This is a genomic window from Ectothiorhodospira sp. PHS-1 (assembly GCF_000225005.1).
Lineage (GTDB): Bacteria > Pseudomonadota > Gammaproteobacteria > Ectothiorhodospirales > Ectothiorhodospiraceae > Ectothiorhodospira.
On sequence record NZ_AGBG01000019.1, the window covers coordinates 1 to 54,988 of the forward strand.

The window sequence follows — 54,988 nt, forward strand, 5'->3', positions numbered from 1 at the left end:
GAATGAATAATATCCTGGACAGCATGTCTGCCGAAGAGCTCTATGTGCTGGCCCGTCAGCGGGAGGAGCAGGAGAAGGAGCGTGAAGCCAAGGCCCGGCGCGAACAGCTGGAAGCCCTGCAGGTCCGGCGCAAGGAAGTGGTGGCCCGCCAGGCCGCCGAGCTGGCCGCCATCGACAAGGAAATCAAGGCCCTGGGCGGTCGTACCGCGTCACGCCGCAAGGCTTCCGCCAAGGGCGGTGCAGGCGCCGGCAACGGCAATGCCAATCTCAGTCGCATGGTGGTTGAGATCATCAATGAGCAGGGTGAGATGAGCACCAAGGAATTGAAGAGTCGACTGGCTTCCCAGGGCGTCGAAACCCGTAACATCAGCCAGACCCTGGCTTACCTCAAGCGCAACGGCCGCCTGCGCAACACCGGACGGGGAATCTACGCCGCCGCCTGAGGCCCGGCACTGTCGGGCACCCGGTCACGGGTGCCCGCAAGGGCCTTCCCAGGGCTTGAGATCGCCGTCGGCGCATTTTTTTTGCCCTTCACGGGAGGTATTTCGGATCAGCCCTGATTTCGGCAACGATTTGATGCAATGGAAAAAATCCCATTTTCTCCAAGGGGCTTTTCCGGCTCGGGCGGGGTTGGGCATGCATAACGCTATAGCATGTGAGCCACTAAGCGGATAGACTGGCTCCTGTGTGGTGGTGCAGGTTGTCCGTTTAACGTCGGCACGGGAACCGCTGCATGGAGCTGTAGTTAACTTGAAAGATCAGATTGAGGTTTAGTCAATGTCTACCGGTACTGTTAAGTGGTTCAATGAAACGAAGGGTTTTGGCTTTATCGCCCCTGCAGACGGTGGTGCCGACGTGTTCGTGCATTACTCTGCCATCAACTCCGATGGCTTCAAGACCCTGGCTGAAGGCCAGAAGGTCAACTACCAGGTTCAGCAGGGTCCCAAGGGCCTGCAGGCCGTCAATGTGACCATCGACGCCTAAGTTCTGTCCCTGCTAGAGCTGGGATCCTTGCATGAGGGTCCCAGCTCTTTTTTTTTAGCCCGTTCGCTCTGGCTGTCCTCTTGATTGGTACCGGCAATCATCCAATGACACGCCTCTGACTTTCGTCGGGCAGGGCCGTTCTTCCCATGCCTTAGAACATCTCTCCCCGCGAAGTACCAAGGGCGCCTCCCTGCGCCCTTGGTGTCCATCATTCAGTGATCGTTGGCGGCACCGGGGCCATGGGCATGGCCGTGGTCCAGCTCTTCCGGGGTGGCGTCCCGTACCTCATGGATCTTCACCTGGAAGTTCAGGGTGACGCCGGCCAGTGGATGATTGGCATCGATGACCACGTCGTCCCCGTCGATGGCGGTGATGGTGACCACCTGCATGCCGCCATTGTCACCGCCGGCATGGAACTGCATCCCCACCTCCAGCTCATCCACCCCCTGGAACTGACTGCGGTTGAGGGTGTGAACAAGGCTGTCGTCCCGCTCTCCGTAGGCCTGTTCGGGGGCCACTTTCACTTCCAGTTCATCACCGGCCTGCTTTCCTTCCAAGGCCTTTTCCAGCCCGGGAATGATGTTGCTGGCACCGTGGAGATAGGCGAAGGGCGCCTGTTCAGATGACTGGTCGATCACGCGGCCCTCTTCGTCGGTAAGCGTGTACGCGATGCTGACTACCTTGTTGCTGCCGATCTGCATGAGGCCGATCCTCTGACTCTTTATGAATGAACCGCCAGTCTAACGCGCCTGGCATGTATAGATCACCCGCGGAACACGCGCACTGGGTCAATCCAGGTGCAATTGTCCCGACTCCACCCGCATGGCGCGTTCTCCCTGCAACCATTGCTGCAGGGTCCTGCCCGCCAGGCGGGCGCGCCAGCCCTTGAGCAGGGCGCAGTCGACATTGCCGGCGACCAGGCTTTCCACATCCTTGCGGGTGGCAATGGCCGCCGGGCTGATATCGTTCTGCTGGGCCTGATGGCGCAGCAGTCCCATGGCCACGTCCGCCAAGGCCTCCTGGGTCGGTGACAGCTGGACCCGGGGCGGCAATACGGGCCATGCCTCTTGCGGGCAGGAAAGGCCCGTGCGTACCAGATCCAGCAGGGTCTGGCCGTGCCGGCGCAGAGTCTGTTCCTGCAGTCCCCGGATGCGTTCCAGATCTGCCGGGGTGGAGGGCTTGCGGCGAGCCAGATCCAGGATCACTTCGTCCTGCAGCAGCCAGCGGCGAGGCCGGTCTGCCCGCATGGCCTCCTGCTCGCGCCAGCGGGCCAGTTCCCGGGCGATTGCCAGCTGGATGCCGCGCAGGGTGTTGATGCCCTTCAGGCGGCGCCACATGGCGTCGGGGGCCGGCTCGTAGCCGGTCGGGTCGGCGAGACGTCGAAAATCCTCTTCCAGCCAGGTCAGGCGGCCACTGCGTTCCAGGGCGTCACGGATCAGGGGGTAGGCCTGGGCCAGATAGCGGACGTCATCCGCCGCATAGGTCAGTTGCTCGGGGTCCAGTGGACGACGTGCCCAGTCGGTGCGGGAATGGCCCTTTTCCAGTTCCACCCCCAGCACGGCCTGGATCAGCTTGCCGTAACCGATCTGATCACCATGACCCAGCAGGGAGGCGGCCACCTGGGTATCGAATATCGGCGCGGGCACGGTACCGTCCCGATGGTAGAAGATCTCCAGATCCTGTCCCGCGGCGTGCAGGACCTTGAGCAGATCGGGCCGTCGAAGCAGCCGGTCAAGCGGTGCCAGGTCTTCCAGGGCCAGCGGGTCGATGCAGGCCACCAGGTCGGGAGTGGCGACCTGGATCAGGCAGAGCTGGGGATAGTAGGTCTTTTCGCGGATAAACTCCGTGTCCAGGGCAAGCCAGGCGCAGGATTCCAGATCGCGGCAAAGGGCTTCGAGGGCCTCTGGGGTGTCGATAAAGCGTGCATGGTCCATGGATGGGTCACGGTCTCCTGCCGGAGGCGGGTGTTGGCTCCGGTCTGTGGGTTTGGCCTGGCGGGCCTTCGGGGCAATAGTATACCGTTGACACCACGACCCTCCCTTCGGTTGCACAAGGATCCTGCCCATGTCTTTGTATCGATCGTCGTTCCACGGCCTGCTTCTGATTGCCCTGATCCTGCCCTTGCCGGCTTGGTCCGGACAGCCGTGGCTGGCGCCCCATCTTCAGGATCACCCGCTGGTGGGGCAGCGCTGGTCCCATCATGATTCACTCGGTGATGACGGCGCGGACCTGATCGACGATCTGCGACGGGCGGATTTCCTGCTGCTGGGAGAAGTCCACGGCAATCCGGATCACCACCGCCTGCAGCTGACCCTGGTGGAGGCGATGACGGATCGCAAGCCGGCCCTGGTGTTCGAGATCTTCGACCTGGAGGATCAGCCGGCCATCGATGCCTATCGGGCCGAGGGAGGGCGTGACGCGGATGGGCTGGCGGAGCGGGCCGGGGTGATGGGGCGGCAATGGCCCTGGGACGAGTACCGGGCGCTGGTGCAGCATGCCCTGAACCATGGGCTGCCGATCATCGCCGGGAATCTCTCCGGTAGTGCCGCCCTGGCGGTAGCCCGCGAGGGCTTCCAGGTGCTGGATGAGGCCCTGGCGGATCTGGGGTTGGATGCGCCTCTGCCCGATGAGGCCCTGTCGACCCTGACCCGACGCATCCTGGATGCACACTGTGGTTATCTGCCCGAGACCCGGGCGGCGGGCATGGTCAACGCCCAGCGCGCCCGGGATGCCTACATGGCCCGGCGCATGGCGGCCGTGGCGGGGCGGCCGGCCATTCTCATTGCCGGCAGTGGTCATGTCCGGCTGGACCATGGGGTGCCCCTCTATCTGCATCGGCAGGCCCCGGAGCGGACGGTGCTGAGTCTTGCCTTTGTGGAGGTGAGGGAAGAGGCGGCGTCGATGGCCGACTATGCCTCCGCCACGCCCCAGGTCCATCACTGGGTCTGGTTCACGCCGAGGCTGCGCATCACCGATCCCTGTGATGACTTTCGTGAACAACTGGAGCGGATGCGGTCGGGTTGACCCGGGGCACTCAGGCCAGGCTCAGGCACCAGCGGCGACGTATCCGTCGCAGGAGCACGAAAATCAGCGGCCACAGCAGGATGCTGGCGGCCAGCGGGGCCCAGTACAGCCAGGTGCCCGGCGCATGTCCGGTGATGCCGTAGACCCATAGCACCATCAGCTTGAACAGGGCCAGCAGGGCGCCGACGGTGATGGCCTGCTGCCACAGGGGGTAGACCCGGATTCGCTGATGCAGGCGGATGCTGATCCAGGCGATCAGCGCCATGGCCAAGGCGTGCTGACCCAGCAGAGCGCCCTTGGTCACGTCCAGCAGCAGGCCGAGGAGCCAGGCGGTACCCACGCCCACCCGTCGCGGCAGAGCCATGTTCCAGTAGATGACCGTCATGGCCACCCATTCCGGACGCCAGTGGATGGCCCAGTCCGGCAGCGGCAGGATGGTCAGCACAAAGGCTGCAAGGAGGGTCAGGGGGATGACCAACAGCAGGCCGCGGACTTTATCCATGGTCCTCCTCCGTGGCTGCCGGGGTGTCCGTGTCAGCGGGCGAGGTCGTCCCGCTCCGGCGCTCCCCGTCGGCGGGCCACAGCAGCAGCACCTCCCGGGAGCGGTCCAGTCTGGCCATCGGCCTCGCCTCCACCACGGCGAAGGGTTCGCCGGAAGGGCGTTCGACCCGGACGACCCGCGCCACCGGATAGTCGGCGGGGAAACGTCCGCCCAGCCCCGAGGTGCTGATGATGTCGCCGGGCTCGATGTCCTCGCTGGGGGGGATGAAGCGCAGCGACAGGCGTTCGGGATTGCCGGTGCCGACCGCCAGTGTGCGCAGGCCGGTGCGGTTGACCTGGACGGGCAGGGCGTGGCTGGGATCGGAGATCAGCAGGGCGACACTGTGCAGGGCGTTGACTTCCAGGATCTGCCCCACCACGCCGGCGGCATTGATCAGGGGCTGGCCCGCGTAGACGCCGTGAAAATGCCCCTTGTTGACCAGAACCTGCTGTCGGAAGGGGTCCAGATCCACGGACAGCAGTTCCGCGATCACCACTTCCTCCCGCAGGCGCGTGGAAGTGTCGAGCAGTTCCCGTAGCCGGGCATTCTCCGTTTCCAGGGCTTCGAAGCGCAGCAGCAGGCTGCGCATCCGGAACTGTTCTTCGCGCAGGGCGCGGTTTTCGGCGATCAGGGTCTGGTGGGTGGAGAACTGTTCCCGTATCCAGTCACCGGCCCGCACCGGCAGGTCTGCCAGATACTGCACGGGATACACCAGCAGGGCGAGGGTGGTCCTGGCCTGCTGCAGGTGGTCGTGGCGATGATCCAGGGTCATGATCACCAGGGACAGGATCACACACAGTGCCAGCCGAAAAGCGGGAGACGGCCCCAGGTTGAAGAGCGGCTGTTTGATAGCAGGCCCTCCTGCGGCAATGAATCCATGGGGTGCGACGGGACGGACCCGTCAGGGTCCGCCGGGTGAAGGGGGAGTGGCGGCGCCGGGTGTCGGGACTATTCGATGGACAGGAAATCGGCACCGTGTTCGTCCAGCATCTCCAGCACCTTGCCGCCGCCGCGGGCGACACAGGTGAGCGGGTCGTCGGCCACCACCACGGGGATGCCGGTCTCCTCCATCAGCAGGCGGTCCAGATCCCGCAGCAGGGCGCCGCCGCCGGTGAGCACGATGCCCCTTTCCGCCACGTCGGAACCCAGTTCCGGCGGGGTCTGTTCCAGGGCCGTGCGCACGGCACTGACGATGCCGTGCAGGGGTTCCTGCAGGGATTCGAGGATCTCGTTGCTGTTGAGGGTGAATGCCCGGGGCACGCCCTCGGCCAGGTTGCGGCCCTTGACCTCGATTTCCAGCAGTTCCTTGCCCGGGTAGGCGGAGCCGATCTCGTGCTTGATGCGCTCGGCGGTGGCCTCGCCGATGAGGATGCCGTAGTTGCGACGCACATAGGAAATGATGGCGTCATCGAAGGTGTCCCCGCCGATGCGCACGGAGGCGGAATAGACAATGCCGTTGAGGGACAGCACGGCCACTTCGGAGGTCCCGCCGCCGATGTCCAGCACCATGGCGCCGCGAGCCTCGTCCACCGGGATGCCCGCGCCCACGGCGGCGGCCATGGGTTCTTCCATCAGGTAGACCTTGCGGGCACCGGCGCCGGCGGCGGACTCGCGGATGGCGCGTCGCTCCACCTGGGTGGCGCCGCAGGGCACGCACACCAGTACGCGGGGGCTGGGCCGGAACAGATGGTTGCTGTGCACCTTGCGGATGAAGTGCTGCAGCATCTTCTCGGTGGTGGTGAAGTCGGCGATGACGCCGTCCTTCATCGGGCGGATGGCCTGGATGTTCTCCGGCGTCCGACCGATCATCTTCTTGGCGGACGAGCCCACTGCCTCGATGGAGCGGGGGCCGCCGGGACCACGGTCCTGACGGATGGCCACGACGGATGGCTCATTGAGCACGATACCCTTGCCGCGCATGTAGATCAGCGTGTTGGCGGTACCAAGATCAATGGAGATGTCGTTGGAAAGGAGACCGAGTATGCGGCTGAGCATGATGGTTTTTGGGCGTCGCCTGCGAAAGGCGCTACTCTAGCAACCGGGGGAGGCTTTGGGCAAGGCATGGACTATGCTACTTTAATCGGCTTCACAATGAATATCGGACACATTCCGGAGCGCGCCATGTCCCTGTCACAAGAACAGGTCAAGAAGATCGCCCACCTGGCACGTCTGAACGTGCGGGAAGAGGACCTGGACACCTACGCCCGCACCCTGTCGGACATCCTTGACTTCGTGGAGCAGATGGAAGGCGTGGATACCGAGGGCGTGGAGCCGATGGCCCATCCCCTGGAACTGTCCCAGCGCCTGCGTGCCGACGCGCCCACCGAGCCGGACCGGCGGGCCCATTTCCAGCGTATCGCCCCGGCGGTGGAGGACGGCCTCTACCTGGTACCCAGGGTCATAGAATGATCAGGGACGGTCGCCCGCCGCGGCCAGCCTGACCTGCACAACGGCCTTCAAACACGGAATTTCCCATGCACGACAAGACCCTCGCTGAACTTGCCGCCGCCCTCGGGGACGGCGAAGTGTCCAGTGTTGAACTCACCGAGCACTTTCTGCGGCGCATCGAATCCCTGGACAATCGTCTCAACAGCCTGATCACCGTCACCGCGGAGCAGGCCCTTGAGACGGCCCGGGCCGCCGACGCCGCCCGCGCCAGAGGCGAGGCCGGGCCGCTGACCGGCGTGCCCATCGTTCACAAGGACATCTTCTGCACCGAAGGCGTACGCACCTCCTGCGCCTCCCGCATGCTGGACAACTTCATCTCCCCCTACGATGCGGGGGTGGTGGAGCGCTTCAAGGCCGTCGGCTGCCCGGTGCTGGGCAAGACCAATATGGACGAGTTCGCCATGGGGTCTTCCAACGAGACCAGTGACTATGGTCCGGTGAACAATCCCTGGGACACCCAGCGGGTGCCCGGTGGCTCCTCCGGGGGTTCCGCCGCCGCGGTGGCGGCCCGCCTCGCCCCGGGGGCGACGGGGACCGATACCGGCGGCTCCATCCGCCAGCCGGCGGCCCTGACCGGTATTACCGGCCTCAAGCCCACCTACGGACGGGTCTCCCGCTGGGGCATGATCGCCTTTGCCTCCAGTCTGGACCAGGGCGGCCCCATGGCCCGTACCGCCGAGGATTGCGGCCTGATGCTCAACGTCATGGCCGGTTTCGACGAGCGGGATTCCACCAGCCTGGAGCGCCCGGCTGAAGACTTCAATGCCCGCCTCAATACCACCCTCAAGGGCCTGAGGATCGGCCTGCCGCGGGAGTTCTTCGGCGAGGGCATGGATCCGGGCGTGGCCCGGGTGATCGATGAGGCCATTGATTTCTACAAGAAGCTGGGGGCCGAGTTCGTCGAGGTGGCGTTGCCCCATTCCGGTCTGTCGGTGCCGGTTTACTATGTGGTGGCGCCGGCGGAGTGTTCCTCCAACCTGGCGCGTTTTGACGGCGTTCGCTACGGTTACCGCTGCGAGGACCCCAAGGACCTGATGGACCTCTACATGCGCTCCCGGGGGGAAGGCTTCGGACCCGAGGTGCAGCGCCGCATCATGGTGGGTACCTATGCCCTTTCGGCCGGGTATTTTGATGCCTATTACCTCAAGGCCCAGAAGATCCGCCGCCTGATCGCCGACGATTTTCGCCAGGCCTTCGAGCAGGTGGATGTGATCCTGGCGCCCACCACCCCGACCACGGCCTTCCGTCTGGGCGAGAAGACCGCCGACCCGGTGACCATGTATCTGTCGGACGTCTACACCATCGCGGTCAATCTGGCCGGGCTGCCGGCCATGTCCCTACCCGCCGGTTTTTCGGAGGGACTGCCCGTGGGCATGCAGCTGATCGGCAACTATTTCGACGAGGCTCGCCTGCTGGGAGTGGCCCACCAGTACCAGTTGGGCACCGAATGGCATCAGATGGCCCCCGCGGGCTTTGAATAACTGTTTAGACCTGGGGTCTGATAATGATGGAATGGGAAACGGTCATCGGGCTGGAAATCCACGCCCAGCTGTCCACGAAATCCAAGATCTTTTCCGGCGCCTCCACCGCCTACGGCGCCGAGCCCAACACCCAGGCCTGCGCGGTGGACCTGGGGCTGCCCGGCGTGCTGCCGGTGCTGAACCGGGAAGCGGTGCGCATGGCCGTCAAGTTCGGCCTGGCCATCGGTGCGCCCATTGCGCCCCGCTCGATCTTCGCCCGCAAGAATTACTTCTATCCGGACCTGCCCAAGGGGTATCAGATCTCCCAGTATGAGCTGCCCGTGGTGGGGCGTGGGCAGGTGGAAATCGAGCTGGAAGACGGCGAGACCCGTACCATCGGTGTCACCCGGGCTCACCTGGAAGAAGACGCGGGCAAGAGTCTGCACGAGGATTACCACGGCATGACCGGGGTGGACCTGAACCGTGCCGGCACCCCCTTGCTGGAGATCGTCTCCGAGCCGGACATGCGCTCCGCCCGCGAAGCGGTGGCCTACATGAAGAAGATCCACGCCCTGGTGCGTTATCTGGAGATCTGTGACGGCAACATGCAGGAAGGCTCCTTCCGTTGCGACGCCAATGTGTCCGTGCGCCGCAAGGGTACCGAGAAGTTCGGCACCCGGACCGAGATCAAGAACCTCAACTCCTTCCGGTTCCTGGAACGGGCCATTCACTTCGAGGTGGAGCGTCAGATCGACATCCTGGAAGGCGGTGGCGCGGTGGTGCAGGAGACTCGCCTGTTCGACCCGGACAAGGGGGAAACCCGCTCCATGCGTTCCAAGGAAGAGGCCAACGACTATCGCTATTTCCCGGATCCCGATCTGTTGCCCCTGGACATCGAGCCCGCCTTCATCGAACAGGTCCGGGGTTCCCTGCCGGAGCTACCGGACGAGAAGAAGCACCGTTTCATGAGCGATCACGGCCTGTCCTCCTATGATGCCGGCGTACTTACCGCCAGCCGGGAAATGGCTGAATACTTCGAACAGGTAGCGGTCGCCGTGGAAGGTCAGGCCAAGCTGGCGGCCAACTGGGTGATGGGGGAGCTGACCGGCGCCCTCAACCGGGAAGGCCGGGAGATCACCGATAGCCCCGTCTCCGCCGAGGCCCTGGGAGGACTACTGCGACGCATCCAGGACAACACCATCTCCGGCAAGATCGCCAAGGAGGTCTTCGAGGCCATGTGGGCCGGTGAAGGCGATGCGGATCAGGTGATCGAGCGCAAGGGGCTCAAGCAGATCACCGATACCGGTGCCATCGAGCAGGTGATCGATCAGGTGATTGCCGACAATCCCTCCCAGCTGGAGCAGTACCGCAGCGGCAAGGACAAGCTGTTCGGCTTCTTTGTCGGTCAGGTGATGAAGCGCACCGGCGGCAAGGCCAACCCCGCGCAGGTGAACGATCTGCTCAAGCAGAAGCTGTCCTGACACTGCTCAGGCCCCTCTCCCCAAGGGGGAGGGGCCGGGGCGAGGGCAAGCCAGGGCTGCCCCTCACCCACCCCCGCTGCAGACGGTGCAGTCGGGGTCTTTTTTTACCCGGATACTGCGCCATTCCATTGCCAGGGCATCCAGCAGCAGCAGACGTCCCCGAACCGTGGGCAGGCCCAGCAGCAGCTTCAGGGCCTCGGTGGCCTGCAGCGACCCCATCACCCCCGGTAGACTGGCCAGAACCCCGTTGCGGCTGCAGGTCTCAGCGGTTTCATCGCCTTCCCCATAGAGACACTGGTAGCAAGGGCTGTCCGCCACCCGGGGCTCGAATACCGACAGCTGCCCCTCCAGCCGGATCACCGCCGCCGATACCAGGGGGGTGCCCGTGGCCACGCAGGCCCGGTTGACCGCAAAGCGGGTGGCGAAGTTGTCGGAACAGTCCAGCACCACGTCCACATCGGCCATGGCCTGGGCCAGGGCGTCCCCTGTCAGGGCCTGGTCGATGCAGGTTACCCGCACGAGGGGATTGATCCCGGCAATGGATTCCTCGGCCGAGTCCACTTTGGGCCGACCGATGCGGTCGGTACGATGGATGATCTGGCGCTGCAGGTTGGACAGATCCACCCGGTCGAAGTCCACCAGGGTGAGCCGGCCCACGCCGGCGGCGGCCAGGTACAGGGCCACGGGACTGCCCAGCCCCCCCAGGCCGATGATCAGGGCATGGGATTGCCCCAGCCGTTCCTGACCCTCGTAGCCCACCTGGGGCAACAGGATCTGGCGACTGTAGCGCAGCAGGATCGAGTCATCCATGACCGGCGGGTTCCCGGGCGCCGGCGTCCAGGCCATAGGCGGCTGCCTGCTGGTCCGCATGGTAGGAGGAGCGCACCATGGGGCCGCTGGCCACCTGAGAGAAGCCCAGCCCGTAGGCCACCTGGGCCAGACGCTCGAATTCCTCCGGGGTGACGAACCGGCTCACCGGCAGATGGTGCCGGGAAGGTTGCAGGTACTGGCCCAGGGTCAGCATCTCGCAGTCATGGTCCCTAAGGTCCCTGAGCGCGGCTTCCACTTCCGCCGACGTTTCACCCAGCCCCAGCATGAGTCCGGACTTGGTGGGGATGTCCGGGTGTCGGGCCTTGAAGGCCTTGAGCAGGGCCAGGGACCAGGCATAGTCGGCGCCGGGACGGGCCTGCCGATACAGTCGTGGAACGGTCTCCATGTTGTGGTTGAAGACGTCCGGCGGGGCCTGATCCAGGATCTCCAGGGCGATCTCCATACGACCGCGAAAGTCCGGCACCAGGATCTCGATGCGGATCTCGGGGCACAGGGCGCGGGTCTCGCGGATGCAGTCGACGAAATGGGCGGCGCCGCCGTCCCGCAGGTCGTCCCGGTCCACAGAGGTGATGACCACGTAGCGCAGACCCATGGCCTGCACCGTGCGGGCCAGGTTCACAGGTTCTTCCGGATCCAGGGGGTTGGGGCGGCCGTGTGCCACATCGCAAAAAGGGCAGCGCCGGGTGCAGATGTCACCCATGATGATGAAAGTGGCGGTGCCGTGGCCGAAACACTCCCCCAGGTTGGGGCAGGCCGCTTCCTCGCAGACGGTATGCAGGTGGCTGTCCCGCAGCACCCGCTTGAGGCGTTGAACCTCCGGGCTGCCCTGGGCCCTGGCGCGAATCCACGGCGGCTTGCGCTGGACTTGCACGGTGGGGGCCACCTTGACCGGGATGCGGGCCACCTTGTCGGCGGCGCGCAGCTTTTCACCCTGAACCGGGCGCTGGGGGATATGGCTCATGAGATGTCCTGTAGGGCTGGGATGGGCGCGCGACGGACAATGGGGCCTCAGGCCGCGCTGACGCCCTTGAGAAGGTCCATGACCTCGCGGATTTCTTCCTCGGCCTCACTGATGATGTTGATCTTCAACTCGTCGTCGGGCTCGGGAAGCCCCAGCTTTTCGTAGGCGGGTACCTGGTGATAACTCAGCGTATGGGCGTCGTTGCGGTCATGGGTCCGGCGGTAGAGGTCGGCGACCAGCACCACATCGCAGTAATCCGGGGCACGGTGGCCGTTGCGGTCCAGATCGCCACACTCCCGCACCACCTGGCAGATGTCCGGTCCGAGGCCCCAGTAATTGATCACCAGTTCCCCCACCACCGGATGCAGGCGAGCGAGGATGCTGTCCATCTCGGTTTCCGGGATGTCGCTGTAACGACGCCCGATATGATCCAGCAGGGGGACCATGCCGACCTGATAGAGCAGGCCGGCAAGCATGGCATGCTCCGGATCGAAGCGTTGACTGTGACGGGCCAGGATATAACTCAGGGCAGAGACATGCACGCTGCGGTTCCACAATTCCCGCATGCGCTTTTTCAAGGTGGGTACGTTCGTGTTGAAGACCTGCTTCATGGCGATGCTGATCACCAACTGCCGGGTGACGTCAAAACCCAATCTGACGATGGCGTCCCGTACGCTACTGACCGGGCTTGCCCCGCCGTAGAGCGCGCTGTTGGCGGCTTTCACCATGCCGCCGGTGACGGCCAGATCCATCTGGATGATCCGCGACAGCCGGTAGGCATCCGCATCGGGAGCGCTGATCGCGCCCTGAATCTTGACGGCCACCTCCGGCATGGCTGGCAGATCCAGGTGCCCGGTGACGATATGCTGGTAGATCCTGGCGAAAAGGGCGCTCTCGGTGGGGCTGAGGAGGGTTTCTTCCACCTCGAAGTTTGCGTCCCGTTGCTGTTGGTTAAGGGATTCGTACATGTTGCGATCAATGTACAGGATCTGCGCCGGGGTGGCGCACACGGCAAACTCCTGCAGGTTTTTCCCGCTGAACAGGGGGTGATGCGCCCTCGGGCTGCCAGCCTCGATCACCATCGGCTTGTCATTGGCCACGAAGGTGATGCGTCCCGCCAGGACATAAAGCATCCAGCGGTTCTCTTCCGCGGCCGTGATCCGGGTGCCTGGTTTGAGGGTTCTCACGGTGGCCTTGCTGGCCAGACTGCCTCGGGACTGTTCGCCCAGTTCCTGCAGTGGCTGCAGGCCGGTCAGTGTATCTGCGGAGATGCTGTCAGCCATGGAGTATGTTCCTGAGGGCGGCGATTTCCTGTTCGGTCTCCTTGAGCAATCCCAGGCTCATGTCATCGTCGAGCGGACCCAGATCCAGTTTTCGGAAGGCGGGAACCTGGTCGAGAGGGGGTAATCCCGCGTCGGTGCCGGCATCCCGTCCGCTGAGCAGCCGTGACACGATTACCAGGTCGCAGTAGTCGCCGGGGTTTGGGTGTTCCCGCTGCCAATTGCCCGCGTGTTCCGCGACGCTTACCAGTTCAGGGTCCATGCCCCAGTAGTTCAGTACCATGACGCCGGTCATGCCGCGCAGCTTGGTGATGGTGTGTTCCAGTTGTTCATCATTGAGATGGATCTCGTGACGGTCCAGATAGTTCAGGATCGGGATGGTGCCGATCTCGTGCATCAGGCCCGCCAGCTGGGCCCGGTCCGGGTCGAAACCCTTGAGGTGTCTGCCCAGCACATAGGCAATCGCGGAGATATCGACGCTGCGGTCCCATAGTTCACGCATGTGTTGGCGGGTTCTGGGAGAACGGGCCTGGAAGGCCTGCCGCATGGCAATGTTGAACGCCAGTTTCTGGGTGGCATTGAAGCCCAGTCGTATGACCGCGTCGCGGATGTTGTTGATGGGTTTGCCAGCCCGGAACAGGGGGCTGTTGGTGGCGTGCATGATGGCGCCCGCCACCACCGGATCGGTCTGGATCACCTGAGTGATCTCGCTGACCCCCACGTCCGGATCCTGGGCCATGCGCTGGATGCGCATGGCCACTTCGGGCATCGGCGGCAACTCCAGGCGGCCATTGAGCGTGGCCTGGTAGAGATCCCGGAAGATGGAGCTCTGGGTCTCGTCCACGTCCACGTCCACCACCTCGACGCCGGCGGTGCGTTCCCGGCTCAGCAGGGCCGTGAAGACCTGCCGGTTGATGCGCAGGAGAATGCAGTCGGTTTCCGCCACGGCAAATTCCCCCTGGTGGCGGTCGGAGAACAGGGGCTGGCAGGCCCGCACCATCCCGCCGCGCACCTCCTCGGGCACGCCGCGGGACACCAGGCTCAAGCGACCGGACAGCAGGTACACCAGGTCCGCCGCGTCATGGCCGGGGCTGAGCTTGTTGCCGGCGCGCAGGACCCCCTTGCGCAGATGGATCCTGAGCTGGTTGCGCCCGGCCTCTGAAAGCTCGTTGACGGGAACGAGATCCTCGAAGCGGGGGGCATCGGTGCTGGCTGCCATGGTGACGTGATTCCTGCTGGCGGATTGGACGCGGACCGGGCCGGTAGCCGCATTCAGCCGGCGGCCGCCAGGGCCTGGTCCAGGTCTACAAGGATATCATCCACGTGTTCGATGCCAATGGAAAGCCTGACCATGTCCTCGGAAACACCGGCCTTTTGCAGCTCTTCCGGCGACAGCTGGCGATGGGTGGTGGTGGCCGGGTGGCAGGCCAGGGTCTTGGTGTCGCCGATGTTCACCAGGCGCACGGCCAGGTTCAGGGCGTCGATGAAGCGGGCACCGGCTTCGCGACCGCCCTTGATGCCGAAGGACAGGATGCTGGCGGCGCGGCCGTCCATGTACTTTTGTGCCAGGGCGTGATCGGGGTGGTCTTCCAGACCGGCAAAGCGCACCCAGCTCACACTTGGGTGATCCTTGAGGAAGCGGGCCACCGTCATGGCATTCTCGCAGTGCCGGTCCATGCGCACCGCCAGGGTCTCGATACCCTGCAGGATCAGGAAGCTGTTGAACGGGGATAGGACGGCACCCATGTTGCGCAGGGGTACGACCCGGGCGCGGCCGATGTAGGCGGCGGCACCGAAGGCCTCGGTGTAGACCACGCCATGGTAGGACCGGTCCGGTTCGCACAGGCGAATGAAGCGGTCCTTGTGCTCCGCCCAGGGGAAGTTGCCCGAATCGACGATGGCCCCGGCCACGGTGGTGCCATGTCCGCCCATGTATTTGGTGAGGGCGTGCACCACGATGTCGGCACCGTGCTCGAAGGGACGGCACAGGTAGGGGGTGGGCACGGTATTGTCCACGATCAGTGGGATGCCATGGGCGTGAGCCATGTCCGCCAGGGCTTGCAGGTCCGCCACGTTACCGGCCGGATTGCCGACGGATTCGCAGAACACCGCCCGGGTGTTGTCGTCGATCAGGGCGCGCATGCCGTCCAGATCGCCGGGGGCGGCGAAGCGAACTTCGATGCCGTAACGGGGCAGGGTGTGGGCGAACAGGTTGTAGGTGCCGCCGTAGAGGGTACTGGTGGTGACGATGTTATGTCCCGCCTCGGCGATGGTCATGATGGCGTAGGTGACGGCGGCCATGCCCGAGGCCAGGGCCAGGGCGCCCACGCCGCCTTCCAGGGCGGCCAGGCGTTTTTCCAGCACGTCCGTGGTGGGGTTCATGATGCGGGTGTAGATGTTGCCCGCCACCTTCAGGTCGAACAGGTCGGCCCCATGCTGGGTGTCGTCGAAGGCATAGGACGTGGTCTGGTAGATGGGCACCGCCACGGCCTTGGTGGTGGGGTCAGGGCTGAAGCCGGCGTGAATGGCCTGGGTCTCGAATTTCATGGGGGGTTCCGTAAGTTTATCGGCGGTCGATGAAAAATCAGGCGTTCGGGTGCTTTTGCGCCCATTCCTCCGGGGTCATGGGGCGAATGGACAGGGCGTGCAGGGCACCGCTGGTGATCTCCCGCCTGACAGTGGCGTTGACCCTCTGTTCCCGCTTGAGGCGGCTGAGTCCGGCGAAGGATTCGCAGATGACCACGGCCTCGAAATGGCCTTCCTGGCCGCTGACGGTGACTTGGGCGTCGGGCAGCCCGGCGGCGATGAGCGCTTGTACCTGTTCTGGGGTCATGATTTGATCAATGGCAATCCGTGGTTCGGGGCTCCTGATCATAACGGATCGGGAGTCGGGAGGTCATGGTGGTCCGCTGCTGTTCAGTGTTTCCCGAGCAGCGCCTTCAACTCCTTGTGCAGTTGTTCCGCCGCCGGCCGGGACTGTTCGAAAATGGTCTCGAAACGGTAGAACTCCAATACCCGCACATTGCTGATCTTTGGGCGGATCAGGATGTCCGGTCGGACCCGCCTGAGTTTTTCTTCCAGGATCGAGAACTGCATGATCTGGAAGGTGTTGAAGCTGTTGTCGAAGTAGGACGGGTTGCCGTTGCCCGCACCGTTGACGCCGCCATTACCGTTGTTCGGCTCCCGTGTACCCAGCACGTCCACGGCGATGGTGATGTCGCAATCCTCCAGCAACAGATCATAGGGCACGGGGTTGGTGAGGCCGCCGTCCACCAGCACCCTGTCGCCCACGGTGACCGGGCTGAACAGCCCGGGCATGGCCATGCTGCCCTGGACGGCGGGCCAGAGATCACCGCTGTCGAAGATCGCCATGCGCCGTTCCCAAAAGTCGGTGGCCACCACCTGCAGGGGGATCTGGAGTTCCTCGAAACGGCTCACGCCGGCGGTATCCTTGAGGAACTTGATGAAGGCGTCCGACTTCATCAGTCCGCCCTTGGCACCGAAGGGTTCCAGGAACTTGATCCAGCGGGTCCATTCCCGGTTCAGCAGGGAGTCGAACCAGGATTCGTCATGGGCCACCGTGAGGGTGTCGATGGCATCATGGATATCCCGGGACGACAGGCCCGCCGCGTAGAGCGCCCCCATGATGGCGCCGATGCTGGAACCGGCGATGCGGTGCGGGACCACGCCCAGTTCCTCCAGCACTTCGAAGATGAGCACATGGGACAGGCCCCGGGCGCCGCCGCTGCCCAGCGCCAGTCCGACCCGGGGTGTCCGGCCCGCGGCGGCCGGACCGGGCAGGCCGGCAAGGGCGGGCACGAGGGCGGCGACCATCAGGGCCTTGAGGGCGCGACGCCGACCGGGATCGAGGGCGGTCATGGGCAAGGTCTCCTTTTCTGTAGAATGCCGTGTTGATCATACCGTGTCCGGAGGCCGCTGCCGAAGCGGGCATGTTGCCGGTCGTCGGCCCGATTGCCTGCCAAGTCCGTGGAGAGACGCATGGCCCTGGAACTCTTGCTGATGCCGCCTGCAAGCCCCCTGCTGCTCGTGCTGACGGGGGTGTTGTTTTGGCGAGCGTGGATGGGGCGGACCCTGGTGGTGCTGGGCCTGCTGTTACTTTATCTGGCCTCGCTGCCGATGGTGTCCCATGCGCTCACCGGTGCCCTTGAAGATCGGGCCCGTGCCGTGCAGGCCGCACCGGATGAGGCCGGTGCCGTCGTCATCCTGGCCGGTGGAAGGCGAGCGGATGCCCCGGAATACGGCGCCGACACGGTGAACCACTTTTCCCTGGAACGGGCCAGGTATGGTGCCTGGGTGCATCGACAGACCGGTCTGCCGATCCTGGTCAGCGGTGGGCGGGTGGGGGGTGAAGAACCCCTGAGCGAGGCAGAGCTGATACAGCAGGTGCTCACCGGGGAATGGGACGTGCCCGTGCGCTGGGTGGAGGATCGAAGCCGTAATACCTGTGAAAACGCCCTGTTCAGTGCCGAACTGCTGCTGGCCGAAGGCATCGGGCACGCTGTCCTGGTCACCCACGCGGTGCATGTGCCCCGGGCGCGCTGGTGCTTCGAGCAGACCGGGTTGACCGTATCCGCCATGCCGACCTATTCCCGCCGTCCGGACCCGCGGTCGACGGAGGGGTTTGACGGACGGGGCCTGATTCCCCAGGCGGCTGCCCTGGAACGCACCCGCTTTGCCCTGCACGAGTATCTGGGCATGGTCTGGTACCGGATCAGGTATCGCTGAGCCTCGGGGAAATGTTCAATCGTCCTCACCCGTCGAGAACTCCCCGGACTGCACCGCGCTGACCAGCCGGTGCACCAGATCCCGCCAGGCCACCTGGCGGGTGAAGCCGACCACCTGGATCCGGGGCAGTCCCGATCCCTGGACGATGAAATACCCTCCCATGGGCGCCGGCGCCACCCCGCTCATCTCGCATACATCCCCGCGCAGGCGGCAGGACAGGCCCAGTTGGCGGTAGGAGAAGGACTCGAAGAAGCGCAGGAAGCCGGTGCCCAGCGCCCCGCCCACGCCGCCGCCCAGACTCACCAGATTATCCACCGCCCGTTGGCTGATGCGGCGCCGGAAATGACCCTCCAGGGGGGTGTGGAGGGCGGCATCGAAACGGACCGGTTCCCAGTTCACCAGCACCAGGTCATGCACGTGGCCCTGCAGTCGCCCCTCGATCCTGCCGAAGGCAAAGGTGCCGGTGATGGCGGCCAGATCCAGGTGGCTGATGTCCAGGTCGCCGGAGAGTACCGGTGCCACGCCGAAGGGGTCTTGCAGGCGCAGGTTGCGCATCATGATCAGGCCGTCGAAGGCATGGATCAGCAGTCGTCCGCCGACGCTCAGTTCGCCCCCCTGGTAGCGCACCCGGGGGATGACCCCGGCCAGGGTGCCGGTGAACAGGGGGCGGTCCACCGCAGCGGCCAGCAGCTCCATGGCAATGGGGGTGATCCGGCCATCGAATTCCATCACCGGGTCATCGGTGGAGAGGGCCTGCGCCCTGAGTGTCTCCACTTCCAGCGCGCCGTCCAGGATCGGAATCCGGGCCGGCTCCAGCAGTCGCAGGCCGTCCTGTTCCAGTTGCAGTCGCAGGCGGGTATTGCCCAGGGGGATGCGATAGACGTGTCCGCCCACAAAGCCCAGGCTGCTGGCGGGTGGGATCTGTGCCGCGCTCCACAGGAAGCGACCGTCCAGGCCGTAGAGGCCCAGGCGTCCCAGTCGGTCGTCCAGGTAGACGTCCACGGCGGTCAGTGCCGCCTGGGACAGCTCGCCCTCCCGGACCTGCAGCCGGGCCGAGACCAGTCCCAGGGTTTCCAGGTCTTCCAGCACCGTGCCGTGGAGAAAGGGTTGGAGAAAGGTTTCGTACAGGACCGGCAGACGCCCCCGGCTCAGGATCAGGTCGGCCTCCCGAAGGGGTGGATCCCGCCGGGTGTCCAGATGCAGTCTGCCCACCACCTGCAGGGCCTCCCCCCAGGTCAGATCCAGCTGCTCCACCCGCAGTTCGCCACGTTGCGGTGAGCCGTTGAAAGTCAGTCCCACCCGGCCGGGGGCCTCGGGCGAGGACTCGGCATAGACCGGGTGGATGTAGCTGCCTCCCTCGGACCAGGTCAGATCCAGCCGGCCCTGCCAGCCACCGGCCTGCTGTCGGGCTTCCATGGCCAGGTCCATGGCCAGGTCTTCTCCCGCCAGGGTGCCGTCGGCGGCGCTGAAGGCGCCGGAGCGCCAGGACAGTCGGGATGAAAGATGCCCCAGGCCGTCGTCACCACCGGTGGCCTGCAGGTGGCCGGATAGGAAGCCCTGCAGCATAAGGTCGTCCAGGGGAATATCTGGTGCGGGCGAGGACAGGGCCGCGAGCAGACCCGGCAACTCCGCCACGGGCAGGGCCTGAAGGGTTGCCGTCGCCTGCCAGTGTCCCGGACCCAGCAAGAGGCGTACTCGAAGCCCGTCCATCCGTTCCAGTTCAAGGGCCAGATCCAGATCCAGCCGACCGTCCAGGCGCAGGGCCATGCGGCCCGTACCGCTGCCATATCCCAATGCCGGGTGTCGCCATGTGACCTGCAATTGCGGGCAATCCAGGGTGATGTTGTCCAGCCCGCCTCCCCGGCACTGCAGCCGGACCTGCCGCAGTGCCCCCAGGGGTTCCGGGAGCCGGAGTCGCTCCACCTGGAGATCCAGGGTGTCCCGCTGCCCCAGGCTCAGGTCCAGGGTGACGCCTGCCATGGACCAGCCGTCACCCTGAATGTCTCCGATGCCCAGGCGCAGACCGTCCAGGGCCAGGGCCGGGCCGGCCAGTCCCGCGGCCAGCAGGATCAGGGTTGAGAGGAGGAGGCGTCGCAAGGTGTTTGAGAGGTCCGCGAGTCCATGTACCGTACCACCAGACCCAGGTGGTAATCCCCCTCGGACAGGGGGATCCGGACCCGGTAGCCCGCGCCCGGCGCCTCCGCCATTGCCTCTCCCGCAAGGCTGAACAGGGCTTCCAGGACCAGTTCGCGGCTGCCCGCCGGGGTCATCACCTCCAGGCGATCTCCCACCGCAAACTTGTTCTTTACCTCGATCTCCGCCAGCCCGGTGTCGGGATCAAAGCCCAGGATCTCTCCCACGAACAGCTGGCGGGCGGATTCCGAGTGTCCCCGTTCATAATTCTGTGCGGTGCGGTCCTTGTTGCGGGTGAGGAAGCCGTCGGTATAGCCCCGGTTGGCCAGCCCCTCCAGGTGATCCAGCAGTCGCGGATCGAAGTCCCGGCCCGCCGCCGCATCGTCGATGGCACGGCGATACACCTGGGTGGCGCGGGCGGCGTAGTAGTGGGATTTGGTCCGGCCCTCGATCTTCAGCGCGTCCACCCCGATCTCCGTCAGTCGCCGCACATGCTCCACCGCCCGCAGGTCCATGGAATTGAGAATGTAGGTGCCGTGCTCATCCTCCTCCACCGGCATGAACTGTCCGGGCCGTTCCCCTTCCTCCAGCAGGAATGCCTCGTTCGCCCGTGGATGACGTCCCCCGGCGGCTTCCTCCATCGGCAGCAGGTCGCCGGTGTCATCGGTCCGGGCGGGGTGCAGGCGGTAGCGCCACCGACAGGAATTGGTGCAGGCTCCCTGATTGGCATCCCGGTGATTGAAGTAGCCCGACAGCAGGCAGCGCCCGGAATAGGCGATGCACATGGCTCCGTGCACCATCACCTCCAGCTCCATGTCCGGGCAGTCCTGACGGATGCGGCTGATCTCCTCCAGGGACAGCTCCCGGGACAGGATCACCCGGGACAGGCCCAGCCCCTGCCAGAAGCGTACCGAGGCCTGGTTCACCGTATTGGCCTGCACCGATAGGTGCACCGGGATCTCCGGCCAGGTTTCAAGGACCATCAGGATCAGGCCCGGGTCCGACATGATCAGCGCATCCGGTGCCAGGGCCACCACCGGGGTCAGATCCTTGAGGAAGGTCTGCACCTTGGTGGGGTGGGCGGCAATATTGGCGGCCAGGAAAAATCGGCGGCCCGCGGCGTGGGTGGCCTCGATCCCGGTCTGCAGTCGTTCCAGGGTGGAAAAGTCGTTGTTGCGCACCCGCAGGGAGTAGCGGGGCAGGCCGGCGTATACCGCATCGGCGCCATAGGCCAGGGCATAGCGCAGGTTCTTCAGGGTGCCGGCGGGGGCGAGGAGTTCGGGGGTTTTCATGGGAGAAATGATACTTCAGTTGCAGCCTTGACGTGGGAGCGACCCCGGTAAACCCTTTATCGGCAGGGGGATTCAGCCTCCCCATGATCCCATGGTGTAGAATCCCGGCATTGCATGATGAATCCCCCGACGAATTCCCCGAGGAAGGTTTGATGTCCCAGGTGTCCCGCTTGCAGGTTGAAACGGCTCTCAAGGAGATCCAGGATCCCTACATGGACAATGACTTGATGTCCACCAAGGCCGTCAAGGATATCCAGGTGGATGGCGACAGGGTCGGCATCCGGCTGACCCTGGGCTATGCCGCCGCCGGCTGGCACGATGCGCTGCGCCGGGCCGTGACCGAGCAGGTGGGGCGCATCCAGGGTGTCGCCACGGTGGATGTACAGGTGGAGACCCGCATCGTCTCCCACGCAGTACAGAAGAATCTCAAACCCCTTCAGGGGATCAAGAACATCATCGCCGTGGCCTCCGGCAAGGGCGGAGTGGGCAAGTCCACCACCGCCGTCAACCTGGCCCTGGCCCTGGCGGGGGAGGGGGCCAGCGTGGGCATCCTGGATGCCGACATCTACGGCCCCAGCCAGCCCCGCATGCTGGGCATCTCCGGCAAGCCGGAGACCCGTGACGGCAAGACCATGGAGCCGATGGAAAACCACGGCATCCAGGCCATGTCCATCGGTTTTCTCATCGATGAGGACACCCCCATGATCTGGCGTGGCCCCATGGTCACCCAGGCCCTGGAGCAGCTGTTGCGGGACACCAACTGGAAGGCGCTGGATTATCTCGTCATCGACCTGCCCCCGGGCACCGGCGACACCCAACTCACCCTGGCCCAGAAGATTCCGGTGAGCGGTGCCGTCATCGTCACCACGCCCCAGGACATCGCCCTGCTGGATGCCCGCAAGGGTCTGAAGATGTTCGAGAAGGTGGACGTGCCGGTGTTGGGGGTGGTGGAGAACATGAGCATCCACATCTGCTCCAACTGCGGTCACGAGGAATACATCTTCGGCCAGGGCGGCGGCGAGCGCATGGCCCGGGACTACGGCGTGGAGTTCCTCGGCGCCCTGCCGCTGGATGTCCATATCCGTGAGCAGGCCGACGGCGGCCGCCCCACCGTGATCGCTCAGCCCGACAGCCGCATCGCCGAGATCTATCGGGAGATCGCCCGCCGCACCGCCGCACGCCTGGCCGCTCAGGCCCGGGACTACAGCGCCAAGTTCCCCAACATCGTCATCCAGTAAAGGCAGGTCGTTTCATGTCGATCAAATCGGACAAGTGGATCCGCCGCATGGCGGCGCAGGGCATGATCGAGCCCTTCGAGCCGGGGCAGGTGCGGTACGCCGGGGAGGAGCGCATCATCTCCTACGGCACCTCCAGCTATGGCTATGACGTGCGCTGCGCCGACGAATTCAAGGTGTTCACCAACATCAACTCCACCATCGTGGACCCCAAGTCCTTCGACGAACGCAGTTTCGTGGACGTCAAATCGGACGTCTGCATCATCCCCCCCAACTCCTTCGCCCTGGCGCGGACGGTGGAGTATTTCCGGATTCCCCGCAATGTGCTGACCATCTGTCTGGGCAAGAGCACCTATGCCCGCTGCTTCCGGGGAGACACCCGAGTGGCTCTGGTCGACGGCTCGGCGCCGACGCTTGAAGACATGGCCCGGCGGTCGGAGGACGGTGAACTGTTCTGGGGTTATAGCATTGGTGAGTATGGTCGTCTGATCGTGACCTTGCTGGAGTCCCCCCGTTTCATCGGACGTGATGCCCTGATGGCGGTGACCCTGGACAATGACGAGGTCATTCATTGCACACCGGATCATGAGTTCCTGCGTCGGGATGGTCGACTCGTTCAAGCCCATGAACTGCGGGACGGTGACTCCCTGATGCCGCTCTATCGGCAGCTGGCGCGGGGTTACGAGGTGGTGTACCAGCCCCTGAACGGACATCTCTATCCCACTCACCGGCTGGCCGATGAGTGGAATCTGCGCAACGGGATCTATCCCGACATGCCGGGCAGCCATCGTCATCATAAGGATTTTGATCGCCGCAACAATATGCCCTGGAATATCGAGCGCATGGCGGCTTCCGAGCATATCAGTCTTCATAACGGCAAGACTTACGGGGAAGAGTTCGACCCGGATGAACACAGCGAGGCCATTCGCCAGGCGCTGGCGCGCCTGCGTCAGGATCCTGCCTGGCTGACGCGATTCAAGGAAGCGCAGCAGCAGCGTGCCAGAGCGTTTTGGGAGGATGAACGTTATGCCTCCGCACGTCAGGCGTTGTTGCGCAAGCATGCCGATAACTGGACGCCAGCCCGTCGTGAGCAGCAGCGCGATGCGATGATCGATTATTTCTCCGATCCGGTCGCCCGGGTCAGGGCGGGCGAGATATCCCATCGTGCCTGGTCACGGGATGAAGGTGTGCGCAGGGCCCGTCAGGCTGAGTTTGCCCGTGGGATTCGTCTTCGCCAGGACATCACGGTCGAGAACGTCCGCGAGGCCCTGGACCGAACGGGCTCCATCCGCGGTGCGGCTCGACTGTTGAATTGCGATCGCTCGGTATTTCGCCGTTTCCCGCAGGAGCTTGCCGCCTTCCGTGGACAGGGCCGAACAGGTACCCACAACCACAAGGTGGCCTCGGTCCGGGAACTGCCCGGCGACCACGATGTGTACTGCCTCTCCGTGCCCGAGGCCGGTAATTTCGCTCTGGATGCCGGCGTATTCGTTCGAAATTGCGGCATCATCGTGAACGTAACCCCCCTGGAGCCGGAGTGGGAGGGGCATGTGACCCTGGAGTTTTCCAATACCACCCCCCTGCCGGCGCGGATCTATGCCAATGAAGGAGTGGCGCAGATGTTGTTCCTGGAGTCCGACGAGGTCTGCGAGACGTCCTACAAGGATCGGGGCGGCAAGTATCAGGGGCAACGGGGCGTGACATTGCCCAAGACCTGAGCGGCCCCGGCCGCGCATGGCGGGGTTGGCCTGCGGCACCGGCCAAGACTGATTCCAGAACATGACAGCGACCGCCAATTCATGTTTAATGGCGGTTTTCCCGGCGAGCCCACGCCGCGGTTTCGGGCGTCGGGTCGCGGCCCCGACCCCGGGCCGCAAGCCAAGAGGTAGCTTGAAGATGCAGCAACAGACGGCCGACCACCACGCAGACCCCGTGGTGGGCTACAGCCTACACAACCGCCGTTACCTGAACGTCACCAACCGTTGCACCCTGCGCTGCGCCTTCTGCCCCAAGTTCAACAAGACCTGGGAGGTGCAGGGATACCCCCTGCGGCTGTATCGGGAACCCACGGTGGAACAGATGCTCGACGCGGTGGGCGATCCGAAGGATTACGAAGCCGTGGTGTTCTGCGGCCTGGGCGAGCCCACCCTGCGCCTGGACGCCGTCCTGAGCGTGGCCCGGCAGCTCAAGGCCCGGGGCGCCCCCGCCATTCGCATCAATACCGACGGTCTGGCCAGTCTGGTCCACGGCCGGGATGTGACCCCGGAGATGGCCGGCTGCATCGATGCACTGTCCGTCTCCCTCAATGCCCAGGATGCCTTCACCTACGAGCGGCATTGCCGGCCCAAACTGCCCGGCGCCTATCCGGCCCTGCTGGACTTCGTGCGTGCCGCCCGTGTCCATGTGCCCGAGGTCACCGTCACTGCCGTCGACGGCCTTGCGGGGGTGGATATCACCGCCTGCGAAGCCATGGCCCGGGAACTGGGGGTGGGGTTTCGTCGTCGGGTTCTGGACCAGGTGGGCTGACGATGTCCACCCTCACCGACCGCGTCAACACCCTGGGCAGCCACCTGCGGGCACGGTACGGCCAGCGGGTGCACAAGCTCACCGTGAGCGCCGGATTCATCTGCCCCAACATGGACGGCACCAAGGGCCGCGGCGGTTGCAGCTTCTGCAACAACGCCAGTTTTGCCCCCCAGGGGCAGGACGGCGGCGCCGTGCGCCGGCAGCTGGACGAGGGCAGGGCCGTGGTGGCCCGGCGCACCGGCGCCCGCCTGCATCTGGCCTATTTTCAGGCCTATACCAACACCTACGCCGAGGTCACCCGTCTCAAGGCCCTCTATGATGCCGCCCTGGAGCAGCCGGGGGTGGTGGGGCTGTCCATCGGTACCCGCCCCGACTGCGTGCCCGACGAAGTGCTGGACCTGCTGGTTTCCTACCAGGAACAGGGCCATACCTTGTGGCTGGAGTTGGGCCTGCAGTCCGCCTTCGACGAGACCCTGGGCCGGGTCAACCGGGGGCACGGCTTTGCCGAATACCAGGACGCCGTCCGGCGTGCCCGCGGTCGGGGTCTGTCCGTGTGCACTCACCTGATCATCGGTCTGCCCGGCGAGACTCCCTGGCATCAGCGGGAAACCCTGGCCCGGGTCTTGAATGAAGGCACCGATGGCCTCAAGCTTCACCCCCTGCATGTGGTCCGGGGCACCCGCCTGTCCCGCCAGTGGCGCGCCGGCGAATACCGGCCCTGGACCCTGAACGAATATGTGAACACGGCGGTGGACATGATCGAGATGACCCCGCCCGAGGTGGTGTTCCATCGCCTGACCGCCACGGCGCGCAAGCCCCTGCTGCTGGCACCGGACTGGTGCGGCAGCAAGTGGACGGTGATCAACGCCATCGAACAGGAGCTGACACGGCGGGGGACCCGGCAGGGTGCGCGTCCCCTGCATTCAGACAGTCACCTTCCAGGAACCCAGGAGAGTTGTTGATGAACCCAGATCGTATGGAGCTGGTCTGTCCGGCGGGCGGCTTCCCGGCGCTCCGGGCAGCCGTGGACAACGGCGCCGATGCCGTTTATCTGAGCCTGCGCGGCGAGACCAATGCCCGTAACTTCCCGGGCCTGAACTTTGACCGCAAGGCCCTGCAGAAGGGCATTGCCTACGCCCGGGGCAAGGGCGTGAAGGTCTACATGGCCCTCAACACCTACCCCCAGCCGGATATCTGGACCGCCGCCACCCAGGCGGTGGATGTGGCCGCCGAGGAGGGCGTGAACGCCGTCATCCTCGCCGACATGGGGCTTTTGCGCTATGCCGCCGATACCCACAAGGATCTCACCCTGCATCTGTCGGTCCAGGGGTCCGCCACCACCGCCGATGCCCTGAACTTCTACCACGAGCGCTACGGCGTGGTACGCGCCGTGCTGCCCCGGGTGCTGTCCATGTCCCAGGTGGCGCAGGTGATCGAGCGGGCCAAGCTGGACATCGAGGTGTTCGGCTTCGGTAGCCTGTGCGTGATGGTGGAGGGCCGCTGCATGCTGTCCTCCTATGCCACCGGCGACTCCCCCAACACCAAGGGGGCCTGCTCACCCGCCCACGCCGTGCGCTGGATCGAGACCGGCCGCGGTCGCGAGGCGCGCCTGAACGGCGTGCTCATCGATACCTTCAAGCCCGGCGAGAGCGCCGGCTACCCGGTCATCTGCAAGGGTCGCTATCAGGTGGGCAGCTGCGATGACACCATCTATGCCATCGAGGAACCCACCAGCCTGAGCACCCTGGATATCCTGGCCGATCTGCTCAAGATCGGCGTCAAGGCCATCAAGCTGGAAGGCCGTCAGCGCAGTCCCGCCTATGTGGGCCAGGCCACGCGCGTCATGCGCCAGGCCCTGGATGCCTGTCACGCCAACCCCGATGCCTACACCCCGCGGCCGGAATGGGCCTCCCAGCTCGCCGGCATGTCCGAAGGACGCACCCAGACCCTGGGTGCCTTGCACAGAGCCTGGCAATGAAACTTTCCCTGGGACCCATTCAGTATTACTGGCCCCGCGAGCGGGTCATGGAATTCTACGCCGCCGTCGAACAGTGGCCGGTGGACATCGTCTACCTGGGCGAGACGGTCTGCTCCAAGCGCCGCGAGCTGCGTGCCGCCGACTGGCTGGAGGTGGCTGATCGCCTGGCCGCTGCCGGCAAGACCGTGGTCATGTCCACCCTGGCCCTGATGGAAGCGGAATCCGAGCGCCTGGCCCTGGAGCGCCTGGTGCAGAACGGTCGCTTCATGATCGAGGCCAACGATGCCACGTCCCTGGGCCTGTCCCTGGGCAAGCCCTTCGTCGCCGGCCCCAACATCAACACCTACAACGCCGGCACCCTGCGTGAGTTGCGGGACATCGGCGCGGTGCGCTGGGTGATGCCGGTGGAGCTGTCCCGGCATATCCTGGAAGCCATGCACAAGGCCCGGCCCGACGGACTGGAAACCGAAGTGCTGGTGTTCGGTCATCTGCCCCTGGCCTTCTCCGCTCGCTGCTTCACCGCCCGCGCCCGCAACCTGCCCAAGGATGACTGCCAACTGGCCTGCCTGGACTATCCGGCGGGGTTGCCCCTGGCCACCCAGGATGGTAGCGGCTTCCTCACCATCAACGGCATCCAGCTCCAGTCCGCCGATCCCAACAACCTGATCGAGGCCATGCCTGACCTGCGGGCCATGGGGATCGACGTGGTGCGCATTTCGCCGGAACCGGAAGGCACCGAGGCGGTGGTCAGGGCCTTCCGCGGTTGCATCGACGGTAGCCTGACCCCGCGTCAGGCCCTGGACGCCATGAAGCCCCTGTTCCCCCGCTTCTGCGACGGCTACTGGGAAGGTGACGCCGGCATGAACTGGCGGGAGAGCGTATCGGCATGACGGTCCGGCCCTGCCGGGTCTGGACCGACGGCATCGCGCCGGGGGCCGAGCAGGTGGCCCGGGACCTTCGCCATCTGGCGGGTTCCGTGGCCGCCGACGAGGCCAGGCTGCGATTCCATCGCTATGAGCCCACCGCCAGCCTGGGCCGTCACGAAGCCGTCTGCCACGGGGTCCGCGGCACCTACTGCGACGAGGCGGGCATTCCCGTGGTGCGCCGGCTCACCGGCGGGGGCGCCCTCTATCTGGCGCCGGGTCAGTGCTGCCTGAGTCTGACCCTGCCCCGTCACTGGCTGGGGGAGGGGGATACCCTCACGGCGCTGATGGCCCGACTCAACCGTGCCCTGGTACGGGCCTTGGTGGGTCTGGGCATTCCCGCCCATACCGCCTTCCCCAACGACCTGGAAGTGTCCGGGCGCAAGCTGGGGGCGGGGTTTCTGGCCATCGAGGCCGGTGCCGTTCTCTATCAGGCGGTGATCCTGGAAAGCCTGGATACGGAAGTCCTGCTCAAGGTGCTGCGGGCGCCGCGGGAAAAGCTCAGCGCCCAGGGCATTCTCAGCGCGCGCCACCGTTTCATCACCCTGGAGGAGCTGCCGGTCAGGGATCTGGACATGGAGACCCTGAAGGTCGCCGTCACCCGCTCCCTGCTTGGGGAGTTGGCGCTGGAGGGCATCATGACCGCGCCCGATCCGGAGAAGGGCGTCTCATCGCCGGACGTGCCCATGGATCCCGCCCTGGACGAGGACTGGCCGGAGAGCGCCGACCGCAGTTGGCAGGCTTTTTTGCCCACCCCCGGCGGTATCCTGCAGCTGCGCCTGTTGCCCGATGAAAGCGGGCGGGTGATCCGGGCGGCCCACTTCTCCGGCGCGGTGCATGTGGCACCGCCGGATCTGTTTCTCTCCCTGGCCGAGACCCTGGCCGGTGCGCCGATGGAGGCGGCGGAAGTGCGCATGATCCGCCGTTTGCGGGCCGAGGACGTTCAGCTTCCCGGGTTGGGTCCCGACGAATTGTGCCGACTGCTGCGCCTGACCCTGGGGCGTCGGGCCGAGCAGGGGCTGGGCCTGGATGTCCGACAGGCCAACCGGCTCATGGTCCACCGGCCTGAAGGGGTGGAAGGGGTCAGGGACATCCTTGGTCGGGCCTCGGTCATGCTGGTGCCTTACTGTGCCAAGCCCGCCTGGTGCGACTGGCGTCACGAGGATGCCTGCCCTGAATGCGGCGGCTGCGACGTGGGGGAGGCTTATCGTCTGGCCCGGGAGCGGGGCATGAAGGTGGTGACCATCACCCGCTATGAGCACCTGTGTCGGGTGCTGGAGCAGATGCAGGCGGATGGCGAACCCGCCTATGTGGGCATGTGCTGTCGGGATTTCTATCAGAAGCGTATCCATGCCTTTCGCGCCGCCGGCATTCCGGCGGTGCTCATGGACATCACCGGTGCCAACTGCTACGACCTGAACCAGGAAGAGGCCGCCTACGCCGGCGAGTTCACCGCCGAGGCCGAACTGGACATGGGGCTGGTGGAGAAGGTGATGGTGTGGGTGCCGAAGAAGCCGACGGATTGATCACCTCAATCCTTCTCGTCCGGTCCTTCCGCGGGCAGGAACAGCCCCACCAGGTCATTCAGGAACCGTCGCCCCGTCGCGGTCGCCACCAGCCGCGATGGGTCATCTTCCAGCAGTCCCCGGGCCACCGCTTCCGACCTTGCCGGCTCCAGGGCCTCCAGCCCCAGGCCCGTGTGGCGGGTAAAGAGGGTTGACGGTACGCCCTCCACCAGCCGCAGGGCATTGAGCATGAACTCGAATGCCGTTTCCTCCGGGCCAAGCACCCGCTCCCCGTTCAGCGCACGCCCGGCCCGTGCCCCTTCCATGAAGGCCGCCGGCTGGCGGTGACGCCAGCGGCGCAGGATGCGTCCCTCCGCCGGTAACGTGAGCTTGCCATGAGCTCCGGCGCCGATGCCCAGATAATCCCCGAACTGCCAGTAGTTGAGATTATGTCGGCACTGTCGCCCGTTCCCGGCATAGGCTGAGACCTCGTAGTGCGCAAACCCCCGGGATGCCAGGCGGGCCTGCCCCTCGGTCATCATCGCCCACTGGGTGTCCTCGTCGGACAGGGTGGGAGGGGCGGCGGCAAAGGCCGTGTTGGGCTCCAGGGTCAGTTCATACCAGCTCAGGTGCTCAGGCCCCAGATCCATGGCCGTGTCCAGGTCAGCCATGGCCTGGGCCACCGTCTGGCCGGGCAGGCCGAACATCAGGTCCAGGTTCAGGTTTTCGAATCCCGCCGCCCGCGCCGCGGCCACCGCCTCCCGGGCCTCCCGCCCCGTATGGATGCGGCCCAGTGCCTCGAGCAGGGCATCGTCAAAGGTCTGGATCCCCATGGACAGGCGGTTCACCCCCGCCGCCCGGTAGCCCTCGAAACGGGCCTGTTCCACGGTGCCGGGGTTGGCCTCCAGAGTGATTTCCGCATAGGGGCGGCAGATGAGGCGGGCGCGGATCGCCGACAGCAGATGTTCGATGGCCTCGGGGCTCAGCAGGCTGGGGGTGCCGCCGCCGATGAAGACACTGTCGATGCATCGCCCCCAGACCATGGGTAGTTCCGTCTCCAGGTCCGCGATCAGGGCCTCCACATAGGCCTGTTCGGGAATCTTGTCGGCGGCATGGGAATTGAAGTCGCAGTAGGGGCACTTGCGCACACACCAGGGGATGTGCACATACAGGGTCAGGGGCGGTGGCGGTTGGGAAGAGGGCATGGGATTTCAGTTTGCGGTGGCAAAGGTCCGGTCTTCAGTGTGCCGCAGCCGGTTATCTTTTTTGAGCCTCCAGGGAAATGCTGAACAGGCCCCTCGCCATCACTCCCGCGAAGGTGGGCGTCCCGGCAAGTTTCCCACCGTCACTCCCGCGAAAGCGGGAGTCCATGATTTACGGTCTGCGATTTACGGTCTGCGACTGGATTCCCGCTTTCGCGGGAATGACCGGATGCGCAATATCCGGTCGAGGGATGCCCCTTACCTCGACCCGCCCAGGCGCGCAAGCAGGCCGGCGAGCGCCTGACCCCGATGACTGCGCCGGTTCTTTTCCTCGGCGCTGATCTGTGCCGCCGTCAGTCCCAACTCCGGCACCAGGAACACCGGGTCGTAGCCGTGTCCGCCATCTCCCGCCGGTCGCAGGGCCACGGCCCCCTCCCAGGTCCCTTCGCAGAGGATCGGCGAAGGATCCCGGGCATGGCGCAGGAAGGCGATGACGCAGCGAAAGCGGGCGGTGCGCCGATCCTCCGCAACCCCCTTCAGGGCCTCCAGCAGCTTGGTGTTGTTCTGCTCGGCATCGGCGCCGGGGCCGGCGTAACGGGCCGAGTAGATCCCGGGCGCCCCGTCCAGGGCGTCCACCTCGATCCCCGAGTCATCGGCCATGGCCGGCAGGCCGGTCTGTTCGGCGGCATTGCGGGCCTTGAGGATGGCATTTTCCACAAAACTCAGCCCGGTTTCCTCGGCTTCCCTGACCTGGAAGTCGGACTGGGGCAGAATCTCATGGCCGCTGCCGGCCAGCAGATCCGCAAATTCCCTGACTTTGCCGGCATTGCCGGTGGCGAGCACGATTTTCATTCTTGGCTCCGAAACGCGATACGGTGGGAGTGGCCGGTCATCTTTCGCGGCCGAGGGCCGGCTCCCACAGAGGTCCGTGCCCGTGGGAGCCGGCCTGCCGGCCCCCATCCGGTGGACTCAGTTGCCCAGGGCCGCCTGCTGGGCCTGGATGATCTCGGCGATCCCCTTGCGGGCCAGGGCCAGCATGCCGTCCAGTTCCTCGCCCCGGAAGGCATGGCCTTCCGCCGTGCCCTGGATCTCGATGAAGCCGCCGGCTTCGTTCATGACCACATTCATGTCCGTTTCGGCGGCGGAATCCTCCAGGTAGTCCAGGTCCAGCACCGGCACGCCCTTGTAGATGCCCACCGAAACCGCCGCCACACTGCCGAACATCGGGTCTCGCTTGAGCTGCCCCCGGGCCTTGAGAGCGGCAATGGCGTCGCACAGGGCCACGTAGCCGCCGCTGATGGAGGCCGTGCGGGTGCCACCGTCGGCCTGGATGACATCACAGTCCACGGTGATCTGACGCTCGCCCAGCCCTTCCAGATTGACCGCCGCCCGCAGGCTGCGGCCGATCAGGCGCTGGATCTCCAGGGTGCGTCCACCCTGTTTGCCCCGGGCCGCCTCCCGGCCCATGCGCTCATGGGTGGCCCGGGGCAGCATGCCGTATTCGGCCGTCACCCAGCCCCGACCCTTGCCTTTCAGGAACGGTGGCACCCGTTCATCCACGGTGGCGGTACAGATCACCCGGGTATCACCGTACTCTACCAGCACGGACCCTTCCGCATGCCGGGTGAAGCCGCGGGTGAAGCGGATGGGGCGAAGCTGGTCCGGGGCACGGCCGCTGGGTCGCATGGGAAACTCCTGAATCGGGCAAATGGCCGGGGATTATAGCGTTCCAGACTGCCCTGATGTAGGGCGGCTTTCCTGTCCGTGCCGGGGTGGCGGGTGGCGACCTGTTGGTGTGGAAGGGCTGGAAGATCATTTATACTCCCCGAAAAAGGTTTCGCTCAAAATTATGTCCAGGGGGATGTCTTCCGTTGTTCCCGCCGCTGTCCGCGTCCGGAGTTCAGTCGTGCCTCCGTCCCGTCCCCTTCAGGATGTTGTTCTCCCGCTCATCCGGTCGGTGGTTCCAGGTTTTGTCCCGCGGATATGGCGGATACACCCAGGGAAGGTTGCGGACGACATGTGCCAGGATGAGAGCTGACATGGTTTGGTCATTGAAGGGATCCGACGCGATTTCAGGGATGGCCGTGCTGGTGGGTCTGGGGGTCCTGATGGCCGGGGCCTGTCTGCCCGCCGCCGCCGATGAACTGTTCGCCCTGGAGCAGGACTATTTCATGGATCTGCCGGTGGCTCTCACGGCTACCCGCCTGCAGCAGCCCCTGATCGAGGCGCCTGCCTCGGTCACCGTGATTGATCGCCAGTGGCTGGAAAGGAGTCAGGCACGCAGTCTGGCGGAGGTGCTCAGGATGGTACCGGGGTTCCTGGTGGGCGGTGAGAACGGCAACCGTCCGATTGTCACTTACCATGGTCTGGGTGAGCAGTTCGTGCGCCAGTTGCAGGTCCTGGTGGATGGCCGGTCCATCTATACCCCCACCAACGGTGGTGCCCAGTGGGGCAGCCTGGGCTTGAGTCCCGATGATATCGAGCGCATCGAGATCATCCGCGGCCCCAATTCCGCGGCCTACGGTTCCAACGCCTTTTTTGCCATCGTCAACATCCTGACCCGTCACCCGGCCGAAACCCAGGGGCGGCAACTGGTCACCCGCCTGGGTTCCCAGGGCATCCGGGATCTGTGGATACGCCATGGGGGCACCACGCCCCGGGCCGCCTATAGGCTGACCTACCATCACCAGGAAGATGACGGCTTTCGCGGCAAGCAGGATCAGCGCCGGCTGGATGCCGTGGATACACGCCTCGACTGGACGCTTTTGCCGGGCGTCACCCTGACCAGCCATCTGGGGGCTACCCAGGGGCAGAAGGGAGCCGATGGTGCTGCCAGCCGCATGAATCCCCCTCGCACTTTCGAGCGGCAGACGGAATACGTGCACCTGGAGCTCCACAACAGCCGTGACCCCGACGCCACCTATCGGTTGCAGTACTACTATCAGCATAACGACCTGACCGATGAATACATCGCCCTGGACTTGCAGGGCAACCCTTTCGACACCGATCGCAACTCCCGTTCACGGCGCCATGACCTTGAGGCGGAGTCCCATCTGAAGATCTCTCGCGCCACCCGAATGGTGTGGGGGGTAGGGGCGCGTCTGGACAGCTCCGAATCCCCCTATTTTTTCGACGGCCTGGATTGGGTGCACAACCGGCTTTACCGGGTATTTGCCAACCTGGAGTGGTCGCCCAACTCTCGCTGGCTGCTGAACCTGGGCGGCATGTACGAGCACAACGACATCACTGGCGATGACCTGATGCCCCGGGCGGCCCTGGTCTACATGCCCGACGAGTCCCACAGTTTCCGGCTGGTGGTTTCCAGGGCGATCCGCACCCCGAGCCTGGCTGAAGAGAAGGTGCGCACCGCCGACGGGGCCATTGCCTCCGGCGGCGGTCTGGCGCCCGAGGTGATACGATCCCTGGAGATGGGCCATCATGGCCACTGGGCCGGTGGCCGTCTGGTCACCGACATCAAGCTGTTTCGGAACAAGCTGGAGGATCTGATCCAGATCCCCTACACGGTGCTGTACGGCATCGAGCCGGAGGGAGAATTCGTCAATGCCGGCAGCATGATCCTGCAGGGCGTCGAGACCCAGGTGACATACCGGCCCGGTTCACGGGTGTGGCTGCATGGAGGGCTGTCCCTGTTGTCCAGTCGCGGCAGCGACCGCGAGGCCCGCCTGCAAGTCGAGTCCGTGCCGGCGCACATTGTCAACCTGGCCCTGTCGTTTGCCCCGTCCGAGCCCTGGCTCATGACCGCCGAGTATTACCATTATGACTCGGTCCGGTGGGTCGATGACCCGACCGGTCCCACCACCGATGCCGGTGATGGTTTCCTGGACCTGCATGTGCGTCGTGACCTGGGATCCCGGGCACAGGCGGCCCTTTCCCTGACCGATGTCCTGGCGCGGGGGTACGATACCCGTCCGCAAGGTTCGCTGATCAAGCCGAACCGCCGCAGCACCGAGGCCTATGTCAGCCTCCGGGTGGATTTCTGATATCTCCATGATCAGGAGCTGGACGACATGACTGCAGATGTGGTGATCATCGGCGCCGGACTCTCCGGCCTGGCCTGTGCGCTGACCCTGCATGAACAGGGGCGTGAGACGCTGATCCTGGAGGCCGCCGATGGGGTCGGCGGTCGCATCCGCACCGACTACCAGGAGGGGTATCTGCTGGATCGGGGCTTCCAGGTGCTGCAGACCTGGTATCCGGAGGCGCGGCGCTTTCTGGACTACGAGGCCCTGGAACTCAAGCCCTTCCACACCGGGGCCCTGGTGAGGATCCATGGGCGCACCCACCGGGTGAGCGATGTCTGGCGGCAGCCTTCCAGACTGCCGGAGATGCTCTGGTCGCCGGTGGGTCATTTGCCGGACAAGCTGCATCTTTTGCACCTGCGCCGCCGTTGTCTGCGGGGCGACCTGCGTGAGCTGTATCATCGTCATGAGCGCCATGCCCTGACCCATCTGCGGGAAATGGGGTTTTCCGAACGCATCATCGAACGGTTTTTCAAGCCCTTTTTCAGCGGCGTGTTCTTCGAGCCGGAACTGGAAGTGTCTTCCCGGGCCTTCGAGTTCGTGTTCCGGGCCTTTGCCCTGGGGGATACCGCCTTGCCCGCCCGGGGTATGGAGCAGATCCCACGGCAACTGGCCCAGCGCCTGCCTGTGGGCACGATCCGGCTCGACACCCGGGTGGATCGGATCGAGGGTAACCGGGTCTTTCCGGTCGCCGGCGAGCCATTGCAGGCCCGTCACATCGTCGTGGCCACCGACGGCCCCGAGGCCGCCCGTCTGCTGGGGCTGGAGGCATCGGAGCCGGTGCCTACCCGAGGGACCACCTGCGTTCATTTTGGCGCCGGACAGGCGCCTTTCGAGGGGGCCTACCTGATGCTCAATGGGGAGGGGCATGGCATCGTCAACAGCGTGCTGTGTCCCTCCGAGCTGTCCTCCCATTACGCCCCGGTCGGACGTGCCCTGGTGACCGTGAATGTCCATGGCGCCGAACACGATCCGGACGTTCTGGAGGCGGATATCCGTCGCCAGCTGACGGACTGGTTCGGCGCTGAAGTCAGTCAATGGGAGCGCCTCGCCTGCTATCGACTGCCCCGCGCCCTGCCGGTCCAGGCGCCGCCGGTTCCCTGGCCGGGCGAGGTCCCGCTGCGCCACGGCGAGCACCTGTGGTCCTGCAGCGAACTTGGGGCGGCCCCGTCGATCCAGTGGGCGCTGCACCTGGGGCGTCGCGCCGGCGAGGAAATCGCGACTGCCGGAGACTGACATGGGGTGTGGTCCGGGGGCCGGCATGAATGCGCTACAATCAACCCCACATTCGAGACCGCAAGGACACCCCATGATCCGCAGCATGACCGGATTCGCCCGTTGTGAATCCTCCGGCGATGTCGGCACCCTGGCCTGGGAACTGCGCAGCGTCAATCACCGTTATCTGGACGTGAGCACCCGTCTGCCCGAGGAGCTGCGCTCCCTGGAGGGGCCGGTGCGTGAGCGGGTCACCGCCCGGCTGGGGCGGGGCAAGGTGGAGTGCAGCCTTCGTTTTCGCAAGGCGGACAGCGCCGACAGCACTCTGGAGCTCAACGACGATCTGGCCAAGGAACTCATCACCACCGTGGTCAAGGTGGAGCACTGGATGATGAATGCCGCCCGCATGAGTGCCATGGAGATCCTGCGCTGGCCCGGGGTGGTGCGTCAGTCCGAACCCGACCTGCAGCCGGTGCATGCTGCCGCCCTGAGCCTTCTGGACCAGGCGCTGGAGGCACTGATCGACCATCGTGCCCGGGAAGGCGCCCATATCCATGGCCTGCTGGAAAGCCGCTGCCGGGCCATCGGCGAACAGGTGGCTCAGGTGCGTGCCCGTCGGCCGGAGGTGGTGGCGGCCTTGAGGGAGCGCTTGCGCACCCGTATCGGCGAGCTGGGTGTGGATCTGGAACCCGGACGTCTGGAGCAGGAGCTGGCCCTCCAGGCACAGAAGCTGGACGTGGCCGAGGAGCTGGACCGTCTGGACGGCCATGTGAAGGAGGTCCTGGCCTGTCTGCGGCGGGACGAGCCGGTCGGGCGGCGCCTGGACTTCCTCATGCAGGAGTTCAACCGGGAGACCAATACCCTGGGCTCCAAGGCCAACGACATGGAAACCACCCAGTCCTCGGTGGAGCTGAAAGTGCTGATCGAACAGATGCGGGAGCAGATCCAGAATATCGAATGAGATCCTGTCCTCGCCCACGCCACCCGATGCCGAGCCTTCATCCCCGTGCCGCATTTTCACTTCAACCTCAGCATCTCCCGCGACGACTACCTGCGCTACTACAGCGGCGCGGCCTCGGCGGTGGTGGCCATGTCCCGGGAGGGGCGGACGGTGCGTTTTCCGGCCTCCGCGCTGCGCCCGTTCGTGCTGCACGACGGGGTCCATGGGCACTTTCGGCTCACTGTTGACGACCAGTTCAAACTTCTATCACTGGAGCGCCTCTGACGCGCCTCGTCCCCTTGAAATCCTCCCGGACGGACCTATATCTGCTCACGACAGGGGCTAGCAGCCCAACCCGACGAGCAGTGAACAGGAGGACGTTATCATGTTGACCCGTTATGAACCCTGGAGTCTTCTGAATCAGTTGTCCCGTGAACTCGATCGCCTGCACGGCAGCGGTTACGGCAACGAGGAAACCGCCGCCGCCGCCGACTGGGTGCCGGCCGTGGATATCCGGGAAGAGAAGGACGCCTATGTCCTGCATGCGGATGTCCCCGGCGTGGACCCCAAGGACATTGAAGTGCACATGGAAAACGGTGTGCTCACCATCAGCGGCGAGCGCAAGGCCGAGACCAAGGAAGAGCGGGAGAACTACAAGCGGGTGGAGCGCATCCGCGGTAGCTTCTTCCGTCGCTTCAGCCTGCCGGACACCGCGGATGCCGAGCGTATCTCCGCCCGCAGCGTGAACGGTGTACTGGAAGTCCGCATTCCCAAGCAGGAGAAGGTTCAGCTCCGGCGCATCTCCGTGGAGGGCTGATATCCGGCGACGGTCTTTTCCCGTGACACCCACCTTGCGCCGCGTTCCCACGCGGCGCACTTGCTTTCGGAGTATCCTGACGGGCCATGGAATACAAAGATTACTACAAGGTACTCGGGGTGGAGCGCACCGCCACCCAGGATGAACTCAAGAAGGTCTATCGCCGTCTTGCCCGCAAGTATCATCCGGACGTCAGCAAGGAACCCGATGCCGAGGAGCGGTTCAAGGCGGTGAACGAGGCCTACGAGGTCCTGGGTGACCCGGAAAAGCGCAAGACCTACGATCAACTGGGCAGCCACTGGCGCCCGGGACAGGATTTTCGTCCGCCGCCGGACTTTGACGCCTGGTTCGGAGGGGCGCCCGGCGGACGCGCCGGGGGTTTTTCCGGTGGTTTCCAGGACGATTTCACCCAGAGCGATTTTTCCGAATTCTTCGAGGCCCTGTTCGGTCGGCAGGGTGCCCAGCGCACCCGCGGCCACCGTACCCAGCGGGGCTTCGCCGGCCAGGGCGAGGACAGGACTGCCCGCATCCGCCTGGACCTGGAGCGCGCGGTAAAGGGTGGCTCCGTCTCCGTCCGCGTCGGCGACCGGACCCTGCAGGTGAAGGTTCCTCCCGGTGTGACCGAGGGGCAGCGCATTCGTCTGGCGGGGCAGGGCGCCCCGGGCATCGGCGGCGGTTCGTCAGGGGACCTGTATCTGGAGGTCCATATCAAGCCTCATCCCTATTTCCGCCTGGAAGGTCGGGATGTCCATCTGGACCTGCCGATCACGCCCTGGGAGGCGGCTCTGGGGGCGACGGTGAACGTGCCCACCCTGGACGGGCGGGTGGACATGAAGATCCCCGCCGGTTCCCAGTCCGGCCGCCGTTTACGGCTCAAGGGGCGTGGTCTGCCGGGAACCCCGCCGGGGGACCAGTACCTGGTGCTGCAGATTCACACCCCGCCCGCGGACGAGAAATCCGCCCGCTCCCTCTACGAGCGCATGAGCAAGGAGATGCCTTTCGATCCCAGGGCGCATCTGCAGTCCTGACGGCCCCGTGGCCGAAACTGCCGCGGAGGGCAGTGGGGTGGCGATGGCCGGTATTGAACCCGAAGGCTTCCCGGTAGTCTCAAGGGGAAGCCTTGACGAATTCGCCATGAGAACGAAACACCTTCATCCGTTGTGCAAGCCTCTCCTGTGGCCCCTCCTGCTGGTACTCCTGCTGGGCCTGAGTCTTCCGGCGACCGCCCGTCTGCCGGTGAAAGTGGACGGCGAACCCCTGCCGTCCCTGGCCCCCATGCTGGAGCAGACCATCCCCGGCGTGGTGAACCTGGCCACCCGGGGACGGGTGCAGGAACGGGGTAGCCCGTTGTTTGATGACCCCTTCTTCCGCCGCTTTTTCGACCTGCCCCAAACCCCCCGGGAACGTCAGACCCAGGGCCTGGGTTCCGGCGTGATCCTGGACGCGGAGAAAGGCTTAATCCTCACCAATGACCACGTGATCCGGAACGCCGATGAAATCGTGGTCACCCTCTACGACGGCCGGCGCCTGGACGCCAAGGTGATCGGTACCGATCAGGCCACCGACCTGGCGGTGCTGAAAGTGGCGGCCGAGGGTCTTCAGGCGCTCCCGGTTGCCGATTCCGATGCTCTCAAGGTAGGGGACTTCGTGGTGGCCATCGGCAACCCCTTCGGCCTGGGACAGACCGTGACCTCGGGCATCGTCAGCGCCCTGGGGCGGACCGGGTTGAGCGTGGAGGCCTACGAGGACTTCATCCAGACCGATGCCTCCATCAATCCCGGCAATTCCGGCGGCGCGCTGGTGAATCTGCGGGGTGAACTGGTGGGCATCAACTCCGCCATCCTCACCCGTGGCGGCGGCAACATCGGCATCGGCTTTGCCATCCCGGTGAACATGGCCCTGCAAGTGATGGATCATCTGGTGGAATACGGCGAGGTACGGCGCGGACGCCTGGGGGTGTCGGTCCAGGACCTGACCCCGGACCTGGCCCGGGCCTTCGGCATCGAGCAGACCCGAGGGGCGGTCATCGCCCGGGTGGAACGGGGATCGCCTGGGGCACGGGCGGGACTCAGGGAAGGCGATGTGGTGACCCGGGTGAACGGGCGGGTCATTCGCAATGCCGCCGAACTGCGCAACGCCATCGGGTTGCTGCGGGTGGGTTCCACCGTGGAGCTGGAAATCCTGCGGGACAAGCGGATCCGGGTGATCCGGACCCAGGTGGGCGAGATCCAGGTCTCCACGCTGGAGGGCGGGCGTATCAGTCCCCGCCTGGAAGGTGCGGCCCTGGGCGAGATTCAGGAAGACTCCCCCCTTCACGGCGAGGTGGAAGGGGTGGTGGTGGTCCGGGTGGCACCGGGTTCGCCGGCCGCCCGGGCCGGTCTCCGGCCCGGCGATCTGATCCTGTCGGTGAACCGTCGTCCGGTTACCAGCCTGGAGGACGTCAGGCAGGCCGCCGGCGCCGGCGGGCAACGGCTGCTGCTGAATCTGCGCCGTGACAACAGCGCCTTCTTCCTGCTGTTGCAGTAGGTTCCCGGGCCTTTTCTACATGCCGGGCGTGTTGCCGCTCACCCAGCGTTGCTGTCCGCTTTGCAGCCTTTCCTGTTTCCAGAAGGGCGCCCTGGACTTGAGGGCTTCCATGATGAACCGGCAGGCCTCGAAGGCCGCCTGACGATGGGCTGACCAGGCGGCAACGAGGACGATGGGGTCGCCGGGATGTATCCGTCCCACCCGATGGGCAATCAGCACGTCTTCCAGCGGCCACTGCCGGCGGGCCTCCTGCCCGATGGTCTCCAGCTGACGTTCGGTCATGCCGGGGTAGTGCTCCAGGGTCATGGCCTGAATGTCGTCGCCTTCGTTGAAGTCCCGCATGGTCCCGACGAAGACGGCGGTGGCGCCGAAGCAGCCGGCAGCCAGGCTTTGCTGATGGCGGATCAGCGTCTCCCAGGGTTCCAGGGCCTCGGCAAGGAGATGGACGGCCACGGCGTCAGCCCCCCGTCACCGGCGGGAAGAAGGCCACCTCGTCACCTTCCCGCACCGGGTGATCGGCGGCGGCATATTCCTGGTTCACGGCGATCAGCGTCCCGGGGGGCAGGGGGCGCCCCTCCTGGGCGCGGCGCCAGACATCCAGGGCACAGCGGATGCCTTCGGCGTCCATATCCTCCCGGGGGCGTCCCGCAAACTCCCGCAGGGAGGCAAAGTAAAGCACGGTGATGGTCACGGGGTCGTAGGCTCCGGTTTGCGACACGTCGGATATTGTCCTGTGGGGATGGGCCTGAGACCATGGGTGTCATTCCCGCCATAAGGATAGTCCATCATGTCCAGATTGACCCATTTCAACCCGGCCGGCCATGCCCACATGGTGGACGTGGGCGGCAAGGACAGCACCCACCGCGTGGCCGTAGCCGAGGGGCGCATCGTCATGGCCCCCGACACCCTGGCGCTGGTGCGCACCGGCGGTCATCGCAAGGGGGATGTCCTGGGCATTGCCCGGGTGGCGGGGATCATGGCGGGTAAGAAGACCGCCGAACTGATCCCTCTGTGTCATCCCCTGGCCCTGACCCGGCTGGAAGTGGAACTGGATACCACGGATCAGCCGCCCGCGGTGTATTGCCGGGTGACGGCGGAAACTCAAGGACCCACCGGGGTGGAAATGGAGGCCCTGACGGCGGTTCAGATGACCCTGCTGACGGTGTACGACATGTGCAAGGCGGTGGATCGGGGCATGGTGATGGAAGGGATCCGTCTGTTGCACAAGTCCGGCGGCCGATCCGGGGACTGGCATCACGCCCCCGCCCGGCCGGTGGGGTAATGCATCGGAGCCTTCGGGTCAGCGCTGCATCAGCCGGATGGAATTGGCCAGCTGGCGCACCCGCCGCTTGATCTCCTCCCGGCATTGCCGGTATGACTCCAGGGTTCGGGCCTCGTCAGCCGAGGTCTCCGGGGCATCCAGAGGCCAGTTCTTGCTGATGAAGCTGTCCCCCCGGGGCGAGGGCAGGCGGGCCGGATCCGGGGTGAGGGTGACGATGAGGTCGGCCCACTCCAGCACCGCCGCATCCAGGTCCCTGGGTGCCAGCGCCGAGGTATCCGTGCCATCCTCCTGAAGTACCGTCAGGGTTCTATGGTCCGGATCACCGGCGCGCATGCCCACGGAGCGGATCTCGGCCAGATCGGCGAGAAATGCCCGGGCGTAGGCCTCCGCCATCAGGGTCCGGGCGGTGTTGGTCGGACCCAGGAACAGGATATGAGGCTTGCGTCGCAGATTCGGGGTGTTGGTCATGGGCTGGCTCTTTGGTAAGGCACGTCAACGGCATCCCACTGATTCTAGACGTTGCCGTCGCGGCGAACCGGGCCGCAACGCCGGCACGCAAGACGCGGATCGGCGGCAGCGAGGGCAGCGGGAGATCCTGCGTCTCCTGGCTCACCACGTTACACTGCAACCATGGCAAGACCCAACACGTATTCCGACTCAAGCGAGGTAAGCGCCCGATGAAATGGATCAAACGTGCCCTGATGGCCGTGGCGGTCGTGCTGGTGCTGTTCGTGGCCCTGCTGATCTTCCTGCTGGCCACCTTTGACCCCAATGCCTACAAGGACCGCATCAGCGCCGCCGTCCAGGAGCAGACCGGCCGGGAACTCACCATCAGCGGCGACATCGGCCTGTCCGTCTTCCCCCGTCTGGCCCTGACCCTGGGGGAAACCACCCTGGCCAACGGGGAAGGCTTCCCTGATGCGCATTTCGCCCGCATCCGTGAGGTGGACGTGGCCGTGGCCATGTTGCCGCTGCTGCGTCGTGAACTCCAGGTGGAGCGGGTGCGTCTGGAGGGGCTGGACCTGAATCTGGCACGGGATGCCCAGGGGCGCGGCAACTGGGATGACCTGTTGGGAGACGGGGATGCCCGGGATCTGCCCGCGGAGGCACCGACGGAGGATCCCGCCGCCGGGCCCGCGATGCTGCGTGATCTGGATATTGCCGGCGTCGAAATCCGCGATGCCCGGATACGCTGGCGCGACGCCCAGGCCGGAACCGACCTGGTGGTGGATCCCTTCAATCTGACCCTGGGGCGTCTGCGTCCGGGTCATGAGACCCCGCTGGAACTGGCCTTCCAGACCCGGCTGGGAGAGCCGGCCCTGACGGCGGCCACCGACCTGTCGGCCCTGCTGTATCTGGACATGGCCGATCAGCGCTACGGCCTGAGGCGGTTGACGGCGGTGCTGGATGCCCGGGGCGAGACCCTGCCGGCCCCCATTCGGGCGCGTCTGGAAGGGGATCTGTGGGCGGACCTGCGCAACGACATGGCCAAGCTGGAGCGATTGACCCTGACCGCCTTCGATACCCAGCTCACCGGGTTGATGGAGGTGGAGTCGTTGACCGGGGAACCCCGTGTGCATGGCGAGCTGCGCAGCGGACGCATCCATCCCCGCAATCTGATGCAGGCCCTGGGCATGGAGGTCCCCGAGACCGCCAATCCCGATGTGTTCAAGAACGCCGCCCTGGATCTGGCCTTTGCGATGCAGGGGGATCGTCTGGATCTGAGCCGGCTCGTGGTCACCCTGGATGAGAGTAGCCTGATGGGGAACGTCGCCGTGCGCGACTTGGCCGCCCCGGCCATCACCCTGTCCCTGCAGGTGGATCGCATCAATCTGGACCATTACCTGCCCCCCGCCGGGGACGGGCCCGCGCCCGGTGCCGGTCAGGCTCCGGCTCCCCGGGACGGCTGGCCGGAGGAGACCATCGAACTTCCGCTGGAACTGTTGCGGTCACTGAACCTCAGCGGTGATCTGAATATCGGTCGGCTGGTGGTCGCCAACCTGGATCTGTCCGACGTGGTGCTGGAACTGCGCGCCCGGGACGGTCAGGTGGATCTGCGTCCCTTCCGCGCCGCACTGTACGGCGGCCGGGTGGAAGGCGCACTGGGGTTGGACGCCCGGCGGGATACCCCCCGTTTCCAGGCCCGCAGCGACCTGCAGGGCGTCCGCATGGGGAACCTGCTTGAGGACCTCACCGGCGAGGCGCCCATGGTCACCGGTACCGCCAACCTGCGCCTTGACCTGAACAGCCGCGGCGAATCGGTCAAGGCCCTGATCGCCGGGCTCAACGGCAACGGGGACCTGCGCTTCGCCGACGGCGCGGTGAAGGGGATCAACGTGGCCCAGATCATCCGCGACGCGGAGGCACGGCTGCGGGGGCGTACCGTCGAGCCATCCGACGCACCGGTGCAGACCGATTTCACCGAGCTGACCGGCAGCTTCCGGATCAACAACGGCGTGGTGGACAACCAGGACCTGCAGGCGGCCTCGCCGCTGTTGCGGGTCCGGGGACGGGGCACCGTGGACCTGAACCGGGAGCGTCTGGACTACCGCCTGGATACCGGTCTGGTGGCCACCCTGGAAGGGCAGGGGGGGCGTCCGCTGGATGACCTGCGCAACGTGAATCTGCCCATCACCATCCGCGGCACCTTCAGCGAGCCACGCTTCGGCCTGGACCTGGCCTCCGTGCTCAGTGGGCGTCTGGATCAGGAACGGGAGCGCCTGGAGCGGCAGGTGCAGGAGCGGGTGGAGGAAAAGGTGCAGCCACTCATCGATCAACAGCGTGACCGGGTGCAGCAGGAAGCGGACCGTATCCGCGACCAGCTGGGCGACCGTCTGCTGGATCGACTCCGTTGAGCGCCGCGGGGGACTTCGGCGCCCGGTTGCTGGACTGGTTTGACCGGCACGGGCGCCATGACCTGCCCTGGCAGCAGGAGATCAGCGTCTATCGGGTCTGGGTCTCGGAGATCATGCTGCAGCAGACCCAGGTGGTGACGGTGATTCCCTACTACCAGCGTTTCATGGCCCGGTTCCCGGACGTGACCTCGCTGGCACGGGCACCCATCGACGAGGTCCTGCACCACTGGTCCGGTCTGGGCTATTACGCCCGTGCCCGTCATCTGCATCGGGCGGCCCGGCAGGTGGTGGAGCAGCACCAGGGCCGCTTTCCCGAGACCCTTGAGGACCTGGAGGCCCTGCCCGGTATCGGCCGTTCAACGGCGGCGGCCATCCTCTCCATTGCCTGCGGTCAGCGCCATGCCATTCTCGACGGCAACGTCAAGCGGGTACTGGCCCGTCATCGCGGCGTGGAGGGGTGGCCCGGCACGACGGCGGTCTCCCGCCGGCTCTGGGCCTTGGCGGAGGCCATGACACCGACAGCGCGGGTGGCGGACTATACCCAGGCCATCATGGATCTGGGGGCCACCGTCTGCACCCGCGGCCGCCCCACCTGCGGGGTCTGCCCCGTCGCGTCGGACTGTGTGGCCCATGCCACTGATCGTCAGTCTCTCCTGCCCACGCCCCGCCCCCGTCGGGAGCAACCCCTGCGCAGCACGGTGATGCTCATCATCCGCAGCCCCGACGGTGTGTTGCTGGAACGGCGTCCACCGACGGGTCTGTGGGGCGGTCTGTGGGGCTTTCCCGAGGTGCCGTCCACCGGGGAGGCGGAGCCGTGGTGTCGGCGTCATCTGGGCATGGAAGCCCATGAAGTGCACGCGCTGGCGCCTTTCGTACACGTCTTCACCCATTTTCGGCTGCACATCACCCCGGTGCGGTTGTGGGTGAAAGACCCCGCGGCCTTCGTGATGGAAGCCCCCGGTCGGGTCTGGTATAAACCTGAAGCTCGTTCGGAGCTGGGGCTTGCCGCGCCGGTGGCCCGGCTTCTGGATCATATTGTGCACGAGGACGGAGAGATCAATGGCTCGCATGGTGAATTGCGTCTACCTGGGTAACGAGGCCGAAGGGCTGGATTTTGCGCCCTATCCCGGCGACCTGGGCAAGAGAATCTACGACAACGTCTCCAAGGAGGCGTGGCAGAAGTGGGTCCGGCATCAGACCATGCTCATCAACGAGTACCGGCTGACCCCGATCGATCCCAAGGCCCGCAAGTTCCTGGAAGAGGAAATGGAAAAATTCTTCTTCGGTGGCGGCGCCAGCATGCCGGAAGGCTATGTGGACCCCACCAAGTAGGAAAAAATCACGCTGAATGGTGCCCGGGGGCTTGACGAAAGCTCCCGTTACCGATTTAATACGTAACTTCGCTGCAACGCGGTTTACGGCAGCAAAAAACAGCAAGGCCAGGTAGCTCAGTTGGTAGAGCAGGGGATTGAAAATCCCCGTGTCGGCGGTTCGATTCCGTCCCTGGCCACCATATAATCAACAACTTAGCCCGGCATCGTCCGGGCTTTGTTGTGCCTGGGCACCACTGGGGCACCTAAGCGGAACAATCCGGGCAGTGGCTACCCTCAATAGTGCTGAGGGTGCCCACTACTACCGGCGCTGTCGAGGGTGTCCACATTATGGACACGTTCCTAGATGGAACAACCTATAAAAAACAGTCGCTTATAAATTAACCCGGGCTGTATCAGGCTATCTTTGGCAGCACACTGCCTGATCCGCATCCCGGTGAGGCCCTGGGCAGGGTATCCACTGATCCCTGACCCCGGTCCCGGTGTCGCTCCCCATGCAATCGGCGGACCATGCCGAAATCGAACCCTTGAGAATCAGCGACTTGTGATTTCCTGGCCTGGGGATTGCTTGATGGAATGAGTTTTGCAGACATGCAAAAGGCGTTCCACCATGCAAGGTATGCCAACCTTCCGGCGGACGAAAAAAAAGCCCGGCGGTGAAGCCGGGCCTTTAGGGGGCCAAACCCTTGACTGAGCCTTGACACTCCCGGCCCGCTGGACCCTCGGGTAAACCCTGGGTATGTCCGGCCTTTTGGCGTCAGAAAAACCTCCCCCAAACCTTGCCTGAACCTTACTGACGCCCGCCTTTAGGGACTCAAAAAATCATCACTGGATGCGGGACACGCTCCCCGCTGGCGTCCCATCAATCCCGGCATCATCGGCCATGCGCTGAAGCTCCTCGGTGCTGGTGCCGATGGCGGTGGCCACGTCCTCGATGCGGTAGCAGGGCCTCCCGGCGGCATCCATCCCGGTGGGCTTCATGCCCGGCATGAACCGGCGCAGACCCTCGGCCAGCTTCCGCCGTAACTCCAGGCGCAGATAGCCGGGCACCAGCGGATCATCAGCCAGCAGGCAGCAGGCCAGCACACTGTCCCCGGTCTGCCGCTCCAGAACGTCAAGACGGTCGCTCATGATCTGCCGGGCCGCCTGATCGAACGTGTCCAGGGCTGGCTGCCAGCCGGGATTGCCATGATCCGCCATCATGGACCGGGCAAGGGCTGGCTGATCCTCACCCACTGCCAAGGCGATGAACGCGGTCATCACGGGCGTCATATCGCCGTAGCCCACGCCTTCATTGGCGGCCTGCCTGATCTCCTTGAACTCGGTCATGCGGCGCTCCTCATGGTCAGACCGTACCGGGCCAGCAGCAGGGCGTCCGCCATGTTGTGGTCCCGCTTACGGCTCAGGTTCAGATCGGGGTGGAACCGGGCGGCAATGGTCCGGCTCATGTCCTTGTCGCTGCCGGTAGGCACGTTCAGGGCCTTTTTCCACGCGGCGGGCGGCACCAGCACCAGCGGGATGCCCAGAGCAGCCAGAACCCCGCAGATTGCCCCGGCGGTGTGTCCCAGGCTGAACATACTGGCCACGCCTTGCCCGGGTCGGCTGGCCACTTGCTCAACGACAGCCAGTCGCACGTCCCCGGCAATCGGGCGCAGCAGGTGAGCCAGCCCGGCGGCATCAAGCTCCCGGCGTACCCGGCCACTGCCCCGGGCCACGGTGGGCAAGTCCTCCAGTAGTTCCACGCGGTGATCGGAGGCCAGGGCGGCCACGGCCCCGGTCAACCCCGGGTCGATACCAAGAATCATGCGGCCCTCCCGGCACCAGCCCGCAGACGGTTGAAGGTTTGGCGGGCATCCTGTCCCCTCAAGGTCTCGTCGCCGGTTTCAAGAGTCCAGCCGTCGCACCGTCCGCAGATCGGGCATCGCTGGTAGGACAGGCGGAATCGACCCGCCCGCTCGATTTGCCTGCCCATCTGGGCACCATCAGAACAGATCATCAGCAGTACCCCCTATGGTTAACTATCTGTGTGCTGGTCAGCGACACCGTGAATCCTGAGAATCGGCCCTCACGGTGCTGGTCAGCGACACCGTGGGGGTCATTTTGGGGGGTGTCGGAAGGGTCACGGTGCTGCTCACCGACACCGACGGTGCTGCTCACCGACACCGTGATTTTTTTTCGAGGCATGGGTCCGGTCTCCATCTCAGGAAGGTTTTTGGGGCGGTCGCTCCGTCGCAGTCGTGGATGGGTTCATTCTCCAAGGCAAAGACGGTGGCGGCCTTCGTTTTCCGGGCGAAGGTCCCCTTCTCAATCACCCGAATCCACCCCCGGTCCAGCAATTCGTCACGGGCTTTCACTGCCTTGAATCGACCGATGCCAAGCCGGTGCTGAATCTCGCGAATCGACATGTGGACCCGGTTTTCCCGACCGCTGAACAATGACCTCATCTCCACCAGCAGCACCCGGGCTTCCATGCTCAGGGTCTGCCATGCGGGTGAGTTCAGTTCGTGCCGGTAGAGTCGGACGTGGGCCTCGCCGCCATTACCGCGCTTCCGCTTCGCCATCACGGCGGCTCCATTTCTCGCGGAGACAGTCGTCCATCGCTTCCCGCCGGTACGGGCCGGACCGCACCCCCATGACCTGGAGGAGTTTCCGCGCTTTGGCACGGTTGCGGTCGTCCAGCCAGTAGGAACAGACCCGCGTCGGCTCGCCCATGTACCCGGGCACCTTCACGAACTCGCGGGCTACCTCGATCCCGTATCGACCCTGGATTTCAGCCACAGTCGAGTGCAAACAGTGGTCGTTCAAGGCGTGTTCGGCCTGGAAGCGGTGGTATTTGCCGCCAGCGGCCAAAGCCTTCAGCACCCGCAGCTTCTTGGAAGTAGGCCGGAGTTTTGGGGTAGGATTGGGGTTGGCCGGGTTGCCGCTTTCGACCCCTGCCCCGGTGGCTGCCGGGCGGGGGTTTTTCTTGGTGTCCATGTCACTCCCCTTCCTTGGTTTGAGCCAGCAGACGTTCCACGGAATCGGCGGGCCAGATCAACCGACCGTTGGGCAGCTTTCCGGGCTTCACCCCGTAAAAAGACCCAGTGCGGCACAACCTGACGCGGATGCTCTCGGCTTTCAGGCCGATGGCATCGGCAAACATGTTTGTTGAGAAGCCGGTAGCAGGTGGCTTGAGGGCGGGTTGGGTGGTGTTCATCGGTGTATGTACCTTCAGTTGATTGTCGGTACATACAAGTTATCGGGCGGGGCGGATAAGAAAACGGGGGCCGAATTTTTATCCTGACTTCACCTTCCTTTTCAGGTACTTAACCCAGCCCCGTATTTCCTCGGTCATAAGCCATTTCTTTCTCAGGGAGAGCGATCCGCTGTCTTTCCCGTTGAAGGCAATCCACTCGGCAACCCGCTTATCCTGAACTCGGTCCAGCGGGACTCCTTCCCGGTCGGCAATCTGCCGCCTGACCCCCTCGAAATGCTCCAGCATTTGCCGGGCAAACTCAGGCGTCAGCTTTTCCTTCCGCCCCCGCTTGGCTGGCTCTCGGGCCTTGGAAACGACCTCGGCAAGCACCCCTTCACTCAGAAACCCCACCTGCTCGCCGGTCTCGCGGCACCTCAACAGTTCCAGCACCTCGGCCCGAGTCCACTCAGACCTGGGCTTGCTCCTCAGTCTCCACACCAGATCGGACAAGGCCATCACTTCACCCTCCGCAACCGACCGGCCCCGGCCTGGGGCTGCGGGATGCCTGCCTCGGTGAGAATCCATGCCTCGATCTTGGTGTGCCACTGCCGCAACAGGTCCAAGGGTCGGCGGCGGTAATGCTTCTCCGCAATGGCCGATGGCTTGTGCCCCTGAATCTGGGCCACGACACCCACGGGACACTCCAGCCACTCGGCCAGGGTGGCGAATGAGCGGCGCAGCCCGTGGAGGGTGATATGGGGCAGTCCGGCGGCCTGGACAGCCAGCCCGTGAACCCGGGTACATGGCGACATGCGGCCTGATTTGCTGGTGGTGCTGGAGAATACCCACTCGTTCCGGCGCGGCAGGGCATCCAGCAGGCTGGCAACGTAGGGGGTTAAGGGGATGACCCGCTCCCCCTCCACCTTGTCCCGAATGGTCAGGGCCTGCCATTGAAAGTCCACGTCCTCCCATCGCAGGCTCATCAACTCTTGCCTTCTGGCCCCGGTGAGTAGCAGGCACTGAAGGTACGCACAGTGGGATGGGTTGCCGATCTTCCGAACGGCGTCAAACCAGGGGCGCAACTGTTCACGCTGGAGGCAATCACCCTTCGTCTTGGGCTTGGGCACGGATCGGCGCACGGCCTTGGTCAGCAGGTGGGCAGGGTCCACCAGGCCCCGGTACTCCGGGTGTTCGGCGGCCCAGTGAAGAAAGGCACGTAAAAGCCGGAAGCCCCGGGCGGTCACGGTGGGGCGGGTAGCCTTCTCCCGCTCCAGCCATGATTCCAGGCGTTCGGGGGTCAGGTCCGCCAGGCGTTCGGCCCGCAGGGGATGCAGGGCACCAGCCTTGGTTTTCTCTGGGGACCGCTTGCGGGCCTGCCCTGGGGCGGTCATGGCGCGGTCGTGGTCATGCCTTGTGGATTCGCTCCAGTCGGCTTGACGGGCTTCCACGTAGGCGTCCCAGGCGTCCCCCAGGGTGACAACGGCCCGGGCCTGCTCCTGCCGGGCCTGTTCGGCTTCTGCCTTGCGCTGGGCCTTCTCCTGCCGGGGGTCTCTGCCTTGATCCACCAGGGCGGAAAGGCGCTTGGCCTCGGTGCGGGCTTCCGCCAGGGTCCAGGTTTCCCGGTCCCCGATGCTCAGGCGGATGGTCTGGCCTCCCAGCTTGCGCTGAAACACGTAGGACACGGCCCCGGTGCCTCGGGCACGTAGCCCAAGCCCTGGCTGGTGCGAGTCCCACAGGTAGGCGCTCCGCTTGCCCTGGGGGCAGGTGAAGGCGCTCACGCGGGCATGGGTGAAGTTCAGGCGGGTGGTAGAATCGCGGGTAGCCATTGGCGGCACCTCCCTACAGGTCTGCCGGTGGTCAGGGCCTCGGGGTGATGGCGTCACCTCGGGGCCTGTTTCGTTGGGTGCCCTGGGCACCCTGGGGCACCACTGGGGCACCCAACAACGACAGAATAGGCTAATTATTCCGCATTATCAATGTAGGATATTTTTTGTCATGCCGTTGAATCAGAAGGGATTTTGTAACGTGGCATAATGCCTGCTAATGCCGTTTTCGCGGAATTGAAAATCCCCGTGTCGGCGGTTCGATTCCGTCCCTGGCCACCATACAAAAACCCCGGCTGCAAGGCAGTCGGGGTTTTTTTTCGCCTGCACAGTAACGAAAAGACGCTATGCTAAGTCACTCCGAGAAAATTCCCAGGGGTCCGACGGGAGAATGCTGTGGATTGGCCGCTCGTGGAAAAAGCCGCAACCGGGGTGAAAGCCGTTTTCCGGAACATGCCCTTGCCATTGCTCAGTGTGGATATCGACGGGACCATCCTTGAGGCAAACCCACTGGCCCGTGATCGTCTGGCCCTGCCGGAAGACCGCGGTCAATGGCCTGATCTGAGCCATTTCCTGCTTTCCCTGGATGCCGCCGAGCTGGCGGACATGATGGAGCGTTGCTGCAGCCGATCCCGCCCTCAGCAATTGCGTGCGCAATGCCGTGATATTCATGGCGGCAAGTTCGAGGTCATGGTGCACCTGAGCCTTCTGGATGCGGATTCGGAGCGCTGCTTCCTGTGCGTGCTGACCGATGTCAACGGCACGGGAGACGAAGAGACCCTCGCTCCACCCACTCCCTGGGCGGATGGCCTGACGGAGAGTTCACTGCGCTGGCGCTTTGCCCTGTTCGGTGCCGGTGACGGGGTCTGGGACTGGGACCTGGAATCCAATGATGTGGTCTACTGTGCCCGTTTTCGCCAGATCATCGGGTTTTCGGAAGCGGAGTTGGACAATAGCTTCGAGCAGTGGGTGAGCCTGGTGCACCCGGACGATCTGAGAGGGTTTACCGGTGGCATGCAGGAACACCTGCGTGGACATTCCCCTCACTACACTTGCGAGTTTCGCATGCGTTGCAAGGCGGGTGACTGGATATGGGTTTTGGCGCGGGGGCGTGTTGCTCGCCGTGACGGGAGCGGCCAGCCTCTGCGTGTGGTGGGCACCTTGTCGGACATCGGAGCCCGCAAGAAGCTGGAATACGAACTGCGGCGCATGGCGACCACGGATTTTCTCACCGGACTTTACAATCGCCGCCATTTCATTTCTCGCATGGCCGATGAACTGGCCCGTATCCGGCGCCGTGCGAACCAGCCCTCAAGCCTGCTGATGGTGGATCTGGATTACTTCAAGAATATCAACGACACCTACGGACACTCCGCCGGTGATCTGGTGTTGCAGCACTTTGCCGATACCCTGCGAAGCTGCCTGCGCAGGATGGATCTGCCCGCCCGCACCGGCGGTGAAGAGTTTGCGGTCCTGCTGCCGGGAACCTCGGAGCAGGAGGCCCTGATTCTGGCGGAACGCCTTCGTCGCAAGGTGAAGTCCACGCCGGCCGTGACACCGGAAGCCATCATCGCCGTGACCGTCAGCATCGGCATCACGTTGCTGCGTGCTGAAGACAGCGGTCCCGATGCCACCCTGGGCCGGGCGGACGAGGCGCTCTACAGGGCCAAGAACAGCGGCCGTAACCAGGTGGTGCTTGCGCCCCTCTGATGCCCGTCAACAACGCAATCCCGATGCCTGGATGCGACAGACCCTTGCCGGGGAGTGGAAACCATGCGTGATGAAAACACCCGGTGGCTCGTGCCCGTCTGGCCGGCGCCGCGCGCCGTGCGTTCGGTGGCGACGACCCGCCTCGGGGGTGTCAGTCGGCCTCCCTTTGACAGCTTCAATCTGGGGTTGCATAACGGGGACGATCCCGAGGCCGCGCTGCACAACCGTCGTCTGCTCAGGCGGCATTTGTCCCTGCCCCGGGAACCCTGCTGGCTTCAACAAGTGCATGGTGCACGCGTGGTGGACGCCGGTCGCTGCGGCGACCGACCGGAGGCGGATGCGGTGGTGGCCTTTGCGCCGGGATTGCCCTGCGTGGTGATGACGGCGGATTGTCTGCCGGTATTGTTTTGTGATCGCGCCGGCACCCGGGTGGGAGCGGCCCATGCCGGATGGCGCGGACTGATCGCCGGTGTGCTGGAAGCCACGGTCGAGGCCCTGGACTGCCCGCCCGGGGAACTGATGGCCTGGCTGGGACCCTGCATCGGTCCCGACGCCTTCGAGGTGGGAGACGAAGTGCGGGCCGCCTTTCTGCGGCATGACCCGGGGCACCGGGAGGCCTTCGTGCCGTCCCCGGCCGGGCGCTGGCTGGCGGATCTGCGGGCGCTGGCGCGGCGACGACTGTCGGCCCGCGGCGTGCGCGACATGACGGCGGAATCCGCGTGTACCTTCAGTGATGCCCGCCGTTTCTATTCCTATCGCCGAGATGGTGACACCGGGCGCATGGCCTCCCTCATCTGGCTGGCGGACTGAGGGACATGCCGGTCTCCGGTCGCAGGTAGCGGTACTGTTCCATGACGCGGGTGATGTACTGGCGGGTTTCGGCAAACGGCGGGACCCCGCCGTGGCGTTCCACTGCCCCCGGGCCGGCATTGTAGGCAGCCAGGGCCAGGGTCACGTCATGGTCGAACCGTTCCAGCATCCTGGCGAAATAGGTGACGCCGCCGCGTATGTTTTCGGTGGGGTCGAAGGCGTTGCTCACCCCCAGTTCCCGGGCGGTGCCCGGCATCAGCTGCATCAGGCCCTGAGCCCCCACCCGTGACACGGCATGGCGGTCGAAGCAGGACTCCACCATGATGATGGCCCGAATCATTTCCTCATCGACGCCATGATGGCGTGCGTAGTGGCGGATGGTGAGTAAATGATCCAGGGCGCGCCGATCCATGGCGGCGCGAGTCACACCCCGGCAGGCATGGGAGGCGGTGGGGCGGCCATAACGCCCCACAAAGGTATAGTCCGGACCCATGTCCCGTCGGTCGGTGAACATGGGGGTACCGTCCCGATCCCTGTAGATGTAGATCTCCGCGCTCAGGCCCAGGGGCAGGCAGAGGATCAGCACGGACAGTGTCCGTGCGGCCGGCCTGCCCCTTCGTTTGAGGAAGCGATGCATTGTGTTTGAACCTCTCTGCGCGGATCATAATGAATAACCCAAAAATCGGCCTCATGCATGTCTGGTCATTCATTCACCGATAATCACCCGGGTTTTCCGGATGGTCTGCTCAGGGCCCTGGCCCGACGATCCAGCTGGTCCCGGGCGGAACTGGCCCGGCACCTGATGGTTGCGGAGGCCGAAGTGGAATCCGGTCTGGAGGTGCTGGGCTCCCTGGGCCTTGCCCTGCTCAGGCCGGATGACCGGGTGGGGCTGGAAGATCCGTTGGAATTACTGGACGAAGCCCGCATCAGGGCGGCCTTCGGCGGCAACACCGACCTGACGCTGCAGGTCCTGGAGCAGGTGGACTCCACCAATACCCGACTGGAGCAGATGCGCCGTCAGGGCATGGCGCCGCCGATGGCTTGCGTGGCCGATATCCAGTGGGCAGGGCGAGGGCGTCGGGGACGACAGTGGCTGATGCCACCGGGCGCCGGATTGCCCCTGTCCATCCTCTGGAGCATCCGTCACTGGCCGGCACCGGACCCCACCATCACCCTGGCGGCAGGGGTGGCGGTCATCCGGGTGCTGGAAGCGCTGGGTGCCCGGGGGCTGAGTCTGAAATGGCCCAATGACATCCTGGTCCATGGCCGCAAGTTGGGCGGCATCCTGGTGGAAGGTCATGCCCAGGCAGGAACGGGGGTCGACCTGATCCTGGGGTTGGGGCTGAATCTGCGCCTGCCCCGGGATCTTCCTATCGACCAGCCCTATGGTGACCTGCGGGACGCCGGCCTGGACCCGGACGTGTCCCGCAATGTCCTGGCCGCCAGGCTGCTGGAGGCCCTCACCGACATGCTGGCCACCTATCCGGAACCCGGTTTTGCCGCCTACCGGACACCATGGCAGGCCCACGATGCCTGTGCCGGGCGCCCGGTGTTGATCCGGGGCGCCCGAACCCTGGCGGGGACGGGGTGCGGCGTGGATGCGTGCGGTCGCCTGCAGGTACTGACGGCGGAGGGCATGGTGTCGGTGGAGGCGGGTGAGGTCAGCCTGCGTTTTGCCCCATGAAACTGCTGCTGGATGGAGGCAACACCCGGATCAAGTGGCTTTGCTGGGAGCATGGCCGGCCGGGGGAGGGGGGTGTCCTGGTCCATGGGGGCGAGGCCCGGCCGGATCTTTCCGGTCGCCTTGGCGCCTGCCTGGAGCCCCTGTCACCGGAGGCGATCTGGGTGGTGGAGGTGCTCGGCCCCGACTTTCGTCGGGTCTGCCGGGACATGTGCGAGGCACGTGGCTGGCCG

Annotated in this window: 56 protein-coding genes, 2 tRNA genes and 3 pseudogenes (1 of these 61 cut by a window edge); 33 read left to right on the top strand and 28 right to left on the bottom strand. The window is 65.1% G+C overall.

What is annotated here, in order from left to right:
* Positions 1-2: 2 nt before the first annotated feature.
* Positions 3-443, top strand: coding sequence for a hypothetical protein (locus tag ECTPHS_RS09015; protein WP_008932427.1), 441 nt, complete (start codon positions 3-5; stop codon positions 441-443).
* A gap of 334 nt (positions 444-777) precedes the next feature.
* On the top strand, positions 778-984 hold the full coding sequence (locus ECTPHS_RS09020) for a cold-shock protein (RefSeq protein ID WP_008932428.1): 207 nt from the start codon (positions 778-780) through the stop codon (positions 982-984).
* Positions 985-1,196: 212 nt separating this feature from the next.
* Here ECTPHS_RS09020 and ECTPHS_RS09025 read toward each other — a convergent pair whose 3' ends face one another.
* Positions 1,197-1,685, bottom strand: a complete 489-nt coding sequence (locus tag ECTPHS_RS09025; RefSeq protein WP_008932429.1) for a peptidylprolyl isomerase — start codon at positions 1,683-1,685, stop codon at positions 1,197-1,199.
* Positions 1,686-1,772: 87 nt separating this feature from the next.
* Positions 1,773-2,918 (bottom strand): ribonuclease D, encoded by a 1,146-nt coding sequence (rnd, locus tag ECTPHS_RS09030; RefSeq protein ID WP_008932430.1) that lies wholly within the window; start codon positions 2,916-2,918, stop codon positions 1,773-1,775.
* Positions 2,919-3,048: 130 nt separating this feature from the next.
* Between rnd and ECTPHS_RS09035 the strand changes: the two genes are divergently transcribed.
* Positions 3,049-4,008: a ChaN family lipoprotein gene (locus tag ECTPHS_RS09035; protein ID WP_008932431.1), complete on the top strand. Its 960-nt coding sequence runs from the start codon at positions 3,049-3,051 to the stop codon at positions 4,006-4,008.
* 10 nt (positions 4,009-4,018) lie between these two features.
* Here the strand turns inward: ECTPHS_RS09035 and mreD are convergent, their stop codons facing one another.
* From mreD to ECTPHS_RS09050, 3 genes are all read right to left on the bottom strand, one after another.
* Entirely contained in the window at positions 4,019-4,510 is a 492-nt protein-coding gene (gene mreD, locus ECTPHS_RS09040) for a rod shape-determining protein MreD (RefSeq protein WP_008932432.1), read from the bottom strand.
* Positions 4,503-5,420: a rod shape-determining protein MreC gene (gene mreC, locus ECTPHS_RS09045; RefSeq protein WP_083838817.1), complete on the bottom strand. Its 918-nt coding sequence runs from the start codon at positions 5,418-5,420 to the stop codon at positions 4,503-4,505. The genes mreD and mreC overlap by 8 nt, the downstream gene beginning before the upstream one ends.
* 77 nt (positions 5,421-5,497) lie before the next feature.
* Positions 5,498-6,544: a rod shape-determining protein gene (locus tag ECTPHS_RS09050; RefSeq protein WP_008932434.1), complete on the bottom strand. Its 1,047-nt coding sequence runs from the start codon at positions 6,542-6,544 to the stop codon at positions 5,498-5,500.
* 126 nt (positions 6,545-6,670) lie between these two features.
* Here ECTPHS_RS09050 and gatC point away from each other — a divergent pair, with 126 nt between their 5' ends.
* The 3 genes from gatC to gatB all read left to right on the top strand — a co-directional run bounded on the left by gatC (position 6,671) and on the right by gatB (position 9,938).
* On the top strand, positions 6,671-6,958 hold the full coding sequence (gene gatC / locus ECTPHS_RS09055) for an Asp-tRNA(Asn)/Glu-tRNA(Gln) amidotransferase subunit GatC (protein WP_008932435.1): 288 nt from the start codon (positions 6,671-6,673) through the stop codon (positions 6,956-6,958).
* 65 nt (positions 6,959-7,023) lie between these two features.
* Complete coding sequence (gatA, locus tag ECTPHS_RS09060) at positions 7,024-8,478, top strand: Asp-tRNA(Asn)/Glu-tRNA(Gln) amidotransferase subunit GatA (protein ID WP_008932436.1); 1,455 nt, start codon at positions 7,024-7,026, stop codon at positions 8,476-8,478.
* A 26-nt stretch (positions 8,479-8,504) separates the two neighbouring features.
* Entirely contained in the window at positions 8,505-9,938 is a 1,434-nt protein-coding gene (gatB, locus tag ECTPHS_RS09065; protein WP_008932437.1) for an Asp-tRNA(Asn)/Glu-tRNA(Gln) amidotransferase subunit GatB, read from the top strand.
* 63 nt (positions 9,939-10,001) lie between these two features.
* Here gatB and ECTPHS_RS09070 read toward each other — a convergent pair whose 3' ends face one another.
* From ECTPHS_RS09070 to ECTPHS_RS09100, 7 genes are all read right to left on the bottom strand, one after another.
* Complete coding sequence (locus ECTPHS_RS09070) at positions 10,002-10,748, bottom strand: molybdopterin-synthase adenylyltransferase MoeB (RefSeq protein ID WP_008932438.1); 747 nt, start codon at positions 10,746-10,748, stop codon at positions 10,002-10,004.
* Complete coding sequence (lipA, locus tag ECTPHS_RS09075) at positions 10,741-11,730, bottom strand: lipoyl synthase (RefSeq protein ID WP_008932439.1); 990 nt, start codon at positions 11,728-11,730, stop codon at positions 10,741-10,743. The genes ECTPHS_RS09070 and lipA overlap by 8 nt, the downstream gene beginning before the upstream one ends.
* A gap of 47 nt (positions 11,731-11,777) precedes the next feature.
* Positions 11,778-13,013 carry an HDOD domain-containing protein gene (locus ECTPHS_RS09080; RefSeq protein ID WP_008932440.1) on the bottom strand — a complete coding sequence of 412 codons (1,236 nt, stop codon included), beginning with the start codon at positions 13,011-13,013 and terminating at the stop codon, positions 11,778-11,780.
* Positions 13,006-14,229, bottom strand: coding sequence for an HDOD domain-containing protein (locus ECTPHS_RS09085; RefSeq protein WP_008932441.1), 1,224 nt, complete (start codon positions 14,227-14,229; stop codon positions 13,006-13,008). Before ECTPHS_RS09085 ends, ECTPHS_RS09080 begins: the two co-directional genes overlap by 8 nt.
* Before the next feature lie 53 nt (positions 14,230-14,282).
* Positions 14,283-15,557: a bifunctional O-acetylhomoserine aminocarboxypropyltransferase/cysteine synthase gene (locus ECTPHS_RS09090; RefSeq protein ID WP_008932442.1), complete on the bottom strand. Its 1,275-nt coding sequence runs from the start codon at positions 15,555-15,557 to the stop codon at positions 14,283-14,285.
* A gap of 37 nt (positions 15,558-15,594) precedes the next feature.
* Positions 15,595-15,843: a BolA family protein gene (locus ECTPHS_RS09095; RefSeq protein WP_040405667.1), complete on the bottom strand. Its 249-nt coding sequence runs from the start codon at positions 15,841-15,843 to the stop codon at positions 15,595-15,597.
* Positions 15,844-15,926: 83 nt separating this feature from the next.
* On the bottom strand, positions 15,927-16,889 hold the full coding sequence (locus ECTPHS_RS09100) for a patatin-like phospholipase family protein (protein ID WP_008932444.1): 963 nt from the start codon (positions 16,887-16,889) through the stop codon (positions 15,927-15,929).
* Between the two features lie 120 nt (positions 16,890-17,009).
* On the opposite strand from ECTPHS_RS09100, the gene ECTPHS_RS09105 reads away from it, so the two are divergent.
* Positions 17,010-17,756: a YdcF family protein gene (locus ECTPHS_RS09105; protein ID WP_008932445.1), complete on the top strand. Its 747-nt coding sequence runs from the start codon at positions 17,010-17,012 to the stop codon at positions 17,754-17,756.
* Positions 17,757-17,771: 15 nt separating this feature from the next.
* Here ECTPHS_RS09105 and ECTPHS_RS14795 read toward each other — a convergent pair whose 3' ends face one another.
* Positions 17,772-19,853: a hypothetical protein gene (locus tag ECTPHS_RS14795; RefSeq protein WP_008932446.1), complete on the bottom strand. Its 2,082-nt coding sequence runs from the start codon at positions 19,851-19,853 to the stop codon at positions 17,772-17,774.
* Entirely contained in the window at positions 19,826-21,181 is a 1,356-nt protein-coding gene (yegQ, locus tag ECTPHS_RS09115; RefSeq protein WP_008932447.1) for a tRNA 5-hydroxyuridine modification protein YegQ, read from the bottom strand. Before yegQ ends, ECTPHS_RS14795 begins: the two co-directional genes overlap by 28 nt.
* A gap of 152 nt (positions 21,182-21,333) precedes the next feature.
* Between yegQ and apbC the strand changes: the two genes are divergently transcribed.
* The 9 genes and pseudogenes from apbC to ECTPHS_RS09150 all read left to right on the top strand — a co-directional run bounded on the left by apbC (position 21,334) and on the right by ECTPHS_RS09150 (position 29,369).
* Entirely contained in the window at positions 21,334-22,419 is a 1,086-nt protein-coding gene (gene apbC, locus ECTPHS_RS09120) for an iron-sulfur cluster carrier protein ApbC (RefSeq protein WP_040405670.1), read from the top strand.
* 14 nt (positions 22,420-22,433) lie between these two features.
* Positions 22,434-22,781, top strand: a pseudogene (locus ECTPHS_RS15175) (dCTP deaminase); the annotation flags it as partial.
* A gap of 57 nt (positions 22,782-22,838) precedes the next feature.
* A pseudogene (locus tag ECTPHS_RS15180) lies at positions 22,839-23,855 on the top strand (dCTP deaminase); the annotation flags it as partial.
* A 60-nt stretch (positions 23,856-23,915) separates the two neighbouring features.
* A pseudogene (locus ECTPHS_RS15185) lies at positions 23,916-24,134 on the top strand (dCTP deaminase); the annotation flags it as partial.
* Between the two features lie 178 nt (positions 24,135-24,312).
* Entirely contained in the window at positions 24,313-24,942 is a 630-nt protein-coding gene (locus ECTPHS_RS09130; protein ID WP_008932450.1) for a TatD family nuclease-associated radical SAM protein, read from the top strand.
* Positions 24,943-24,944: 2 nt separating this feature from the next.
* Positions 24,945-25,904 (top strand): TIGR01212 family radical SAM protein, encoded by a 960-nt coding sequence (locus tag ECTPHS_RS09135; protein ID WP_008932451.1) that lies wholly within the window; start codon positions 24,945-24,947, stop codon positions 25,902-25,904.
* Positions 25,904-26,920 (top strand): peptidase U32 family protein, encoded by a 1,017-nt coding sequence (locus tag ECTPHS_RS09140; protein WP_008932452.1) that lies wholly within the window; start codon positions 25,904-25,906, stop codon positions 26,918-26,920. The genes ECTPHS_RS09135 and ECTPHS_RS09140 overlap by 1 nt, the downstream gene beginning before the upstream one ends.
* The gene (locus ECTPHS_RS09145; protein WP_008932453.1) at positions 26,917-27,810 is read left to right on the top strand and encodes a U32 family peptidase; all 894 of its coding nucleotides are present in this window, start codon (positions 26,917-26,919) and stop codon (positions 27,808-27,810) included. Before ECTPHS_RS09140 ends, ECTPHS_RS09145 begins: the two co-directional genes overlap by 4 nt.
* Positions 27,807-29,369 (top strand): DUF116 domain-containing protein, encoded by a 1,563-nt coding sequence (locus tag ECTPHS_RS09150; RefSeq protein ID WP_008932454.1) that lies wholly within the window; start codon positions 27,807-27,809, stop codon positions 29,367-29,369. The genes ECTPHS_RS09145 and ECTPHS_RS09150 overlap by 4 nt, the downstream gene beginning before the upstream one ends.
* A 5-nt stretch (positions 29,370-29,374) precedes the next feature.
* On the opposite strand, the gene hemW is transcribed toward ECTPHS_RS09150, so the two are convergent.
* The 3 genes from hemW to rph form a co-directional block, all read right to left on the bottom strand.
* A complete protein-coding gene (hemW, locus tag ECTPHS_RS09155; RefSeq protein ID WP_008932455.1) occupies positions 29,375-30,553 on the bottom strand; it encodes a radical SAM family heme chaperone HemW in 1,179 nt (392 codons plus the stop codon).
* A gap of 255 nt (positions 30,554-30,808) precedes the next feature.
* Positions 30,809-31,402, bottom strand: a complete 594-nt coding sequence (gene rdgB, locus ECTPHS_RS09160) for an RdgB/HAM1 family non-canonical purine NTP pyrophosphatase (protein WP_008932456.1) — start codon at positions 31,400-31,402, stop codon at positions 30,809-30,811.
* A gap of 117 nt (positions 31,403-31,519) precedes the next feature.
* Positions 31,520-32,236 (bottom strand): ribonuclease PH, encoded by a 717-nt coding sequence (rph, locus tag ECTPHS_RS09165; protein ID WP_008932457.1) that lies wholly within the window; start codon positions 32,234-32,236, stop codon positions 31,520-31,522.
* A gap of 353 nt (positions 32,237-32,589) precedes the next feature.
* Here rph and ECTPHS_RS09170 point away from each other — a divergent pair, with 353 nt between their 5' ends.
* The 7 genes from ECTPHS_RS09170 (at position 32,590) to ECTPHS_RS09200 (ending at position 40,088) form a co-directional block, all read left to right on the top strand.
* On the top strand, positions 32,590-34,551 hold the full coding sequence (locus ECTPHS_RS09170) for a TonB-dependent siderophore receptor (RefSeq protein WP_168044658.1): 1,962 nt from the start codon (positions 32,590-32,592) through the stop codon (positions 34,549-34,551).
* A 27-nt stretch (positions 34,552-34,578) separates the two neighbouring features.
* Positions 34,579-35,826, top strand: a complete 1,248-nt coding sequence (locus tag ECTPHS_RS09175; protein WP_008932459.1) for an NAD(P)/FAD-dependent oxidoreductase — start codon at positions 34,579-34,581, stop codon at positions 35,824-35,826.
* Positions 35,827-35,899: 73 nt separating this feature from the next.
* Positions 35,900-36,766: a YicC/YloC family endoribonuclease gene (locus tag ECTPHS_RS09180; protein ID WP_008932460.1), complete on the top strand. Its 867-nt coding sequence runs from the start codon at positions 35,900-35,902 to the stop codon at positions 36,764-36,766.
* Positions 36,767-36,811: 45 nt separating this feature from the next.
* Complete coding sequence (locus tag ECTPHS_RS09185) at positions 36,812-37,030, top strand: DUF2835 domain-containing protein (protein ID WP_008932461.1); 219 nt, start codon at positions 36,812-36,814, stop codon at positions 37,028-37,030.
* Positions 37,031-37,127: 97 nt separating this feature from the next.
* Positions 37,128-37,562 (top strand): Hsp20/alpha crystallin family protein, encoded by a 435-nt coding sequence (locus tag ECTPHS_RS09190; protein ID WP_040405656.1) that lies wholly within the window; start codon positions 37,128-37,130, stop codon positions 37,560-37,562.
* A gap of 86 nt (positions 37,563-37,648) precedes the next feature.
* The gene (locus ECTPHS_RS09195) at positions 37,649-38,590 is read left to right on the top strand and encodes a DnaJ C-terminal domain-containing protein (RefSeq protein WP_008932463.1); all 942 of its coding nucleotides are present in this window, start codon (positions 37,649-37,651) and stop codon (positions 38,588-38,590) included.
* Positions 38,591-38,696: 106 nt separating this feature from the next.
* Positions 38,697-40,088 carry a DegQ family serine endoprotease gene (locus ECTPHS_RS09200; protein WP_040405658.1) on the top strand — a complete coding sequence of 464 codons (1,392 nt, stop codon included), beginning with the start codon at positions 38,697-38,699 and terminating at the stop codon, positions 40,086-40,088.
* Positions 40,089-40,103: 15 nt separating this feature from the next.
* On the opposite strand, the gene ECTPHS_RS09205 is transcribed toward ECTPHS_RS09200, so the two are convergent.
* Together ECTPHS_RS09205 and ECTPHS_RS09210 are read right to left on the bottom strand one after the other, a co-directional pair.
* A complete protein-coding gene (locus ECTPHS_RS09205) occupies positions 40,104-40,541 on the bottom strand; it encodes a molybdenum cofactor biosynthesis protein MoaE (RefSeq protein WP_008932465.1) in 438 nt (145 codons plus the stop codon).
* A gap of 4 nt (positions 40,542-40,545) precedes the next feature.
* Positions 40,546-40,779: a MoaD/ThiS family protein gene (locus tag ECTPHS_RS09210; RefSeq protein WP_008932466.1), complete on the bottom strand. Its 234-nt coding sequence runs from the start codon at positions 40,777-40,779 to the stop codon at positions 40,546-40,548.
* A gap of 96 nt (positions 40,780-40,875) precedes the next feature.
* On the opposite strand from ECTPHS_RS09210, the gene moaC reads away from it, so the two are divergent.
* The gene (moaC, locus tag ECTPHS_RS09215) at positions 40,876-41,370 is read left to right on the top strand and encodes a cyclic pyranopterin monophosphate synthase MoaC (protein ID WP_008932467.1); all 495 of its coding nucleotides are present in this window, start codon (positions 40,876-40,878) and stop codon (positions 41,368-41,370) included.
* An 18-nt stretch (positions 41,371-41,388) separates the two neighbouring features.
* Here moaC and ECTPHS_RS09220 read toward each other — a convergent pair whose 3' ends face one another.
* A complete protein-coding gene (locus ECTPHS_RS09220; RefSeq protein ID WP_008932468.1) occupies positions 41,389-41,838 on the bottom strand; it encodes a low molecular weight phosphatase family protein in 450 nt (149 codons plus the stop codon).
* Between the two features lie 209 nt (positions 41,839-42,047).
* Between ECTPHS_RS09220 and ECTPHS_RS09225 the strand changes: the two genes are divergently transcribed.
* The 4 genes from ECTPHS_RS09225 to ECTPHS_RS09240 all read left to right on the top strand — a co-directional run bounded on the left by ECTPHS_RS09225 (position 42,048) and on the right by ECTPHS_RS09240 (position 45,738).
* Positions 42,048-44,225: an AsmA family protein gene (locus ECTPHS_RS09225; RefSeq protein WP_008932469.1), complete on the top strand. Its 2,178-nt coding sequence runs from the start codon at positions 42,048-42,050 to the stop codon at positions 44,223-44,225.
* Entirely contained in the window at positions 44,222-45,319 is a 1,098-nt protein-coding gene (gene mutY / locus ECTPHS_RS09230; RefSeq protein WP_008932470.1) for an A/G-specific adenine glycosylase, read from the top strand. The genes ECTPHS_RS09225 and mutY overlap by 4 nt, the downstream gene beginning before the upstream one ends.
* Positions 45,285-45,557 (top strand): oxidative damage protection protein, encoded by a 273-nt coding sequence (locus ECTPHS_RS09235; protein WP_040405663.1) that lies wholly within the window; start codon positions 45,285-45,287, stop codon positions 45,555-45,557. Before mutY ends, ECTPHS_RS09235 begins: the two co-directional genes overlap by 35 nt.
* A gap of 105 nt (positions 45,558-45,662) precedes the next feature.
* A tRNA-Phe gene (locus tag ECTPHS_RS09240) sits at positions 45,663-45,738 on the top strand.
* Between the two features lie 643 nt (positions 45,739-46,381).
* Here the strand turns inward: ECTPHS_RS09240 and ECTPHS_RS09245 are convergent.
* From ECTPHS_RS09245 to ECTPHS_RS09275, 7 genes are all read right to left on the bottom strand, one after another.
* A complete protein-coding gene (locus ECTPHS_RS09245) occupies positions 46,382-46,885 on the bottom strand; it encodes a hypothetical protein (RefSeq protein WP_008932472.1) in 504 nt (167 codons plus the stop codon).
* Positions 46,882-47,361, bottom strand: a complete 480-nt coding sequence (locus ECTPHS_RS09250) for a hypothetical protein (protein ID WP_008932473.1) — start codon at positions 47,359-47,361, stop codon at positions 46,882-46,884. The genes ECTPHS_RS09245 and ECTPHS_RS09250 overlap by 4 nt, the downstream gene beginning before the upstream one ends.
* Positions 47,362-47,709: 348 nt before the next feature.
* Positions 47,710-48,117 (bottom strand): hypothetical protein, encoded by a 408-nt coding sequence (locus tag ECTPHS_RS09255; RefSeq protein WP_008932474.1) that lies wholly within the window; start codon positions 48,115-48,117, stop codon positions 47,710-47,712.
* A complete protein-coding gene (locus ECTPHS_RS14955; RefSeq protein WP_008932475.1) occupies positions 48,095-48,532 on the bottom strand; it encodes a hypothetical protein in 438 nt (145 codons plus the stop codon). The genes ECTPHS_RS09255 and ECTPHS_RS14955 overlap by 23 nt, the downstream gene beginning before the upstream one ends.
* Before the next feature lies 1 nt (position 48,533).
* On the bottom strand, positions 48,534-48,752 hold the full coding sequence (locus tag ECTPHS_RS09265) for a hypothetical protein (protein ID WP_008932476.1): 219 nt from the start codon (positions 48,750-48,752) through the stop codon (positions 48,534-48,536).
* A gap of 78 nt (positions 48,753-48,830) precedes the next feature.
* The gene (locus tag ECTPHS_RS09270; RefSeq protein ID WP_008932477.1) at positions 48,831-49,247 is read right to left on the bottom strand and encodes a hypothetical protein; all 417 of its coding nucleotides are present in this window, start codon (positions 49,245-49,247) and stop codon (positions 48,831-48,833) included.
* Entirely contained in the window at positions 49,247-50,557 is a 1,311-nt protein-coding gene (locus tag ECTPHS_RS09275) for an integrase family protein (RefSeq protein WP_008932478.1), read from the bottom strand. The genes ECTPHS_RS09270 and ECTPHS_RS09275 overlap by 1 nt, the downstream gene beginning before the upstream one ends.
* A 199-nt stretch (positions 50,558-50,756) precedes the next feature.
* Between ECTPHS_RS09275 and ECTPHS_RS14800 the strand changes: the two genes are divergently transcribed.
* The 3 genes from ECTPHS_RS14800 (at position 50,757) to pgeF (ending at position 53,074) form a co-directional block, all read left to right on the top strand.
* A tRNA-Phe gene (locus ECTPHS_RS14800) sits at positions 50,757-50,836 on the top strand.
* Positions 50,837-50,986: 150 nt separating this feature from the next.
* Positions 50,987-52,264: a diguanylate cyclase gene (locus ECTPHS_RS09280; RefSeq protein ID WP_256364686.1), complete on the top strand. Its 1,278-nt coding sequence runs from the start codon at positions 50,987-50,989 to the stop codon at positions 52,262-52,264.
* Between the two features lie 63 nt (positions 52,265-52,327).
* Positions 52,328-53,074: a peptidoglycan editing factor PgeF gene (gene pgeF, locus ECTPHS_RS09285; protein WP_040405690.1), complete on the top strand. Its 747-nt coding sequence runs from the start codon at positions 52,328-52,330 to the stop codon at positions 53,072-53,074.
* Here the strand turns inward: pgeF and ECTPHS_RS09290 are convergent.
* Positions 53,055-53,660: a lytic transglycosylase domain-containing protein gene (locus ECTPHS_RS09290; protein WP_008932481.1), complete on the bottom strand. Its 606-nt coding sequence runs from the start codon at positions 53,658-53,660 to the stop codon at positions 53,055-53,057. The two genes, pgeF and ECTPHS_RS09290, sit on opposite strands and share 20 nt — an antisense overlap.
* Positions 53,661-53,768: 108 nt before the next feature.
* Between ECTPHS_RS09290 and ECTPHS_RS09295 the strand changes: the two genes are divergently transcribed.
* Together ECTPHS_RS09295 and ECTPHS_RS09300 are read left to right on the top strand one after the other, a co-directional pair.
* Positions 53,769-54,758 (top strand): biotin--[acetyl-CoA-carboxylase] ligase, encoded by a 990-nt coding sequence (locus ECTPHS_RS09295; protein WP_008932482.1) that lies wholly within the window; start codon positions 53,769-53,771, stop codon positions 54,756-54,758.
* On the top strand, positions 54,755-54,988 hold the 5' portion of the coding sequence (locus ECTPHS_RS09300) for a type III pantothenate kinase (protein ID WP_008932483.1). Its footprint extends 522 nt past the window's final position; the window shows 234 of its 756 coding nt (coding positions 1-234); the start codon lies at positions 54,755-54,757; its stop codon lies beyond the right edge, outside the window. Before ECTPHS_RS09295 ends, ECTPHS_RS09300 begins: the two co-directional genes overlap by 4 nt.

Bases quoted from the DNA above. Each gene is read 5' to 3' on its own strand.
- ECTPHS_RS09015 (WP_008932427.1), top strand. From the start codon at position 3: ATGAATAATATCCTGGACAGCATGTCTGCCGAAGAGCTCTATGTGCTG.
- ECTPHS_RS09020 (WP_008932428.1), top strand. From the start codon at position 778: ATGTCTACCGGTACTGTTAAGTGGTTCAATGAAACGAAGGGTTTTGGC.
- ECTPHS_RS09025 (WP_008932429.1), bottom strand. From the start codon at position 1,685: ATGCAGATCGGCAGCAACAAGGTAGTCAGCATCGCGTACACGCTTACC.
- rnd (WP_008932430.1), bottom strand. From the start codon at position 2,918: ATGGACCATGCACGCTTTATCGACACCCCAGAGGCCCTCGAAGCCCTT.
- ECTPHS_RS09035 (WP_008932431.1), top strand. From the start codon at position 3,049: ATGTCTTTGTATCGATCGTCGTTCCACGGCCTGCTTCTGATTGCCCTG.
- mreD (WP_008932432.1), bottom strand. From the start codon at position 4,510: ATGGATAAAGTCCGCGGCCTGCTGTTGGTCATCCCCCTGACCCTCCTT.
- ECTPHS_RS09050 (WP_008932434.1), bottom strand. From the start codon at position 6,544: ATGCTCAGCCGCATACTCGGTCTCCTTTCCAACGACATCTCCATTGAT.
- gatC (WP_008932435.1), top strand. From the start codon at position 6,671: ATGTCCCTGTCACAAGAACAGGTCAAGAAGATCGCCCACCTGGCACGT.
- gatA (WP_008932436.1), top strand. From the start codon at position 7,024: ATGCACGACAAGACCCTCGCTGAACTTGCCGCCGCCCTCGGGGACGGC.
- gatB (WP_008932437.1), top strand. From the start codon at position 8,505: ATGGAATGGGAAACGGTCATCGGGCTGGAAATCCACGCCCAGCTGTCC.
- ECTPHS_RS09070 (WP_008932438.1), bottom strand. From the start codon at position 10,748: ATGGATGACTCGATCCTGCTGCGCTACAGTCGCCAGATCCTGTTGCCC.
- lipA (WP_008932439.1), bottom strand. From the start codon at position 11,730: ATGAGCCATATCCCCCAGCGCCCGGTTCAGGGTGAAAAGCTGCGCGCC.
- ECTPHS_RS09080 (WP_008932440.1), bottom strand. From the start codon at position 13,013: ATGGCTGACAGCATCTCCGCAGATACACTGACCGGCCTGCAGCCACTG.
- ECTPHS_RS09085 (WP_008932441.1), bottom strand. From the start codon at position 14,229: ATGGCAGCCAGCACCGATGCCCCCCGCTTCGAGGATCTCGTTCCCGTC.
- ECTPHS_RS09090 (WP_008932442.1), bottom strand. From the start codon at position 15,557: ATGAAATTCGAGACCCAGGCCATTCACGCCGGCTTCAGCCCTGACCCC.
- ECTPHS_RS09095 (WP_040405667.1), bottom strand. From the start codon at position 15,843: ATGACCCCAGAACAGGTACAAGCGCTCATCGCCGCCGGGCTGCCCGAC.
- ECTPHS_RS09100 (WP_008932444.1), bottom strand. From the start codon at position 16,889: ATGACCGCCCTCGATCCCGGTCGGCGTCGCGCCCTCAAGGCCCTGATG.
- ECTPHS_RS09105 (WP_008932445.1), top strand. From the start codon at position 17,010: ATGGCCCTGGAACTCTTGCTGATGCCGCCTGCAAGCCCCCTGCTGCTC.
- yegQ (WP_008932447.1), bottom strand. From the start codon at position 21,181: ATGAAAACCCCCGAACTCCTCGCCCCCGCCGGCACCCTGAAGAACCTG.
- apbC (WP_040405670.1), top strand. From the start codon at position 21,334: ATGTCCCAGGTGTCCCGCTTGCAGGTTGAAACGGCTCTCAAGGAGATC.
- ECTPHS_RS09130 (WP_008932450.1), top strand. From the start codon at position 24,313: ATGCAGCAACAGACGGCCGACCACCACGCAGACCCCGTGGTGGGCTAC.
- ECTPHS_RS09135 (WP_008932451.1), top strand. From the start codon at position 24,945: ATGTCCACCCTCACCGACCGCGTCAACACCCTGGGCAGCCACCTGCGG.
- ECTPHS_RS09140 (WP_008932452.1), top strand. From the start codon at position 25,904: ATGAACCCAGATCGTATGGAGCTGGTCTGTCCGGCGGGCGGCTTCCCG.
- ECTPHS_RS09145 (WP_008932453.1), top strand. From the start codon at position 26,917: ATGAAACTTTCCCTGGGACCCATTCAGTATTACTGGCCCCGCGAGCGG.
- ECTPHS_RS09150 (WP_008932454.1), top strand. From the start codon at position 27,807: ATGACGGTCCGGCCCTGCCGGGTCTGGACCGACGGCATCGCGCCGGGG.
- hemW (WP_008932455.1), bottom strand. From the start codon at position 30,553: ATGCCCTCTTCCCAACCGCCACCGCCCCTGACCCTGTATGTGCACATC.
- rdgB (WP_008932456.1), bottom strand. From the start codon at position 31,402: ATGAAAATCGTGCTCGCCACCGGCAATGCCGGCAAAGTCAGGGAATTT.
- rph (WP_008932457.1), bottom strand. From the start codon at position 32,236: ATGCGACCCAGCGGCCGTGCCCCGGACCAGCTTCGCCCCATCCGCTTC.
- ECTPHS_RS09170 (WP_168044658.1), top strand. From the start codon at position 32,590: ATGGTTTGGTCATTGAAGGGATCCGACGCGATTTCAGGGATGGCCGTG.
- ECTPHS_RS09175 (WP_008932459.1), top strand. From the start codon at position 34,579: ATGACTGCAGATGTGGTGATCATCGGCGCCGGACTCTCCGGCCTGGCC.
- ECTPHS_RS09180 (WP_008932460.1), top strand. From the start codon at position 35,900: ATGATCCGCAGCATGACCGGATTCGCCCGTTGTGAATCCTCCGGCGAT.
- ECTPHS_RS09195 (WP_008932463.1), top strand. From the start codon at position 37,649: ATGGAATACAAAGATTACTACAAGGTACTCGGGGTGGAGCGCACCGCC.
- ECTPHS_RS09200 (WP_040405658.1), top strand. From the start codon at position 38,697: ATGAGAACGAAACACCTTCATCCGTTGTGCAAGCCTCTCCTGTGGCCC.
- moaC (WP_008932467.1), top strand. From the start codon at position 40,876: ATGTCCAGATTGACCCATTTCAACCCGGCCGGCCATGCCCACATGGTG.
- ECTPHS_RS09220 (WP_008932468.1), bottom strand. From the start codon at position 41,838: ATGACCAACACCCCGAATCTGCGACGCAAGCCTCATATCCTGTTCCTG.
- ECTPHS_RS09225 (WP_008932469.1), top strand. From the start codon at position 42,048: ATGAAATGGATCAAACGTGCCCTGATGGCCGTGGCGGTCGTGCTGGTG.
- ECTPHS_RS09235 (WP_040405663.1), top strand. From the start codon at position 45,285: ATGGCTCGCATGGTGAATTGCGTCTACCTGGGTAACGAGGCCGAAGGG.
- ECTPHS_RS09245 (WP_008932472.1), bottom strand. From the start codon at position 46,885: ATGACCGAGTTCAAGGAGATCAGGCAGGCCGCCAATGAAGGCGTGGGC.
- ECTPHS_RS09250 (WP_008932473.1), bottom strand. From the start codon at position 47,361: ATGATTCTTGGTATCGACCCGGGGTTGACCGGGGCCGTGGCCGCCCTG.
- ECTPHS_RS09255 (WP_008932474.1), bottom strand. From the start codon at position 48,117: ATGGCGAAGCGGAAGCGCGGTAATGGCGGCGAGGCCCACGTCCGACTC.
- ECTPHS_RS14955 (WP_008932475.1), bottom strand. From the start codon at position 48,532: ATGGACACCAAGAAAAACCCCCGCCCGGCAGCCACCGGGGCAGGGGTC.
- ECTPHS_RS09265 (WP_008932476.1), bottom strand. From the start codon at position 48,752: ATGAACACCACCCAACCCGCCCTCAAGCCACCTGCTACCGGCTTCTCA.
- ECTPHS_RS09270 (WP_008932477.1), bottom strand. From the start codon at position 49,247: ATGGCCTTGTCCGATCTGGTGTGGAGACTGAGGAGCAAGCCCAGGTCT.
- ECTPHS_RS09275 (WP_008932478.1), bottom strand. From the start codon at position 50,557: ATGGCTACCCGCGATTCTACCACCCGCCTGAACTTCACCCATGCCCGC.
- pgeF (WP_040405690.1), top strand. From the start codon at position 52,328: ATGCGTGATGAAAACACCCGGTGGCTCGTGCCCGTCTGGCCGGCGCCG.
- ECTPHS_RS09295 (WP_008932482.1), top strand. From the start codon at position 53,769: ATGTCTGGTCATTCATTCACCGATAATCACCCGGGTTTTCCGGATGGT.